Below are 56,443 nucleotides of genomic sequence, written 5' to 3'. Positions count from 1 at the left end.
TCGGGGCGCAACCGCCCCGGCCGGGCCTGCTTCAGCCGCTCTTGCGGCGGCCGGACCAGAGCTTGGCGAGGCCGATCGCCGCGGCGACGGCGATCAGCGCGGCCAGGGCGTGGTCGCTGCCCCCGGCGGCCCCGTCGGAGTCGTCGGAGGCGGCCGGCCCCGAGGCCGCGCCGGGGGCGCCGGAGGCGGACGGCCCCGCGGAGCCCTGCGCCTCGGGGGCCGGGGAGCCGTTCAGCGCCAGCCGCCAGACGTCGCTGCCCTCGCCCTCGCTGCCGTACAGCACGGCGGAGCCGTCCGCGGAGAAGGTCACCGACTCGCCCTGCCGCTGGAACGGCACGTCGAGCGAGCGGAGCTTCTTCGGGGCGCCGTCCCACGCGTACAGGTCGGCGGAGAAGTAGCCGCGCAGCACCAGGCGGCCGCCGTCCGGCGAGAAGGCGCCGTCGGTCACCCACGGCACGTCGGCGATCCGGCGGAAGGTGTTGACGCCGCTCGGCGACAGCACCTCGGGGCCCTGGTAGAGGCCGCCGCCGGACTGCTTCTTGCTGGCGATGTAGGCCCGACCGGTGACCGGGTGCACCATCAGCGCCTCGGCGTCGCGCGGGCCGTCCTCGTAGCGGACCTTGTAGCGGGCGGCGGTCACCGTCTGGTCGCGCAGCTCGGCGGGTTCGGCGAAGGCGTAGATCCACACCTCGGGCCAGGTGCCGTCGAGGTTGTCGCCGATGTCGCCGACGTACAGCCGGCCGTCCGGGCCGAGCGAGACCGCCTCCACGTCGCGCGGCTTGATCCCGCGCAGGGTGACGGTGGCGACCGTGCGGCCCTCGCTGTCGACCGCGTAGACGTACGGGCCGTCGTCGCTGTCGTTGTGCGTCCAGTAGACGCCCGGGTGGGCGCGGCTGGCGGTGAGGCCGCTGGACTCGGTGATCCGCTTGTCGTGGATCGCGAAGGCCTTCTGCGGCCGCTCGGCGGCGGCTGCGGGCAGCGCGGCCGGGCCCAGCAGGATCAGCAGTGCGGCGGTGGCGGCCGCACCGCTGCGCATCCGCCGCACGCTCCTCGTCGCTCGCTCCACCGGGCGATCATCGCATGCCCGCCCGGCCGGTCGGCGCGGAACGGTCGGGTACGTCCCGACCCGCCCGGGCGGTCGGCGGCCGGGCGCCGATCAGGGCGACCGCGGCAGCACCGGCGCGGCAGCCCGCCCGGGCGGCCTCGACCGGGTCGGCACCGGCGAGGCGGGCGGCGAGCAGTCCGCCGGCGAAGGCGTCGCCTGCGCCGGTGGAGTCGACCGCGGCCACCCCGGCCACGCCCGGCACCCGGGCCAGCACCCGGCCGCCCGCGGCCACCAGGGCGCCCTGGGCGCCGAGTTTGACGACCGCCTCGCCGTAGCGGGCGCTGAGCCGCTCGGCGGCGGCCGCCGGGTCGCCGGTGCCGGCCAGCAGGTGGGCCTCGGCCCGGTTGGGCAGCAGCAGGCCGATGCCGGCGAACAGCTCCCGCAGGACCGCCGGGCCGAGGCGCTGCAGGAAGCCGGTGGACGCCGGGTCGGCGCTGATCTGCAGCCCGGCGGCACGGGCGGCGGGCACGGCGAGGGCGGCCAGCCGGCGGCCCGGCCCGGAGAGCAGCTGGTAGCCGGAGAAATGCAGCCGGGCGGCCCCGTCGAGCAGCGCCTCGTCCCAGTCCTCCGGGCCGAGCCGGACGGCGGCTCCGCCGTCGGTGACGAGGGTCCGCTCGGCGCGGGCGTCGACCAGGCTGATCACCACGGCGGTGGGCGCCTGCGGGTCGACGGCGAGGTGCGCGGCGACGCCGGCGGCGGCGAGTTCGGCACGGTGCCAGTCGGCGGAGTCGGCGCCCGCCCGGGCGAGCAGCCGCACCTCGGCCCCGCCGACGGCGGCCCAGGCGGCGGCGTTGGCCCCGGCTCCGCCCGGCCGCAGCGCGATCCTGGCGGCGGTGTCGGTGTGCGGGGCGAGCGGGCCCTCGTGGAGGGCGACGACGTCGGTGACCACCTCGCCGACGACGAGCAGGGCGCCGGTGGTCATCCCTGCCGTCCGGGGTCCGTTCCGGCTGCGGCCCAGGCGCGGGCGATCCCGGCGGCGAGCCGGACGTTGCCGCGGACGGCGGCCAGGTTGGCCTCCAGCGAGGCTCCCCGGGTGTGCTCGGTGAGATGGGCGAGCAGGTAGGGGGTGATGGCCTGCCCGGTGACACCGGCCTCGGCGGCCGCGGCCAGTGCCTCGGCGAGCACCCGGTCGTGCAGTTCGGGGTCGAGCTGCTCGGCCTGCGGGACGGGGTTGGCGACGACCAGGGCGGAGGCCGGGCCGCCGAGGGCGTCCTGGGCGTGCATGACGGCGGCCACCTCGGCCGGGTCGTCGAGCGTCCAGTCGAGCGGCAGGCCGGAGCTCGTGAGGTAGAAGCCGGGGAATTCGGCGGTCCGGTAGCCGAGCACGGCGACGCCGAGGGTCTCCAGCCGCTCCAGGGTGGCGGGCACGTCGAGGATCGACTTCACGCCGGCGCAGACCACGGTGATCCGGGTGCGGGCGAGCAGGCCGAGGTCGGCGGACTCGTCCTGGCTGGCCGTCCAGTCGCGGTGGACGCCGCCGAGGCCGCCGGTGGCGAAGACCCGGATGCCGGCGCGGGCGGCGAGGAAGGCGGTGCCGGAGACGGTGGTGGCGCCGCTCGCGCCGGTGGCGAGGGCGGGCGCGAGTTCGCGGAAGCCGAGCTTGCGCAGCGAGTCGTCGACGGCGACGCGCTCCAGGCCGGCCTTGTCCAGGCCGATGTGCGGGACGCCGTCCAGGACGGCGATCGTCGCGGGGACGGCGCCGCCGGCCCGGACGAGTTCCTCGAGTTCCAGGGCGACGGCGAGGTTGCGGGGGCGCGGCAGGCCGTGGGCGATGATCGTCGATTCGAGGGCGACCACGGGGGTGCCCGCCGCGAGGGCGGCGGCGACCTCGTCTGACAGCCGCAGCGGGGCCGGTGCGGCGGGCGTGGCGGGGGTGGCGGGCGAGGGTCGGTTCATCCCCGTTTCCTGGCGTCGGCGCGCCCGTTTCAAACCTACTCGCACACGTGTTCCCATCGGGCGTAGGCTGGCGCCGTGCTCCGACTCCAGAGTTCGCTGTTCGACGACACCGAGGAGATCGGAGTCGGGCCGCTCGACGCCGTCCGCCGCACCGCGCTCGGCGACGGCGCCTGGATCGACGAGCAGCCCGGCTGGCTGCACGGCGCGGGCGCCCTCTTCGAGCGGCTCGCCGCCGGCGTCCCCTGGCAGGCCGAGCGCCGCACCATGTACGAGCGGGTGGTGGACGTACCGCGACTGCTCGCCTTCTACGGCGAGGAGGCCTTCGCCGCCGGCCCGGACGCCCTCCCCCACCCGGTGCTGGCCGCCGCCCGCACGGCGCTGGGCAAGCACTACGCGGCGGAGCTCGGCGAGCCGTTCGCCACCGCAGGCCTGTGCTTCTACCGCGACGGCCACGACAGCGTCGCCTGGCACGGCGACCGGCTCGGCCGCGGCGGGCACCAGGACACGATGATCGCGATCGTCTCGGTCGGCGAACCCCGCCCGCTGCTGCTCCGCCCCCGCGGCGGCGGCCCCACCGTGCGGCGGCTGCCCGGCCACGGCGACCTGCTGGTGATGGGCGGCAGCTGCCAGCGCACCTGGGAGCACGCCGTCCCCAAGACGGCCCGCCCGGTCGGGCCGCGGATCAGCATCCAGTACCGCCCGCGCGGGGTCCGCTGACACCGCCGCCCCGCGATCCGGGTACGGTGCTGCGACCCCCGCTCCCGAGGAGGGCCGAGTGCCGCCCCAGCTGCCGTTCTTCGTCTACGGGACGCTCCGTCCCGGCCACCGCAACCACGATCGCCACCTGGCCGGGCGCTGCAGCGCGGTGCTGGACGCCGTCCTCGACGGCGCCGCCCTGCACCGCGGCCCCGGCTATCCGTACGTGGTGCCGTGCCCGGGGCGGCAGGTGCGCGGCGAACTGGTGACCGTGCCCGCCGGCCTGTACCCGCGGGTGCTCGCCGAACTCGACCTGCTGGAGGACTGCACCCCCGACGGCCTCGGCGAGTACGTGCGCGAGCGCCTGCCGGTGCACCTCGCCGACGGCACCGAGACCGACGCCTGGGTCTACCTGGCCGGCCCGCGCGTCACGGCCGCCCTGCACAGCGCCCCCGCCCTGGTCGCCTCCGGGGACTGGGCGGACGCCTGCCGCGGCTGAGCACGCCCGCACCCCCGCATGTGCCCGGACATGACGATCCCCGGCGTCCGCTGCTGCCCTGCGCGCGTGGACCGTCGCCTCCTGCGCGCTTCGCGCCTCGACCCGCCGGGGGTCTCGCCAGAGCCTGGATCAGGGTCACTCGGACGGCCGTCGGACGTCTCCGTCGGCGGTGCGGCTCTGTCCGGTATTCCGGTGTACTGACCAGTTTCCTCCCTATTCGCCCCAGGTCAAGACCCCCCAGCAAACTCTCAGGAACGCCCCGGGAGAAAGGTCAAGGGGTGGTAAAGTCCGACCACTGACGCCGCATCAGCAGCGCCCGCACGCCGCGGGCACGGCTGCCCGCAACGGCGCGGGGCGGCGACCGAAGGGGGGCGGCGTGCCGGACGAACACGCCGTCGGGGGCGGCGGTACGAGCACGGCCCCGGCGGACACCCGCAGGAACCGGATCGACACCCTGCTGCGGCACTCGCCGCTGCAGCCCGCTTTCCGGGCCATGGCCGCCGGCCGCCTCGCGGTCCTCGCCTACCACGGCATCGACGACCCGCAGACCTTCGCCGCCCAGATGGCCCGCCTCGCCCGCACCGCCCGGCCGGTCACCCTGGCCCGCGTCGAGCAGGCCGTCCTGGAGCGGCGCCCGCTGCCGCCGCGCAGCGTCCTGGTCACCTTCGACGACGGCGACCGCTCACTGCTCACCCACGGCCTGCCCGTCCTCGCGCGGCACGGCATCCCCGCCGTGGCCTATGTGATCGCCGGGCTGATCGGCGGCGACCGGCCGTACTGGTGGTCCGAGGCGGCCTTCCTCGTCGAACGCGGCGGCACCGCAGCCGCCCTCCCGCCGAGCACCGGGCCCGACGCCGCAGTCCGCCGCCTGAAGCAGTTGCCCGACGCCGAACGCCGGAGCGCCATCGACGAGCTGCGCACCACCGCCGGAACCGCCGCACCCCGCCGGCCCCAGCTCACCCCGGCCGACCTGCGCACCCTGCGCGACAGCGGGGTGGCGATCGGCAACCACACCGTCGACCACCCCTGCCTGGACCGCTGCCGCCCCGAAGAGGCCGCCGAGCAGGTGGCCGAGGCCCACACCCGGCTCACCGGCTGGCTGGGCGAGGCACCGGCCTCGTTCGCCTACCCCAACGGCAATCTCGACCCGCACGCCGAGCGAGCCCTCACCGACCTCGGATACCGCACGGCCTTCCTGTTCGACCACCGGCACGACCGCCGCCTGCCGCGCCGACCGCTGCGGATCAGCCGACTTCGGGTGAACGCCTGCACCAGCATGAACAGGTTCGACACCATCCTCTCGGGCCTCCACCCCGCGGTGCACCGCCTCCGCGGCGGCCGGTGAGCGGCGACTCGTGACCGCAGGTCTGTGACCGGCGGCCCGGTGGACGGCGGCCTGATGGACGGCGGCTCGGTGGACGGCGAAGGACAGGCACGGATCGAGGGGGCGGCAGCAGGATGAAGGCGGCGACGGCAACGGGCGGGGCGCCCGCGATCCACCGGTCACCGGTGGAACTCGGCAGTGAAGTCCTGGACGGGTGGCGGCAGTTGGTCGCCGAGGACCCGCACGGTTCGTGGTTCGCCACCCCCGAGTGGGTGCTCTCCTGGTGGGAGACGCTCGGCAGCGCCGACTCCGGTTCGGGGCGGGCCGAGATCGCCGTCTGGCGCGGCGCCGGTGGCCGGATCGAGGCGGTCGTCCCACTGCTGCACACCCGGCTCCGCCTCCACCCGCGGCTGCCCGTCACCGCGCCCTGCCTCACCCTGCTCGGCAGCGGGCCGGGTGCCGCCGACCACTGCGGCCCCGCGGTCGCCGCCCACCGGCAGGAGGACGTCCGCCGCTGGCTGGCCGCCCGCGCCCGCCGCACCACACTCTGGCTCCCCGACCTCGACCCCTCGGCCGCCGCGGCCCTGCCCCCCGAGGCCCGCACCGTCGCCCGCGCGGCCTGCCCGCGCGTCGACCTGACGCAGGGCCACGACGCCCTCGGCTCACGGCAGTTCCGATCCACCGTGCGCCGGTACCGGCGCAAGCTGGAGGCCGCCGGGGTCACCTTCCGCTGGGTGCCGCCCGCCGAGGCCGGCACCGAGCACCTGGACGCCGTACTCGCCCTGCACCGGCTGCGCCGCACCGCCCTCGGCCGGCCCACCACCTTCGACGCCCACCGCCGCCCGCTCCACCTGCGGGTGCTGGAGCGCTCGGCCGCCACTGCCGCGGACGACGGCCACGGCCCGGCCTTCCTGGTCGCCGAGCACGATGGCGACACCATCGGCACCCTGTACGGCTTCCGCTGGAACGGCGGCTTCGCCTACTACCAGATCGGCTGGGACCCGAAGTGGGCACCGCTGCGGCTCGGCACCGTGGTCATCTCCGAGGCCGTCCGCGTCTGCGCCGAACAGGGCCTGCACACCTTCGACTTCCTGCGCGGCACCGAGCCGTACAAGTACCGCTTCGGCGCGGTCGACCGCTACGACGACACCCGGCTGCTGCCGCACGGCCCGACCGGCGCCCTGCTCGCCCTCAAACACCGCGTCAAGAACCGCCGCACCGAACGCACGGAGGCCGGTCCGACCGCGAGCAGCACGGCGGAGGACTGACGCCGCGGCCGGGGCCGAAGGGCCCGCCGGTGCCGAAAGCGTGGGCCCCTCCTGCCCGTCGGCGGGCAAGGAGGGCGAGCGCGGGAGCGCCTCCGCCCCGAGCCGAAGGGCCCGCCGGTGTCGAAAGGGTGGGCCCCTCCTGCCCGTCGGCGGGCAAGGAGGGCGAGCGCGGGAGCGAAGCGACGGAGCGACGACCGTCGGCGCCGGGCCCGGAGGGCCCGGAGGCGAGCGGGCGACAACACGGCGCCGCACCGGGAAATGTCCATGCCAGTCCGGCATTCGGAGCACCCGGATCGACCGCGCCCGAACCCTTGACAGGCACGGGATGCTGCCAGCAAGGTCCCTGGGAGCGCTCCCACTCGCTGGTCCGGCGGACCGGCGGGGCGCACCCCACCCGATCAGCCAGTGAACGAGGCACCCCATGCCAGGTACCAGACGCCCTGCCCCGCGCCACACCGCCGTGGCCGATTCCGGCAGCGCCCCTGCCGCCATCGCCCCTGCCGACGGACCGTCGGCTGCCGACCGGCCGCCGACGGCGGGTCGGGCGCCCTCGGCCGCTTCCCGCACCGCCGACCGGCGGTCGCGCCGGCGGCGGACGCTCCGGTCCGCCGCTGCGCTGGGCTGCGCCGGGCTCGCCCTGACCGCCTGCAGCAGCAGCGGCACCCCGGTCGCGCCGGCGGCGTCCGGGATCCAGGAGACCATCACCCTCAAGGTGGGCACCTTCGGCTCCTTCGGCTACCGCGAGGCCGGCCTCTTCGCCGAGTATATGGACCGGCACCCGGAGATCGTCATCACCGAGGAGGCCATCCAGGACGGCAAGGAGTACTGGAACGACCTGACCTCCCGGTTCTCCGGGCAGAACCCCAAGCCGGTGGCGGACATCCAGGCCGTGGAGGTCGGCTACATCGCGGAGGCCACCGGCGCGCTGGCCGACAAGTTCACCGACCTGCGGTCGGCCACCGGCGTGCACGCCTCGGCCTGGCTGCCGTGGAAGTCCGCCCAGGCCACCACCCCCGACGGTGCCCTGCTCGGCCTCGGCACCGACACCGGCCCGATGGCCGTCTGCTACCGCAAGGACCTGTTCAAGAAGGCCGGACTCCCGAGCGACCGCGACACGGTGGGCAAGCTGTGGGCGGGCGACTGGTCCAAGTTCGTCGACGTCGGCCGCCGGTACAAGGCGCACGCGCCGGCGAAGACGACCTTCACCGACTCGGCCGGCGGCCTGTTCAACGCGGTGCTGTCTAGCGAGTCCGAGCAGCTGTCGGACGCCCGGGGCAACCTGGTCTACCAGGACAGCGCCGGCGTGCAGAAGGCCTGGGACCTCTCGGTCTCCGCGGCGCGGGCCGGACTCACCGGCGGTCTCCAGCAGTTCACCGCCCAGTGGAACGACGCGCTCTACCTCTCCGGCTTCGCCACCATCGTCTGCCCGTCCTGGATGACCGGCGTGATCAGCAAGTACGCCGGGGACCGCGGCGAGGGACTGTGGGACATCGCACCCGCACCGGCGGCCGGCAACTGGGGCGGCGCCTTCCTCGCGGTGCCGAAGGCCTCCCGCCACCAGAAGGAGGCCGCGGCGCTCGCCGCCTGGCTGACCGCCCCCGAGCAGCAGGCCAAGGTGTTCGCCAAGACCGGCAACCTGCCCTCGGCCGGCGCCGCGCTGCAGCTGCCGGCCGTCCAGGACGCCACCAATCCGTACTTCAACAACGCCCCCACCGGCCGGATCTACGCCGCGGCCGCCCGGACGATCCGGCCCGCGCCGATCGGCCCGCTGGACGGCACGGCCAAGGCCGTCATCACCGACACCGCCCTGCTGGACGTGGAGCGGAACGGCACCGACCCGAGGAAGGCCTGGAACAACGCGGTGAAGGTGATCACCGAGAAGGCCGGCGGCTGAGGGCGCCGTACGGCGCCGGGGACCCGCCTGCGCAGCAGGTGGGAGCGCTCCCGTACACTGGGAGGCCTCCGGCGCCGCGCCATCCCCCGCGGCGCGGCGCCGAGGCTTCCCGGGGGCCGTGGCGAGCTTGCCGTGCGGCAGCATCCCGTGTCACGGCGGCGTCGTTGGTACCGGTATGAGCACTTGTCATCCGTCCGCGCACGGCGCCGCGCCGTCCGCCGTCCCGCAGCAGGCCCCGCACCTCCCGCCGGCGCCGCAGGACTTCGGCCCCGTCCAGAGCCTCCCCCACCTGCACAGCCTGGCGCCCGCCGCGGGCTTCTCCCCGCCGGAACCTCGGCCCGGGCGGGGCCCGCAGCAGGCCCAGAGCTGGGCCTCCAGCGCCGCCGAGCAGGCCAGCGACGTCCTCAGCGGCCTACGGACCGTCGAAGTCCCGGTCGCGGCACTGCAGGCGGCACTGCTCATCCTCACCGAACTCGTCGCGAGACCGCACGAGACCACCGGCATGCGCGACGCCGCGCGGGAGATCTGCGGCGTCTTCGCCGGGCTGACCGACCAGGCGGTCTGAGAGCCACCGCCCGCCGCGGTCTGCCCCCGGCCCGCCCGCGGACGCGCCGCCCGGCCGCCCCTCGGCGGGGTCCGGGCGGCACGTGGGGCCGGTACGGCTGCGCGGCCGGCCGGCGGGCCCGTGCCGCCACAGCGTGCCCGACTGCCCAGCGGCACGCCTGAGAAGTGTCGGGTTATTGATCAACTGCGTGGCGTTCGGAAAGGGCGGCCCGTGTGGGCCCGGACTGCCCCCGTTGCGCTGTCAGTACAGTCCGCTGTAGGCGGCCATCACGATCTCCATGCCGCGGTTGTCCTCCTGCCGGTCCCGGTCGATCATCTGGTTCATGACATAGGCCACCGTCATCCGTGAGCCGGGATCGCTCACGACCAGCGAGCCGCCCCAGCCGCCCCAGCCGAAGGTGTTGCCGAACTTACCGAAGCCCACCGTCCAGGACATCGGCGTCCCCAGCACGCGGTCGTCACCGCGGAACACTTCCTTCCACGCGGGCTCGCAACCCCGGGGGGACAGCAGTCGTACGCCGCCGGCCGAACCCCGGTTCGCCAGTACCGACTGCACGAGGGCGACAGAGCGAGCGTTGCCGAAACCGTTCACCGCGGGGATCTGTGCACGGCGCCAGGCCGTTGAGTTGGCGTCCTTGACCCGGATCGCGGCACCGGTGTTCCCCCGGCGTGTGCCATCCGGTCCCGGCGGTGCGCCGGCAACGTACTCGTCGGTCAGAGACGGCGGCGGGATGAGCGGTGCGACGCGGTGGTCATGATCGGCGGAGAGCCCGATGTGGAAGTCCGCGCCCAGCGGTTCGGCCACCTCCTCGGCGAAGAACTCGCCGAGACTGCGGCCGGTGATGCGGCGGACGATCTCACCCACAAGGAAGCCGAAGGTGAGCGCGTGATAGCCGGCGGCCGTTCCCGGCTCCCATTCGGGCGCCTGCGCGGTCAGCCCTGCCGTCACGCCCTCCCAGTCGTAGAGCTCCTCGACCGTCGTCGGCCCGGGCAGGTCCGGCAGCCCCGCGGTGTGCGACAGCACGTGCCGCACCAGAACGTTCTCCTTACCGGCCGCGGCGAACTCGGGCCAGTAGGCGGCGACCGGCGCAGACAGATCGAGCTCGCCCCGGTCGGCCAGAATCAGGGCGCACAGGGCGGTCATGTTCTTGGTCGTCGAGTTCACGCCGGTGAGGGTGTCGCGCTCCCAGCCGACGGAGCGGTCCGCATCGGCGTACCCGCCCCAGATGTCGACCACCTGCTCGCCGTCGATGCAGACGGCCGCCGAGGCACCCACGTCGTTCTTGCTGAGCAAAGCTGCAAGGGCCGCACGGACTGCGTCGAACCGCGGCTCGCAAAACCCCTTAACATCAGTCATGGGCGTAAGCCTCGGGTAACGCCGGGGCTTCCTGCCCAACAATTCCCGCACTGGTTTTGTCGGGCGGGGGCGCGATCAAATCTTCTCTACTCCAGCAAGGCGGCCTGACGACCGCGCGGTCGGCCGATGGCCCGGCCGGCGCCCGAGACCGCAGCGCCGATGACCGCAGCGCCGCGCGGCAGGCGACTCCGGCTCGGGCTCAGGTGCCGGCCGCTGCGGCTCCTGCGGCTGGCCGGCAGGGCGGGCGTTCGCCGGAGGGCGGGCGTTCCTACGGCGGAGACGCAGAAGGAAGGACGGATACGCGTGCTGGAGCGGCTGAATCAGGCGCTGGACCACTTGGAATCCTGCCTCGACCGGGAGGTCGACATGGCCGAGGTGGCCCGGATCGCCGCGGTGTCGGAGTACCACTTCCGGCGGCTGTTCTCCGCGCTCGCCGGGATGCCGCTCCCGGTCTACGTGCGGCGCCGGCGGATGACGCTCGCCGGGGCCGAGGTGCTGGCCGGGGAGCTGACGCTGCTCGATGTCGCGGTGCGGTACGGGTACGGCTCGGGCGAGGCGTTCGCCCGGGCATTCCGGTCGGTGCACGGCATCGGGCCGGGCGAGGCCCGGCGTACGGGTGCGGTGCTCACGGCACAGCCGCGCATGTCCTTCCGTGTCGTCGTCGAAGGGAGTGCGGCCATGCGGTACCGGATCGTGGAGAAGGAGTCGTTTCGGGTCGTCGGCAGGAAAGCCCGGCTCCCGCTCGTGCGCGAGGGGGTCAACGCGGCCGCCGCGGCGCACGTGGAAAGCCTGGACGAGCAGGCGATCGTGCGGATGAAGGAGCTGGCCGGCCAGGAGCCGGAGGGGATCCTGTCGGCGGTGGTGTACCTGACCGACAGCCGGGAAGACGGCGCCGAGGCGGACTACTGGATCGGCGTGGTGACCGGTCCCGAGGCGGCCGCCGAGGAGCTCGACGCCCTCGACGTGCCGGCCGGGACCTGGGCGGTCTTCGACAACCACGGGCCCTATCCGAGCGCCCTCCAGGAGCTGTGGCGAGACGTGTTCACGCAGTGGTTCCCCTCGAACCCGTACACGAGCCGGACAGGTCCGGAGCTCCTGCGGACGCAGCCGGTGGAGATCGGCGCGGAGACCGGCTCCCAGCTGTGGATCCCGGTCGAGCGGGGCGGCGGGGGCGCCGGGGCGTGAACGCCGGTACGGCAGCAGCGGCTCGATCACAACCCGTGCGCCACGCCCCGCAGTTGACCAATTACCCGACACTTTCCCGGCCGCCGGAGCGGCTCACCATCTCGGCGATCCAGACGGGCGCGAACGGGGACGTGCAGCCCGGGGAGGTCGGGTAGTCCTTGAGCACCTGCAGGCGCTCGCCGATGTCGACGGCGCGGGCCCGGTACTCCGGGTGGTCGATCCCGATCTGGGCCAGACAGTGGTTCATCGCCCACTGCAGGCGGTCCGGGGCGCCCTGCATCTCCGCCTCGATGACATCGAGCAGTCCTGCGAGGTCGAGCCCCTCGGGCTTCTTGGTGACGCGCTCGGTGGTCAGCGCCCAGCCGGCACTGGCGACCACCGGGTCAGGATCGGCGAACCAGGCCAGGCGCAGCTCTTCGGCGTGCGGGCTCTTCTTCACCACGTAGTTCACGAGCCAGTCGTGCACCTTGGGTTTGCGTGCCTCGCGCAGCATGGTGTCCAACTCGCCGCGCTCGAACGCCTTCGGCCGGCAGATCAGGATCGCCAGCAGCCGTGCCGCGGTGTCGCCCGTCTCCCAGAGCCCGCGGGCGAGCTCCTGCTGGGTCTTCAGCCGCTTGGCGAGCGCGCGCAGTTTGCCGAGGTTCACCCCGTGGTCGTCGCCGTGCCTCTCGTTCACCGCGCGTGCCTTCGGGTCCTCGAGTGCGGCCAGCTCGGCCATCACTTCGGCCACCGTCGTCTCGGTCGGCGTCGTCTCGGCCACCCGGGTCTCCTGTCCGTCACGTCCGCGGTTCAGCGTACGGCGGCGGTCTGACACCTGTCGTCCACGGCGGTGCGGCGGCACGTGCCGGGCGGGGGTCAGCAGCAGGGTCCGGCTCGGCGGTGCTCCTCGGCGAGTCCGGTGAAGGGGATGGGGCAGCAGTCGCTGCCCGCGCAGACGGTCAGGTCGTCGCAGCCCGCCGCGACCGCCGCGACCAGGGCGGTGCGGATGGTGGTCAGGTCTGCGATCCTGGCGTCGACCTCGGCGAGCTTGGCGGCCGCGCGCTCCTGCAGCCCGGCCACCGGCCGACCGTGCCGGTGGCGGCCGGCCTCCAGCAGTTCGGCGACCTCGTCGAGGGTGAACCCGAGCCGCTGGGCGGCCTTGATCACCCGCAGCACGGTGACCGCCCGGTCGTCGTACACCCGGTGGCCGCCCGGGCTGCGGCCCGGGTCGGGGAGCAGCCCGCGGCGCTCGTAGTAGCGCAGGGTCTGGATGTTCACGCCGGCCGCCTCGGCGACCTGGCCGGTGCGCAGCCCCTCGTTCACTGCGGCCTCCCGGGTGCGGATGTCCGCCGCTCCGGTGCCCGGTCCGTACTGATCATCCCGCTCACTCCCCTCGCCGCGTCCCGGTCGGAACATCTCCGACGGTAAACCTGTACCCGGGTACCGGATGCAAGTGCGCGGGCCCGGCCCCGGCGGACGGGCGGCCTCGGCAGGAACGTCAGGTCACGGCTGGGGGTTGTCGACGATGGCCCGGAGCGCCGCCAGCAGGTGGGGGCGGTCGGCGGGGGCGACGGGCTGGAGGAACATGCGCTCGACGATGGCGGCGTGCACCTCGGTGGCCCGGCGGAAGGCGTCGGCGCCCCGGTCCGTGGCCTGCACCAGGGTGATCCTGCGGTCGGCGGGCGAGGGCGTGCGGCGCACCAGGCCGGCCTGCTCCATCCGGTCGACGAGGCGGGTGGTGCCGCCGCTGGTGAGGGTGAGCCCCTCGGCCAGGTCCCGCTGGGAGGTGCCTCCGCCGTGGGCCCGGGCGAGCATCAGCAGCACCTCGAACATGGTGTGGCTGAGTCCGCACTCGGCGCGCATTGCGGCATCCATGGCCCGGTCGAGGCGGGCTGCGGCGCGCAGCAGCAGGCCGAGCTCCTGGATGGCGGGGCCGGCCGCGGCCTGCGCGAGCTCCGCGGCGCCGGTGTGCTCCGGGGTCGCCGGCCCTTCCTCGCGCGCCGTCGGTGCGATCTCCATGCGCGGAGTCTACTGATCGGCCACCCCCCAAGATCGGCCGTCGCACGGCTCGTCCTCCACCACGGATCGGCGCAGGATTGACTGATTGCTCAATTGCTGAGCAGTCAGTCATTTCGCTAGGCTGATCCGGCTGCACCGCAGCAGAGGGGTGATGCCGCTCGGCAGGGTCGTTCGGTGCCGGACCCGTGCGGTGCCGGACTCCCTCGGTCGCCGACCGATTCCGCCACCGACCGATTCCGCCACCAATCCGACGGAGAGACTGTCGATGACCGACATATCCGCCCGACAGGCGTCCCCGGCTCTCGCTCCCAGCGTGGGCGGCGGGCGCCGGCTGAAGCTCGTCGTCGTCCTCGGCGCCCTCTCCGCGTTCGGGCCGCTGTCGCTGGACATGTACCTCCCGGCCTTCCCCGCGCTGGCCGCCGACCTCGGTGTGCAGGACGCGGACGTGCAGCTCACGCTGACCGCCTGCCTGCTCGGCCTGGCGCTCGGCCAGCTGGTGGCCGGGCCGCTGAGCGACAGCCGCGGCCGCCGCACTCCCCTGCTGATCGGTCTCGGCTGCTACGCGGCGGCATCGCTCGCCTGCGCCTTCGCACCGAACATCGAGGTGCTGACCGGCCTGCGGCTCGTCCAGGGCATGGCCGGTGCCGCCGGCATCGTGATCAGCCGGGCGGTGGTGCGCGACCTGTACGACGGCACCGAGGCCGCCCGCTTCTTCTCCCTGCTGATGCTGGTGAACGGGCTGGCGCCGATCCTCGCACCGGTGCTCGGCAGCCAGCTGCTGCGGATCGCCGACTGGCGGGCGGTGTTCGCGGTGCTCGCGGTGATCGGCGCCCTGCTGCTCGCCACCGCGGTGCTGGCCCTGCCGGAATCCCTCCCCGCGGAACGGCGCAGCAGCGGCGGGCTGGGCCGGACGGTGCGCAGCTTCGGCGGGCTGCTCGGCGACCGCCGGTTCATGGGCTACGCCCTGTCGGCGGGCTCCGCCTTCGCCGCGATGTTCGCGTACATCTCGGGTTCGTCGTTCGTGCTGCAGCAGGTGTACGGGCTGGACGCCCAGCAGTTCAGCCTGGTGTTCGGCGGGAACGCGCTGGGTCTGGTGCTGCTGGGGCAGGTGAATGCGCGGCTGCTGCGGAGCCGGGCTCCGGGGGTGATGCTGCGGGCCGGACTGGCGGTGTCGGCGGTGGGCGGCGCCGGACTGCTGGTTGCGGTCGTGGCGGGGCCGGGGCTGTGGGCGGTGTGCGGTTCGCTGCTGCTGGTGGTGGCCGCGGTGGGTCTGATCATGCCGAACTCCACGGCGCTGGCGCTGTCGGGGCGGGACAACGCGGGGACGGCCTCCGCCCTGCTGGGGCTGCTGCAGTTCGCGCTGGGCGGGCTGGCGGCGCCCCTGGTGGGCCTGGGCGGCTCGGGTTCGGCGCTGCCGATGGCGGTGGTGATCGCCGCGTTCTCGGGTGCGGCCGTGCTCGTCCATGCCCTGGTGCTGCCGCGGACGCCTCCTGCCTAGGACGCGCCTCCGCAGAAGGTCGTGGGTGCCCCACGAGGGGCGCCGGGGCCGCCCCCGGCGCCCCTGGCGGACCCGCGTGGCTACCAGCTCCCGCCGGCGGGCTGGCGGGTGGTGGCGTTGAGGCGGTTGAAGAGGTTGGTCACGCCGATCATCAGGATCAGCGAGGCGAGCTGCTTCTCGTCGTAGTGTGCGGCCGCGGCGTTCCAGATCTCGTCCGGGACGGCCTCGGAGCGGTCGCTGAGCCGGGTGGCGGCCTCGGTGAGGGCGAGGGCGGCGCGCTCGGCCTCGGTGAAGTACGGGGCTTCGCGCCAGGCGGCGACGGCGTGCAGTCGCTCGTCGCTCTCGCCGGCCTTGCGTGCGGCGACGGTGCCGCCGACCACGCAGTAGCTGCAGCCGTTGATCTGGCTCGCCCGCAGGTGGACGAGGTCGAGGGTGCCCTCGGGGACGCCTCCCTTCTTCGCCGCCTTGAGGACGCCGAGGATGGCCGGCATGGCCTCGGGAATGACGACCGCCGGGTTCTGCATCCGTGCCTGCTGCATCGCTGTGCTCCTTCTCGCCGGCCCGAGCCACTGCTTCCGCCGGCCTCCGTGTCTGCTTCGGTACTCCTCTGACGTGGGCGGGGCGGCGGATGTGACGGGGTGCGCGGACGGATTTCGCCGGCCCATTCCGCGGGTCCCGGCCGCGTCTTTTGCGGCCCCGGCCACGGCGGGGGCAGGCTGGAGGGCGGGAGCCGAGAAGGCGAGGAGAGCCATGAGCACCCTTGAGGAGCAGATCGAGATCGGTGCCCCGGCCGATGCGACCTGGGAGCAGCTGCACCGGATCGCCGACTACCCCCGCTTCGTCGAGGGCGTGCTGCACGCCTCCGCCCGTGGCAGCCACCGTGCGCATCTGGACGTGGCGGTGGACGGGGGGCACCGGGAGTTCGACGCGTTCTTCACCGACCGCGGCCACAACCGGGTGATGACCTGGCAGACCGTGGACGCCCCGCATCTGCGCGGCACGTTCGCGCTGCGGCCGTTGGGCGGGGACAGGACGCAGGTGCAGGTGCGGATCGAGTACGAGCCGGCTGCCGTGGAGGAGCTGTTCGGCGGGCCGCCGCACGGCTTCGCGCAGGCGTCGGCGATCGAGCGGACGGTCCGGACGGACCTGGAGCAGCTCCGCGACCTGGTGGAGCAGCGCACGCACTGACGCCGGTCGCCGGTGCCGGGCCCACTGACTCGGATGCGGGTCAGGGCAGTACCTGCTCGGCCCAGATGACCTTGCCGGAGTCGGTGTAGCGGGTGCCCCAGCGCTCGGCGAACTGGGCGACGAGGAAGAGGCCGCGGCCGCCCTCGTCGGTGCTGGCGGCGTACTTGAGATGCGGTGAGGTGCTGCTGGAGTCGGAGACCTCGCAGATCAGTGTCCGGTCGCGGAGCAGTCGGACGCGGATCGGGCCGCCGCCGTAGCGGATGGCGTTGGTGACGAGTTCGCTGAGGATGAGTTCGGTGGTGAAGGCGAGGTCCTCCAGGCCCCAGTCGTCGAGGCGCCGGCTGACCTTGCCGCGGACGGCGGAGACGGCGCTGGGGTCGGCGGGGACGTCCCAGGCGTCGACGTTCTCGGCGGGGAGGGCGCGGGTGCGGGCGACGAGCAGGGCGATGTCGTCGGTGGGGCTGGCGGGGAGCATGGCGTCGAGCACGGTGTCGCAGGTCTTCTCCGGCGTGCTGCCGGGGTGTGCGGCGAGGGTGGTGCGCAACTCTTCGAGGCCTTCGTCGATGTCTGGCTGCCCTCGGGGAGGTCGATCTCGACGGCCTCGAAGGGGAGCCCGACGAGGCCGAGGGGCGGTCCTGCGGGGAGTTCGGGGAATTCGACGCTGCCGTCGGGGTGGACGACGGCGGACGGGTCGGGCCGGCGCGGGCCATGGTGCAGCGCAGGGAGACCGGGTCGTAGATGGCGTAGAGGCAGGTGGCGCCGGTGATGGGGGCGTCGCCGTCGAGGGAGGCGTCCTGGTCGATGCGGTTGACGAGGTCGTCGAGGTGGCCGAGGAGTTCGTCCGGCGGCATGTCGAGGGCGGAGAAGGTGTGCACGGCGGTGCGCAGCCGGCCCATGGTGGCGGCGGCGTGCAGGCCGTGGCCGACGACGTCGCCGACGACGAGGGCGACGCGGGCGCCGGGCAGCGGGATGACGATTGAACCTGGAATGGAATGGAATGGAATGGAATGGAATGGAATGGAATGGAATGGAATGGAATGGAATGGAATGGAATGGAATGGAATGGAATGGAATGGAATGGAATGGAATGGAATGGAATGGAATGGAATGGAATGGAATGGAATGGAATGGAATGGAATGGAATGGAATGGAATGGAATGGAATGGAATGGAATGGAATGGAATGGAATGGAATGGAATGGAATGGAATGGAATGGAATGGAATGGAATGGAATGGAATGGAATGGAATGGAATGGAATGGAATGGAATGGAATGGAATGGAATGGAATGGAATGGAATGGAATCGCGGTGGCGGTCCTCGACGAGGCCGTCGGTGTAGAGGACCATCTGGCTGCCCTCGGGGAGGTCGATCTCGACGGCCTCGAAGGGGAGCCCGACGAGGCCGAGGGGCGGTCCTGCGGGGAGTTCGGGGAATTCGACGCTGCCGTCGGGGTGGACGACGGCGGGCAGCAGGTGGCCGGCGCGGGCCATGGTGCAGCGCAGGGAGACCGGGTCGTAGATGGCGTAGAGGCAGGTGGCGCCGGTGATGGGGGCGTCGCCGTCGAGGGAGGCGTCCTGGTCGATGCGGTTGACGAGGTCGTCGAGGTGGCCGAGGAGTTCGTCCGGCGGCATGTCGAGGGCGGAGAAGGTGTGCACGGCGGTGCGCAGCCGGCCCATGGTGGCGGCGGCGTGCAGGCCGTGGCCGACGACGTCGCCGACGACGAGGGCGACGCGGGCGCCGGGCAGCGGGATGACGTCGAACCAGTCGCCGCCGACGCCGGCCTGGGCGGGCAGGTAGCGGTAGGCGAGGTCGAGGGCGCTCTGTTCGGGGAGGCCGCCGGGCAGCAGGCTGTGCTGCAGGGTGACGGCCATGGCGTGCTCGCGGGTGTAGCGGCGGGCGTTGTCGATGCACAGGGCTGCCCGGACGACGAGTTCCTCGGCGACGGAGCGGTCGTCGTCGTCGAAGGGTTCGGGGCGGTCGGAGCGCCAGAAGCTGGCCATGCCGAGGACCATGCCGCGGGCCTGGAGCGGCAGGGTGAGCAGGGAGTGGACGCCGTAGCGCTGGACGCCGGCGGCGCGTTCGGGGTGGTAGGGCTTCCAGGCCTCGAAGGCGGCGGTGAGGTCGGGTTCGAGGACGGGCCGGCCGGAGGCCATGGAGCGGGCGCGGGGGGTGTCGGGGACGAGCGGGACGCTCTCGCCGACGGGGATGAACGGGGAGTCGGGGCGGACGCCGCTGTGGCCGGTGCGGCGCATCACGGTGGGCAGGCCGGTGGGTTCCTCGCCGCGGAGCACGGGTTCGGCGAGGTCGACGGTGACGAAGTCGGCGAAGACGGGGACGGCGGCGTCGGCGAGTTCCTGGGCGGTGCGGGTGACGTCGAGGGTGGTGCCGATGTGGCCGGTGGCGTCGTACAGCAGTTGGAGGCGGCGGCCGGCGAGTTCGGCGCGGCCGGAGAGGGCCTGGAGCTCGGTGGAGTCTCGGAGGGTGACGACGCGGCCGGGCGGGCCGCCGTTGGTGTCGGTGGAGCGGATGTTGACGGCGAGCAGCCGTTCGCCGGCGCTGACGACCTGGTCGGTGGCGGTGTTGCCGGAGGCGAGCAGGTCGGTGAGGCGGTGGTCGAGGCCGAGGTCGGCGACGTCCCGGCCCTCGGCGTCGGTGGGGAGCGGGAGCAGGCGGCGGGCCTCGTCGTTGGCGAGCAGGAGGCGTCCGGTGCCGTCGAGGATGAGGACGCCCTCGCGGACGGCGTGCAGGACCGCGTCGTGGTGCTCGTACATGCGGGTCATCTCGGCGGGGCCGAGGCCGTGGGTCTGGCGGCGCAGGCGGCGGCCGACGAGGGCGGTGCCTGCGGTGGCGAGGGCGAGCGCTCCTGCGGCGGTGGCGAGGAGCAGGGGGAGCTGGCGGTCGGCGGTGTCGGCGATCTTGGCTTTGCGGACGCCGGCGGAGACGATGCCGACGACGGTGCCGTCGGCTTCCTTGACGGGGACGGTGGCCTGGACGAGGGGGCCGATGGTGCCGTCGACGTTCTCGATGACGGTCTTGCCGGCGAGGGCGGGGGCGATGGTGCCGACGAACTTCTTGCCGATCCGGTCGGGCATCGGGTGGGTGTAGCGGATGCCGGCGGTGTTCATCACGACGATGAAGTCCACGCCGGAGGTGACGCGGGCGGCCTCGGCGCGGGGCTGGAGGACGACGGTCGGGTTCGGGGTGCTGAGCGCCTCGATGATGCCGGGCGCGTTGGCGAAGGTCTGGGCGACGGCGAGGGAGCGGTTGGCGGCCTCGCGGGTGATGTCCTTGCGGGACTGCAGCACGAGTTCGACGCCTGCTGCGACGACCAGGAGCAGGACGATGACCACCTGAAGGACGAACACCTGGCCTGCGACGCTGCGCATTCTCAACGCCGACCACGGACGTCGACCGGTGGAGTCGGGGACCGACGGGGCCCGGGATCGGCCCCTAAACCGGACCATATGCCTATGTGTACCCCGCGGGCCCCCACCCGGCCAAGAGATGAGCCCGATCACATCGCTGGACGGACCGCCCGGTCACGGAGGGTGCGGGCCGGGCGACACCCCACCGGCGCACCCCGGGTCGCCTCTCCCGTGGTGCGTCGGCGGGCGCTGCCAACAGATGCGGGTGTTGTCAGTAGATGAGGTAGGAGGGCCGGTGGCCCTCGTCGGCGATCTCGCCGTCCGCGACGGACCTCAGTTTGCGGGAGAGTTCGTCGAGTGCGCGGGAGGCGGCCATCTCCTCGCCGATCCTGGCCAGCGGGCGGTCGTCGCGGCTCTTCACCGCTTCGCCGTGGCCGCTGAGGCCGGGTGCGTGCGAGCCGCTCAGCCGGGCATCGCAGGCGGTGTTGACGCCGTCCTCTTCGAAGACCAGCTCTACGTCCCACTGGTTGTGCATCCTGCACCTCCTCGTGGCGTTCCCGGGTTCCAGCGTGCGCCCGCGGGCCGTGGGCGGGCAACCAGGGGCGGGAATGCCGCCATGTCGGTGAACGTTCAACAGATCGCTCCGGGTGCGGGACCGGACGGAGCGACGGACGGACGAGAGGAGTCCCACGGTGTTCCAGCAGTACCTCACGGGCGACACCGCCGAGCAGTGGCGCTGGGCAGGGCTGTACTTCGACGCCAAGGAGTACGCCGAGGCGGCGCGGCTGCTCGCGCCGGTGGTCGAGCAGCACCCGGAGCAGGTCGGGCCGCGGCTGCTGCTGGCCCGCGCCTACTACCACTCCGCGCAGCTGCGGCGCGCCGAGGAGCAGTTGCGGGAGGTCGTGGCCCGCGACCCGGTCGAGCAGTACGCGCACCTGATGCTGGGGCGCACCCTGGAGCGCCAGGGCCGCCCCGCCGAGGCGGCCCGCTGGCTGCGGCTGGCGGAGGCCCTGGAGGGCTGACCGCCGACCACTCGGGGGCGCGGGGAAACTGCGGGCGGTTCCCCGCGCCCCTTCTGCGTTGCCTCCGGGTGGCCGAAGGTGTCCTTGCATGAACACTTCATAAAGGTGAGACTGAGGCGCGCCTGACGGAGGGTCGACCCGATCTACCGTCAATCGTCCGCACCCCGACCGCACTGGAGGACCCCTGTGCGCACGAGGATGATCGTCTCCCTGGCGGCCGCCGCCGCCCTCTTACTGGCCGACCCGGCCTCGGCCGCCGCGGCCACCGCCGGCTCCCCCGGCATCGGCGACGCCTACTACCCCACCTACGGCAACGGCGGGTACGACGTCTCGCACTACGACATCAGGCTGAAGTACCAGCCGGCCACCGACCGGCTGGAGGGCACCACCACCATCCTGGCCACCGCCACCCAGAACCTCTCCCGGTTCGACCTGGACTTCGCACTGGACGTCAGCGAGGTGCTGGTGGACGGCCGTCCGGCGAAGTTCGCCGCCACCGGCGAGCAGGAACTGGAGGTCACCCCGGCCGCGCCGCTGGCCAAGGGACAGCGCACCACGGTGGTGGTCCGCTACGCGGGCACGCCGTCCGCGGTCTCCCGCTACGGCTTCACCGCGTGGCTGCGCACCCCCGACGGCGGGGTGGCGGCGGGCGAGCCGGAGGCGGCCTGGTGGTGGTTCCCGAGCAACGACCACCCGTCCGACAAGGCCACCTTCGACGTGTCGGTGCTCGTCCCGGACGGCACCCAGGTCATCAGCAACGGCGACCTGGTCTCGCAGAGCTCGCGGATCGGCTGGACCCGGTACAACTGGCGGCAGAACAAGCCGCAGGCCACCTACCTGGCGACGCTCGCGGTCGGACGCTTCGACATCACCCGCTCCACCAGCCCGGGCGGCATCCCGGTGCTGAACGCCTACAGCCGCGACCTCGGCGACAACGACGGCGCCGCCCGCGCCAGCGTGGAGCGCACCGGCGAACTCGCCGACTGGCTGTCCGGCTACCTGGGCCCGTACGCCTTCGGCTCGGTCGGCGGCTACGTGCCCAACGTGAAGACCGGCTACGCCCTGGAGAACCAGACCCGGGTGTTCTACAGCCCGCGGCAGTTCTCCCGCGGCTCCAACACCTCGGTGGTGGTGCACGAGCTGGCCCACCAGTGGTTCGGCGACACGGTCTCCGTCCGGCGGTGGAGCGAGATCTGGCTGAACGAGGGCTTCGCCACGTACGCGCAGTGGCTGTGGTCGGAGCACGAGAACGAGGGCACCGCGCAGGAGCTCGCGGACTGGGTGTACTCCTCGCACCCGGCGGACGACCCGTTCTGGACGGTGAAGCCCGGCGACCCCGGCGCGGACCACCAGTTCGACGGCGCGGTGTACGACCGCGGGGCGCTGGCCCTGCAGGCGCTGCGCAACGAGGTCGGCGACGAGGCGTTCTTCCGCATCCTGAAGGGCTGGCCGGCCGAGCACCGGTACGGCGACGCGACGATCGCGGAGTTCCGGCAGTACGCCGAGCGGATCTCCGGCAAGCCGCTGGGCGAGCTGCTGCAGACCTGGCTGTACACGGCGTCCAAGCCGGCCAGCGGCGCCGTCCCGCCGGGCGCGCAGGCGGCCCGGCCGTCGGCCGCCCCGCAGCAGCCGCGCTCCTGGACGAAGATCCGCACCGCCCAGGAGCACTGACCCGGAAGCACTGACCGGAAATCACTGGCCCGTGGGCATCGCCCGGGAGCACTGCCACGGGCCGCGCCCGCCCCTCCGTCCACGAGAGGGGCGGGCGCGGCGGTATCAGGCGGTGCAGATGCCCCGCTGGTGGTCGACCGTCGCGGTGGCCTGCGAGTACTGCCACTGCGGCGCGAGCACCTCGGCGTCGAGCCGTCCGGCGGCGGCGCGGTCCTCGACGATGTAGCCGAAGTCCTGCAGCCAGGCCGGGTAGAGGTTCTTCGAGCCGGTGTAGAAGGCCTGGCCGTCCACCGACACCACCTTGTGGTGCAGCGCGTACGGGTGACCGTCGGCCCAGGTGGCGGTGGGTGCGGCGCGGAAGGAGGCGAGCTGCAGGTTGCCGCAGAGCGCGGCCCGGCCCTCGGCCTGGTCGCCGGTCAGCTTCACCAGACGGTCCTTCAGCACGTCGCTGATCTCGGCGAGCGACTTGATCTGCGAGTAGCCGCCGCTGCCGACCGCGCCGCGGTTGGCCGGGTCGCTGACCACGATCCGCACCTTGACGCCCGCGGCCAGCTTGGCGGCCAGCACGTCGTACAGCCGCTGGTCGTAGCGGGGCAGCGGCGGGCAGGTGGCGTTGAGGTCCTGCTGGGAGATCTCGATGTGCTCGGTGGCGCTCGCGACGAGGGCGCGCAGCGCGTTCTCCTCGGGGTTGACCGTCTCGTAGTCGCGGTCGTTGTTGGTGCGGTCGGCCACGCCGATGCCGCAGCGGGTGGCGGCGGCCCCGGGCAGTTGCGGACGGTAGCCGGAGGCGGGGTCGGCGGTGCGGATGCCGATGCCGAGGCCGCCGACGGCGATCACCGGGACGCCGCCGGCCGCGGGGGCCGCCGGGGTGTCGAGGGTGCGCAGGCAGCCGGCGCCGGCAGAGGCGGCGAACCAGACGTTCTGGCTGAAGGTGCCGGTGTTGTCGCAGGTCCAGGACCACAGGGTGTCGAGGTAGCGGGCGGCGGAGCCGGCCGCGGGGCCGGTGATCTCGACGTCGGCGTCGGTGACCGGGTGGGCGGTGTCGAGGTAGTCGTCCTTCCACCCGTTGATGCCGCCGACGATCGCGGTGGCGCCGTCCACGACCAGGATCTTGGAGTGGTTCCAGGACAGGCCGGTGCGGGAGGTGGTGGCGGAGGCGACGGTGAGGGTGACGTTCGCGGCGGCCGGGCCGAGGCGGGAGAGCAGCTCGTCGCGGTAGGCGGCGGGCTTCACGTTGAGGTGGTAGACGGGCGCGGCACCGACCAGGATGCGCACGGTGATGCGGTTGCCACCGGCGGTGGCCTGCTTGAGGCCGGCGACCAGGGCGTCCTCGAAGCCGCCGTTGGGGAAGGGCGCCAGCGAGGAGACGTCGACGGTGCGGGTGGCGGCGGCGACGGCGGCGGTGGTGCGGGCGAGCAGTTCGTCGCTGCCGGTGCGGGTGCGGCAGGCCGGGTCGCCCCAGCAGCCGGGCGTCTGCAGGACGCCGTCGAAGCGGTTGCCGTCGGTGCGCTGCCAGACCGGGCCCTCCAGGCCCGGCGACACCTCCCGCAGGGTGCGCTCCACGGCGTCGAGGTGCGGGGTGGCGGGCTGCGCGGCGTAGGCCGGTGCGGCGGCGGGGAGCACGCCGAGTACGGCGGCGAGGACGAGCAGGGGGCGGGTGACGCGGCCGGTGCGGCGCGGTCGACGGTCGAGCACGGAGAGGGTCCTTTGGCAGATCACCAACAATCTACCTGATGGTAACTTGACGGCCCGCCAGATGATCAAATCGGAGGGCGGGCCTCCGGTGCCCGCACCCCGGCGGCACCCGGAGGCCCGCCCCGGCCGTCCCGGGCCCACCCCCGACCGTCTCGGCCCGCCCGGCGTGCAACGCCTCAGGCGCGCCCGATGTTCAGCCCGGCCGGGCGGGCGTCCTCCTGCACCAGGCTGCCCGCCTGGTCCGAGGTCAGCGGCCGGGCGAACAGGTAGCCCTGTCCGAGCGGGCAGCCCATCGCGGCCAGGAGCTCCCGCTGCACCGTGTTCTCGATGCCCTCGGCGATGACCTGCACGCCCAGCGTGTCGGCGATCCGCGCGATGCCCTCGACCAGCGCGTACTGCTGCTGGGAGTGGCCGAGCCCGTCGATGAACGACTTGTCGATCTTCAGGATGGAGATCGGGAACTCGCGCAGGTAGCTCAGCGAGGAGTAGCCGGTGCCGAAGTCGTCGATGGCGATCTGCACACCGAGGTCGCCGAGCATCTGCATGTCGGTGCGCACCCGCTCGTCGCGGCGCATCAGCACCGTCTCGGTGAGCTCCAGCACCAGCGTGGACGGGTCGATGCCGCTCTGGTCGAGGGCCCGGCGCACGGTGTCGACGAAGCCCGCGTCGCGGAACTGCCGGCCCGAGACGTTGACGCTCACCCGCAGCGGGCCGCGCCCGTCGGCCGCCCGCTCGGCCCGGGTCAGCCGCTGCCAGCGGGCCGCCTCGGCGACCGCCCGCTCCAGGACCCAGGCGCCCAGCGGCACGATCTGGCCGCTCTCCTCGGCGAGCGAGATGAACTCCTCCGGCAGCACCATGCCGCGCCGCGCGTGCGGCCAGCGCACCAGGGCCTCGAAGCCGACCAGGCTCCCGTCACCGAGGTCGACGATCGGCTGGTAGTACAGCGCGAAGGCGGACTCGGCGATCGCCTCGTCCAGGCTCTCGTTGAGCTCGTGCCGCTCGACCAGACCGGCCTGCAGCGCGGGCCTGTAGTGGCACCACTGCCGCTTTCCGGCCGCCTTCGCCGAGTACAGCGCCAGGTCGGCGTGGGTGAGCAGCTCGGCGCCGTCCTCGCTGTCCTCGGTGGTGGCGACGCCGACGCTGGCGGCGACCCGGACGGCGCCGGAGCTGAGCCTGAACGGCTCCTCGAAGACGGCGAGCACCGCGGCGGCGGTGGCGCCGACGTCTGCGGGCGACATGGCGTCCTCGACCAGCACGGCGAACTCGTCGCCGCCGAGGCGGGCCGCGGTGTCGGAGGTGCGCAGCGCGGTGGAGATCCGCAGCGAGACGGCGACCAGGAGTTCGTCGCCGACGGCGTGGCCCTGGGTGTCGTTGACGACCTTGAAGTCGTCGAGGTCGATGAAGAGCACGCCGGTGACGGTGCCGCGGCGGCCGCTGCGGGAGAGGGCGTGGCCGACCCGGTCCTGGAAGAGGACGCGGTTGGCCAGGCCGGTGAGCGAGTCGTGGAAGGCGCGGTGGGTGAGTTCGCGTTCCATCTGCCGCTGGTCGGTGACGTCACGCAGGGTGAGCACCAGGCCTCCGACGGTGGGGTCGTCGCGCAGGTCGTTCCAGCGGACCTCGGCCTCGATGACGCTGCGGTCGTTGCGCAGCAGCCGCCAGTGTTCGCGCTGCTCGGACTGTTCGCGGGTGCGCATGCGCAGCAGGGCCTGGTTGACGGCGCGGCTGTCCTCCGGCGGCACGAGGTCGGTGAGGGCCTGGCCGTCGAGCGAGGGGTGGCCGAGGACGCGGTCCGCCGAGGAGCTGGCGTACCGGATGGTGTCGTCGGCGCGCAGGATGAGGATCACGTCGGAGGCGCTCTGCACCAGCGTGCGGAAGTAGAGCTCGCTGTTGCGGCGGTTGATCTCCTCGTTGAGCATGACCCGTTCGATCGCGAGTGCGGCCTGCGCGGCGAGGATGTCGAGGGTGCCCCATAAAGCCGTGAGCCGGTGTTCGGTGCCGCCGACGACGAGGGCGCCGATCAGCGGGTCGCCCGAGGGGCGCCTCTCCAGGACGAGGGGGCAGATGAGGGCGCTGGGGGCTCCTTCGAGGCGGGCGGCGAGGGCGTGGTCGAGGGTGCCGACGGGGACGAGGCGGCTGTGCCGGGCGGGTCCTGCCCCGGGCGGGCCGTCGCCGCCGGTCTGCAGGGCGTCCTCCTCGCCGACGGAGAGCAGCGCGACGTGGGCGGGCTCGGTGGGGACGAGGGAGGAGGCGGCGGTGCGGACGGCATCGGCGACCTGCTCGACGGTGACGGCGCCGGCGAGGGAGGCGCCGGCCATCCGAAGGACGCGCTCGCGTTCGACGGCGTGCCGGTGGGCGAGGACGACGCCGGCGAGCCGGGAGAGGACGAGCAGGAAGAGGACGGCGGAGAAGCCGCCGATGACGGCGGCGTTGCCGGGGTTGCCCTGGGTGACCTCCAGGACGAGCATGGTGGGCGCGATCAGCGAGGCGACGGTCAGCAGGGCGATCCGGCCGCGGCTGATGTCCGGGGGCTGGGTGGGGATGGGCCGGGTCAGTTCGACCATGGAGGGGTGCAGTGCGGCCACGCCCCACGCGGTGTAGAGGAGCGCCCAGCCGAGGTCGACCGGGGTGCCGATGCGCCACACGCCGTGGAGCTGGATGAGGCCGTAGAGGACGTCGGAGACGAGCAGGCCGACGGTACCGAGGGTGAGCAGGACGACGGCGGGGCTCTTGCCGCCGCGCGGCACCAGCAGCCGCATCAGCATGGCGAGCACGAGGATGTCGCCGAGCGGGTAGGCGATGGAGATGACCTTCTGGAACCCGGTGAGTTGGGGGTTCTGGGCGTACGGGACGATCAGGTACATCCAGCTGAGCAGCGCGAGGCCGACGGTGAGGGTCAGCGCGTCGATGAGGCTGCCGCGGTCCTGGTGGGCCGTGCGCCAGCGGATGAATCCCCAGACGCCGGCCGCGTAGAGCACGAACTCGGCGAGGTAGAAGGCGTCCGCGAGCGAGGGGAAGGTCAGCTGGTGCAGGTACTCGGTCTGGATGACCTGGACGACCTCGCCCGCGGTGAAGCTCAGGTTGGCGACTGCGAGCAGGTACCAGGAACCGGCGTGGGCAGGCCTGTTGAGACGGACACCGATGACAATCGCAGCGAAGCTGCTGAGCCCGATGCCCGTCCACCAGATGATGCGGTCGGTGGGGAAACGGTAGTAGATCACCGTCAGCAGGACCGTCAGGCCGATATAACAGACCGTCAGCCGCTGTCGTCGACGTGTCAACCCAGCTACCTCCCTCGGAGGTGGTGAGCTGATCCGCTCAGGAATTGGGGCGCTCCCAATCATACATAGCGCGCCCGGGGTGCCTATAGTCGAGATTATCGGGGGCGGTCCGTGGCGGGCGGCGGAGGCCGCGGCCGTGCTGGGCCGGTGTCCACGCACTCCCCGATATTTCCCGGTAATCCATCCGCCGTCTGTCGAGGTCGTTGCCGGTGGATCAGTCGAATCACGTCCAACCCCCCCAATTCGGGCCACATCTCGTTCTGTCGAACGAAGATGGACAGTATGCGATTTGGACGAACGAACTCCCGGTGCCCGGGGGATGGCGGAGCGTATTCGGACCGGCCGGCCGCGAGGAATGCCGACGCGAGGTGGAAAGCCGCTGGCGCGATCTGAGACCCACCGGCTCGGGCGCCCCGGGCCGTACGGTGCACGGGCTGTTCCGCGAGCAGGCCGCGACCCGCCCCGGGGCGCTCGCCGTGCTGTGCGACGACGGCCCGCTGACCTACGGCGAGCTGGACGGGCGCAGCGACCGGCTGGCCGAGGAGTTGCGGGCGCTGGGCGTGGGGCCGGACGTGGTGGTGCCGGTGTGCCTGGAGCGCAGCGGCGACATGGTGGTGGCGATGCTGGCCGCGCTGAAGGCGGGCGGTGCGTTCCTGCCGCTGGATCCGGCGCATCCGGACCTGCGGCTGGCGAAGCTGGCCGCGGACTCCGGCGGCGGGCCGGTGGTGACGTCGCGTGACCATGCCGGGCTGTTCCCGGCCGCGGTACTGGTGGAGGCGTACCGGACGGCGGGGCCCGCGCCGGTGGTGCCGCCGACGGACCTGTCGGACCCGGACGACCTGGCGTACCTGATCTACACCTCGGGCACGACGGGTGAGCCGAAGGGTGTGCCGGTGAGTCACCGGACGATGGTGTTCACGCTGTCGCGGGTGGCGGAGGCGTACGGGCTGTCACCGGCGGACCGGGTGCTGCAGCTGGGTGCGCTGGGTTTCGACACCTCGCTGGAGCAGATATTCACGCCGCTGCTGAACGGGGCGGCGCTGGTGCTGGGCGGCCGGCATCCGTGGGCGCCGATCGAGTTGGCCCACCGGCTGCCCGAACTTGGCATCACGGTGGCGGATCTGACACCGACGTACTGGCACCGGCTGCTGGCGGTGCTGCCGGCGCAGGGGCCGGCGGCGGCCTCGCTGCGGCTGCTGGTGGTGGGCGGTGACACGGTACCGGCGGAGGACTGCCGGGAGACGCTGCGGCGGCTGCCGGGCACGCGGCTGCTGAATGCGTACGGGCTGACGGAGACCGGGATCACCTCGACGCTGTGCGAGATAGGCCCGGAGCTGCTGGCGCAGCCGGCGCACGCGCCGGTGCCGGTGGGGCGGCCGCTGCTGGGCACGTTCGTGCACGTGCTGGACGCGGATCTGCGGCCGGTGCCGCCGGGTGAGAAGGGCGAGGTGTACATCGGCGGCCCGGGGCTGGCCCGCGGCTACTGGAAGCGCCCGGATCTGACGGCGGAAAGGTTTCTGCCCGAGCCGTACGCGGGCACGCCGGGCGGGCGGATGTACCGCACCGGCGACACCGGCCGGTGGCGGCCGGACGGCAACCTGGAGCTGATCGGCCGGGCCGACGACCAGGTGAAGATCCGCGGCTACCGGGTCGACCCCGGCGAGGTGGAGGCCGTCCTCGGCGAGCACCCGTCGGTGGGCGAGGTCCGGGTGGTGGCGGGCGAGGCCGCCGGCGGGCGGGCGCTCACCGCCTACTACACGGCCCGCGGCGGGCGGCCGGAGGACCTGCGGCAGTACATGGCCGCGCGGCTGCCCGACCACCTGGTGCCCAGTGCCTTCGTGCCGGTGGAGCACATGCCGGTCACCCCGAGCGGGAAGATCGACCGGGTCGGGCTGGCCCGCGGTACCCGGGACCCGGGGCACGCCGTCGTCGGCGGGCCCGGCGCCGGCGTGCAGGCGGGCCTGGCCTACCTGTGGGCGCAGATCCTGGGCGTGGAGCACGTCGGCACCGACGACGACTTCTTCGAGCTCGGCGGCAACTCTCTGCTGGCGATGGAGATGCTGGCCCGTGCCCGGATCATGTTCGGGATCGGCGTGGACCGCATCCGCACGCTGACCCGGGCGCTGCTGAAGAACCCCACCCTCGGCGCGTTCACCACCGTCACCCGGGACGCCCGCGGGGTGCTGCCCGCCGAGCACGGCCAGCGGATCGACTTCACCGCCGAGGCCGAGCTGGGCGTGCCGGTGCACCGCGACCCGGACCGCACCGCGCCGCGCTGGCACCAGCCGTCCGACATCCTGCTGACCGGCGCCACCGGCTTCTGCGGCACCCACCTGCTGCGCGCCCTGCTGGAGACCACCGACGCCCGGGTGCACTGCCTGGTCCGGGCGCCCGACCCGGACCACGGCCTGGAGCGGCTGCGCGCCGCCCACCAGCGGTACCTGCTGCGCGACCTGCACTCGGACCGGGTGGTGCCGGTGGTCGGCGACCTGTCCGAACCGCTGCTCGGCCTCGGCCGGCGCCGCTTCGAGGAGCTGGCCGGCACCGTCGACCTGATCCACCACCTCGGCGGACAGGTCAACTTCCTCTACCCGTACCACCAGCTGCGGGCGGCGAACGTGGCCGGCACCCGCGAGGTGATCCGGCTGGCGGGCCACTCGCGGGCGATCCCGGTGCACTACCTGTCGAGCATGGCCGTGCTCGCCGGGTACGGCCCGGCGGGCGTCCGGCAGATCACCGAGGAGAGCCCGCTCGCGCACGCCGACCGGCTCTCGGTCGGCTACGTGGAGAGCAAGTGGGTCGCCGAGGCGCTGCTGCACCACGCGGCCGGCGCCGGGCTGCCGGTCACCGTGCACCGGGTCAACGACGTCACCGGCGACCTGCGGCACGGGGTGATCAACCCCGGCACCGAGCTGTCCGCGATCATCCGCTACCTGTGGGACAGCGGCACCAGCCCGGACGTCGACCTGCCGCTGGACTTCGTGCCCGCCGACGTCTTCACCCGCGCGCTCGCCCTCATCTCCACCACGGAGCCCGCCGAGGGCCGGGTGCTGCACCTGACCAACCCCGCCCCGGCCGCCCTCGGCGATCTCACCGAGCGCATCCGAGCCCGCGGCCGCCCGGTCGAGCACCTGCCGTACCGCGAGTGGGTGCACCGGCTGATCGCCTTCGCCACCGCGAACCCGGCGCACCCGATCACCCCGTTCGTGCCGCTGTTCGTGGACCGCGCCGAGGGAAGCGAGCTGACCATCAGCGAGATGTACTTCCGGCCGACGTTCCCGGAGTTCACCCGGGCCGGCGCCGACCGGGCGCTGGAGCGGGCCGGCGTCGAACTGCCGGCCGTCGACGCCGAACTGCTCGACTTCTACCTCGACCGGCTCGAGGCCAGCGGCCAGTTGGAGCACGTCGGGTGAGCGGTACCGCACAGTGGTGGGCCGCGGTCGTCCTCGACCACGCCCCCTCCGACGCACCCGCCGCGTTCTGCGCCGACCTCGGCCCGGACGGGCTGCTCGCCGGCTACCGGGCCGGCGCCTTCCCGATGCCCGCCCCGGACGAGTACGCGCTGTGGATGAACGAGGCCCGCTACGAGGAGCAGGTCGACGAGGGCACCATCGCCACACCCCCCGGGGCCGGCGAGGACGCCTTCGGCGTCGCCTGGTGGTGCCCCGACCCGCGGCCGGTCATCCCCCTCACCGGCGCCCGGCTCGGCAGCCGGCTGGCCCGCCGGCTGCGCAACGGCGACCTGTGGACGACCACCGCGGACAAGGCGTTCGGCGAGGTCGTCGAGCGCTGCGCCGCCGGCCGCACCCCGGCCTGGCTGACGGCCGACCTGCGGGCCGCACTCGAGGCCCTGCACGCCAGGGGGCGGGCGCACAGCATCGAGGTGTGGGAGGAGGGCGAGCTGGTCGGCGGCGCGTTCGGGGTCCGGGTCGGGCCGGTGATCAGCCTGGACTCCATGTTCGGCATGCGGCCGGACGCCGCCAGGGTCGCCGTGGTCGACCTCGCCCAGCGCTTATCCGAGGCCGGCGGGCTGCTGCTGGACGTCCAGTGGGACAGCCCGCACGTGCGGAGCCTGGGTGCGGTACCCAGGCCGCGCACCGAGTACCTGGCCCTGCTCCGCGGCGGCCCGTCCGCCGGCCCCCCGCCGGGCGAGGAACGGCCGGCGTCCCGGTTGGGCTGACGTTGTCCTCGAAGGCCACCCGGGCGGTCGATCCAGGGAGGTGTGGGGGCACCTCCCGGGTCGGCGAGGACGGCGTTGTCCTCGAAGGCCACCCGGGCAGTCGATTCGGGGGCGCGGGGAACTGCGCAACCCGGATGCGGGTACCACGACGGTACGGGCCGAGCCGTGATCTGCACGGTGGCCCGTACCTGGACTGCGCAGTTCTCCCTCAGCCTTCGGCCGGGAGGTGCGCCCCCGTAGGTACAGGCCCGGCCGGGGCGTCCTCGGCCGCAGTGCCGTCTACGGCCGGGGCCGGTCCGGTGGGGACGACGACGGCCGCCACCAGCGGGAAGGCGGCGGCCAGGGCGAAGGCGGGGACGAAGCCGCGGGCGGCGATCAGGGCACCGGTCAGCGGCGGCACCAGGACGATCGCACTGTGCTGGGCCAGGCCGTGGACGCCCAGCGCCCGGCCCGCCCAGGCCGGCCCGGCGTGCTCGGCGACGGCGGTGTTGTGCAGCCCGTTGGTGGAGACGGTCAGGCCGGTGGCCAGCAGCAGCGCCGCCGTACCCAGCGGGGAGTCCACCGCGGCCCCGACGGCGAGCAGCAGCACGTCCGCGGCGGTGGCCAGCGCGAGCAGCCGCATCGGCCGGACGCGGCTGCCCACCCGGTCCGACCACCAGCCGGCCGCCAGGCGGACGCCCGCACCCGCCAGGTTGGCGGCCGCGAGCACCGTGCCGGCCGTGGCGGCCGGCCAGCCGCGGGCAACGGTGAGGAAGACCAGGGCGAAGCCCGCCACCACGAACTGCGGGACGCACAGCAGCGCCGCCGCACCGTGCAGCCGCCACAGCCGGGCACCGCGGTACGGGCCCGGCCAGCGGGCCGGTCCGGCGGACGGCGGGCGCGGCGGGTCGGCGGCCAGCAGCAGGACGGCGGCACCCGCCACCGCGCACATGACCGCGCAGCAGCCGAGCGCGGCGGGCAGACCGGCGTGCTCGGCGAGCGGCGGGAGGACGGCGGCGGCCAGGCCCACGCCCAGCGGCTGCGAGGCCTGCCGGACGCCCATCGCCACGCCCCGCCGCCGCGGCGGGAACCAGCCGATCACCAGGCGGCCGGAGGCCGCGTTCACCGAGGCCCCGAACGCCCCGGCCAGCACCAGCAGCACGGCCAGCGCGGGCACCCCGGGGACGGCGGCCGCGACCGCGAGCACGGCCGCCGCCGGGAGCAGGCCGGCCGCCAGGGCGAACCGCTCGCCGCGGCGGTCCGCGACCGCTCCCCAGCCGACCATGGTCAGGAGGATGCCGGCGATCGGACCGGAGACCAGGGCGCCCGCCCCGGCGAGCGACAGCCCGAACTCCCGCTGGAAGGCGGGCACCAGCGACGGCATGCCGTAGAGCACCGTGGTCATGGCGGTCTGGCCGCCCGTCCCGATCGCGAGCATCAACCAACGGCGGCGCGCGGGGTTCCCGGTCATGCCGGGAACCCTACTGACCGGTCACCAGGTGGGACGGAACATTTCGCCAGGCGGGACAGCCGTGGGACGACCGCGGGCCTGCCCGTCTCAGGCCTGCCGGGAGGCCAGGGTGACGATCGTGATGTCGGAGGGGGCGCCCACCCGCACCGGCGGGCCCCAGGCGCCCGCGCCGCGGGTGACGTAGAGCTGGGTGTCGCCGTACCGCTCCAGCCCGGCGACCGTCGGGTTGGCCAGCTCCGCCAGGTAGTTGCCCGGCCACAGCTGCCCGCCGTGGGTGTGGCCGGACAGCTGGAGGTCGACGCCGCGGCGGACGGCCTCGTGCACGGCCACCGGCTGGTGGGCCATCAGGACGGCGGCGCGGCGGGTGTCCCGGTCACCCAGGGCCCGCTCGTAGTCGGGCCCCTGGCCCTCCGCGGTGCCGGCGATGTCGTTGACGCCCGCGAGGTCGAAGTGGCCGAGCTCGGTGCGGGCGTTCTCCAGCGGGTGCACCCCGAGCTCCCGCACGAAGTCCACCCAGGGCGCGGCACCCGAGAAGTACTCGTGGTTGCCGGTGACGAAGAAGGCGCCGTCGCGGGCCCGCAGCTGCGCCAGCGGCTCGGCGGCGGGGCCGAGCTCCGGCACGCTGCCGTCGACCAGGTCGCCCACGATGGTGATGAGGTCGGGCTGCGCGCGGTTGATGGTGTCGACGATCCGCTGGGTGTGCGCGCGGCCGAGGATCGGGCCGAGGTGGATGTCGCTGACCACGGCGATCCGGTAGCCGTGCGCCTGCCGCGGCAGCTTCGCCAGCGGGACGGTGACCTGCTTGAGGTGCGGCCCGCGCAGCACCCCGTATGCGCCGTTGCCGACCACCGCGGCGGCCGTGGCGCCGGCGGCGACCGCCACTCCGCGGGCCACCAGCAGCCGCCGGGACGGGTCGGCCGGGCCGCCCTGCCCCTTCCGGCCGGCCTGCTCGGCGGGCTCGGCCTGCTCGGCGGGAGCCGGGGCACCGCCCGCGGCCACCGGCACGGCCTGCGGCTGCACGGCGGCACGGCGCCGCCCGACGCGGAGCAGCAGCGGCCGGACGGCCTCGCCGACCAGCAGCGCCAGCACCAGGTAGAGCAGCACCGCCAGCCACAGGTAGCCGGGCCAGGCCAGCCACCGTTCGACGGCGAGCGGCAGGGCCCGGCCGCCGATCAGCGCGCCCAGCGAGAGCAGCGGCAGCAGCACCGCCAGCCCCGTCCCGACCCGGCGCCAGACACTGCCGGGGGCCGACACGTCGCGCACCGTCCGCCGCCAGACGTACCAGTGCACGAGAGCGAGCAGGGTGAGGGCCACCACCAGGACGAGCGCGATCATCATGCCGCCAGTATCCGCACCCGGGCGGCGGCGCTGTCACGCACCCCCGGGGCGAGTGCCGCCCGGGCGGGCCACCGCGGGCGTCCGGGCGGCAGGAGGATGCGGAGACCCTCCCAGGCGTTCATGTACGTGATCAGATGACTCAAGGGGTGAACAAATCTTGCGCATGGGCGTTGACTCACCCGAGAGGCCATCCCTAGGGTCCATCCACGGACACGACCATCGTTCACAACAATGAACTTCTCGGAGGACCGTCCATGCGCCTTCCCCGCCACCTCCGCACCACCGTCCCGGCGCTCTGCTCGCTCGCGCTCGCCGCCGCGCTCGCCGCACCGGCCCAGGCCGCCGGGCGGCCTGGGCCCGACCGCCACTGGCAGGGCATCGGCCGTGCGGTGCTGCCTGCCGGCGACGGCTGGGGTTCGGCGACGACCGGCACGACCGGCGGCGCGGCCGCGGACGCCGCGCACGTCTTCGTCGTCCGCAACCGGGCCGAGCTGGTCGCCGCGCTCGGCGGCGACAACGCCGCCAACGGCGCGAACGCCACCCCGAAGATCGTGTACGTGGCGGGGACGGTCGACCTCAACGCGGACGACTCCGGCCAGCGGCTGACCTGCGAGGACTACGCCGCGGGCACCGGCTGGACGCTGGCGGGCTACCTCGCCGCGTACGACCCGGCGGTGTGGGGCAGGACGGCCGAGCCGACCGGACCGATGGAGACGGCCCGGGTGGCCGCGCAGAAGGCGCAGGCCCGGCAGATCCAGATCAACGTGGGCTCCAACACCACCCTGGTCGGCCTCGGCCGCAGCGCCAAGCTGGTCGGCGGCAACCTGGTGGTGAAGAAGGCGGACAACGTGATCGTCCGCAACCTCGCCTTCGAGGACTCCGCCGACTGCTTCCCGCAGTGGGACCCGACCGACACCGCGGTCGGCAACTGGAACTCCGAGTACGACAGCGTCACGCTCTACGGCGCCACCCACGTCTGGGTGGACCACGCCACCTTCACCGACGGCGCGAACCCCGACTCCGGCCAGCCGCTGCTCTTCGGCCGCCCGTACCAGGTGCACGACGGCCAGCTCGACATCACCAACGGCTCGGACTACGTCACCGCGTCCTGGAACGTCTTCGAGGACCACGACAAGACCAACCTGGTCGGCAGCAGCAACAGCTCCACCAGCGACCCCGGCCACCTGCGGGTCACCTTCCACCACAACATGTGGGCGAACACCGTCCAGCGGGCGCCGCGGGTCCGCTTCGGCCAGGTCGACGTGTACGACAACTACTACGCGGTCGGCGCGGAGGAGTACGAGTACAGCATCGGCGTCGGCGTGGGCTCGCAGATCGTGGCGGAGCACAACTACGTCAGGCTGCCGGAGGGCGTGTCCGCCGACCGGTTCCTCCACCACTGGGGCGGTACCGCGCTCACCGCGCGGAACAACCTGGTGAACGGACGCCCGGCCGACCTGATCGCCGCCTTCAACGCCGCGAACCCCGCCACGCCGCTGGGCACCGACGCGGGCTGGACGCCGGTGCTGCGCCGCGAGGTCACCCCGGCCGCGGCGGTGCCGGGCGTGGTCGGCCACCGGGCGGGTGCCGGCCGGCTGTGACCTGCGCCGCAGGCCGTCCGGGCACCGGTGGGTGACCGTGCGGTGACGGGCCGTCGACCGCGGCGGCCGGCGCCTGTGAAGCCCGGCACACGGCCCCGGGCGACTACGGCCCCCGATAGTCGTCGCACCGGCCGGCGCCGCGCCCCCGGCCGGGCGCCGGGCGGGGAGCGGGCCGGGGCCTGGGCGGGGCGCCGGGGAAAGCTGCTGGTCAGCGCGGTGGCCATGGCCGGCCGCGCCGAAACGAGGTCTCGGGTAAGGGCCGTTTAAGCGCTGCCGGAGCGCCCGGAGGAGGGCCGGGCGCTCCGCTCCGCCTACGATCGCGCATAGTTTCCGGGCTCGTTGCCCCCGCCGGGCGGGTCTGCCAAGAATGTCCCGGTCGCAAGGCAGCGCGGCCCTCGCCGCCGCGCATCCCGTCCGCTCCGGTCCACCGGCCGGAGCGCCCCGGCCGTCGTCCACGGCCCGCGGGCCTGTTCACCCCGAACACGCTTCGCGGTACCCGTGTGCCCGAACCGGCCCCCGATGGAAGAGGTCGTCCCCCTCCATGCAGCTCCCGCTTCCCAAGAACCTGTCGCTGACCCACCGCCCGCACGCCTTCTTCGCAGGCGTCGGAACGCTGGCCGTGACCGGCACGGCGATCCTGGCGCTGGCACTGCCCCAGGAGACGGCCACCGCCGTTGCCGCCACCCCGGCCGCCGCCACCGCCGTCGCCGACCAGGCGGCCGCGGACCAGGTGAAGGCCCAGGCCGACGCCCAGGCCAAGGCCGACGCGGACGCCAAGGCCGACGCGGACGCCAAGGCCGCCGCCGACGCCAAGGCCGCCGCCGATGCGAAGGCCGCCGCGGACGCCAAGGCCGCCGCCGATGCGAAGGCCGCTGCCGACGCCAAGGCGAAGGCGGACGCCAAGGCCAAGGCCGCTTCCCGCTCCCAGCAGCGCAGCGCCCTCAAGGCCGCCGCGCCCACCGGCAGCCCGCGGCAGATCGCCGCGCAGATCGTTCCGGCGAACCAGCTGCAGTGCTTCAGCAACATCGTGTCCCACGAGAGCAGCTGGAACATCCACGCGGTCAACAAGTCCTCCGGTGCGTACGGCCTGGTGCAGGCCCTGCCGGCCTCGAAGATGGCCTCGGCCGGCGCCGACTGGCGGGACAACGCCGCCACCCAGATCAAGTGGGGCCTGAACTACATGAACAGCCGCTACGGCAGCCCCTGCGGCGCCTGGGCGTTCTGGCAGGCGCACCACTGGTACTGACCGGGCCCGTACCGGCCGGTACGCAGCAGCCGATCCGCCGCGGGCGGGCCGCCCTTCCGGGGGCGGTCCGCCCCACGGCGTTTCCGGCCGCCGCCGGCGGCACCGCGGTCACCGGACGCGGCACTCCGCACGACCGCGGGTGACGACATGTCGACATGCCATGAAGCAGATGTGAATATCTCGCGCACGATCAATCGGGTCTGGCCATATTTGGACGCATTGGTTCCGCTTTCGGGCATTGCGGGAGCGTGTGCGCCTCCTTAGCCTCCCCGCCATGGCTCCCCTCATCTCCGTCGTGCTCCCCGCCCACGATCGGAACGGCCAGCTGAAGGAGTGCCTCGACGCACTGCTCGCCCAGTCGTTCCGCGACTTCGAGGTCGTCCTCGTCGTCGACACGTCGCCGGACTGCCCCGAGCGCACCGCCGACGCGTACGGGATGCGCGACCCGCGGGTCGCCGTACTGCGGCTCAACGCCGCGGTCGGCATCGGCCGGGCCCGCAACGCCGGCGCGGACCGCGCACGCGGCGACTACCTGCTCTTCCTCGACAGCGACCACCTGCTGGACCCCGAGGCCCTCGCCGCCCTCGCGGAACGGCTGGAGGAGACCGGCGAGGTCGACGTGCTGCTCTTCGGGCACAACCGGCTCAACCGCGGAAAGCTCTGGCCCGGCGGCGCCGAGCAGGAGCTGGCCGCCGCCGGACCGGAGGTCACCGCCGCCGCCGACCGGCCCGAGCTGCTCGGCACCCCGCCGCTGATCTGGGACCGCCTGCTGCGCCGCGGCACCGTACCGCCCTTCCCGGACGGCCACTACGACGAGATCCCGGTGGTGCACGCCACCCTGCTGGCCGCCCGGCGGGTCGCCGTGCTCCCCCGCGAGTGCGTGACCATCCGCCGCCGCCACACCCTGCACCCGGTCGGCTCCCCGGGCGCCAGCCACTTCGACCTGTTCGACCAGTACGCCCGCAGCTTCGAACTGCTCGCGGGCTCGTCGGCCGCCGAGGCGCTGCATGCGCAGCTGTTCACCCGGATGGTCCGGCACTACCTGTTCGTCTTCGACCTGGCGGGCTGCGTGGACCGCGCGGAGCGCCCGCAGTTCTTCCAGCGGGCGTCCGAGCACTACCGCGGCCTCCTCCCGGACGGCTACCGGAAGCCGGACGGCCGCGAGGGCGTGAAGTTCTCGCTGCTGTCGAGCGGCGCCTACGCGGCCTTCGAGGTCGCGAAGCTCTCCCACATCGCCCGCGGCGCAGTGACCGGCCGCCGGTAGCCGCTGCCGGCGCACAGGCCGGGCAGGTGGTGCCGGCCGAGGGGCGCGCCCGGGCGACGTGTCAGACGTGCGCGGTGCCGCCGTCGGCCGCCATCGCCTCGGCGATCCGCCGGCTGCTCTGCTGCCACTCGTCGGCGGGCACCTTCGGGAGCACGTCGTCCCACATCGGCATGCAGCTGCCGCGCAGCTGCATCATCCCGGCGGGCCGGCCGAGCAGCCAGAAGTGCAGGTGGGCGGCGCCGTCGCCCCACTTGTTGTGGTGCACCCGGGCGATCCCGCCGAGCGACATCACGGCACGCTCGACGCGCTGCAGCATCGGGCCGAGCTCGGCGGCCCGCTCCGGCGGCAGGTCGCCGAGGTCGTGGTGCTCGCGCGGCTGGAGCAGCACCACGGCCGGGACGGCCGCCGGCTCGTCCGGCGCGGAGAGCCGCCAGTGCTCGTCCGTCCACAGGAAGTCGTCGTCCGGGCGGGCGCACTGGCTGCAGTCGTCCGGGCCGCCGTCGCCGTCGCGGGGCGGCTCGGGCAGCTCGGGGGCCTTCAGTGCCTTGACCTGGATGTCGCCCTCGAACGGGAAGATGTCCCAGCCAGGCATGCCCTCGGTGGGGAAGGGGACGGCCTCGCCGATCGGCAGGCGGGCCAGGTACGGGGTCATGTGATCATCGGTCATGGGCGTGAGCCTGCCAGATGACGTCCCGTCACCAGCATCCGGGCCCGGGCCTGCTGCCGAGTCGGGGAGCCCGCCGTTTGCGATGATCGGCACATGGCCACCGGACTGGAACGCGCCCTGACCGCCGCCCTGCGCGGCGAGGTGCGCTTCGACACCGCCGAACGGGCCGTCTACGGCCACGACGCCTCCAACTACCGGCACGTGCCGGTGGGGGTGGTGAAGCCGGCCGACCGGGACGACGTCCGGGCCGCGGTGGCACTGTGCCGGGAGTTCGGGGCGCCGGTGGTGCCGCGCGGCGCGGGCACCAGCATCGGCGGGCAGGCGATCGGGCCGGGCGCCGTCGTGCTCGACTTCCGCCGCCACCTCGGCCGGGTGCTCTCGGTGGACCCGGACACCCGCACCGCCAGGGTCGAGCCCGGCACCGTCCTCGACGACCTGCAGCGGGCCGCCCGCCCGTACGGGCTGCGCTTCGGGCCCGACCCGTCCACGCACAGCCGGTGCACCATCGGCGGCATGATCGGCAACAACGCCTGCGGCTCGCACTCGGTGGCCTGGGGCCGCACCTCCGACCACCTGCACGCCCTGGACGTGCTGCTCGCCGACGGCACCGAGCTCAGCGTGGGCGGCAGGACGGACGCCGCCGGACGCGCCCGGCTGCGGGCTCTCCCCGGCCGGGCCGGAGAGCTGCACGGCGCCCTGCAGGACCTGGCCGCCGACCACCTGGCCGTGCTGCGCCGCGCCATGCCGGAGCTGCCCCGCCGCGGCTCCGGCTACGCCCTGGACGCCCTGCTGCCCGAGCACGGCCACGACCTGGCCCGGGCCCTGGCCGGCAGCGAGGGCAGCTGCGCCGTGCTGCTCGGCGCCACCGTCGGGCTGGTGGCCGACCCGCCGGCCCGCGCCCTGGTGGTGGCCGGCTACCCGGACGAGACCGCCGCCGCGGACGCCGTCCCCGCCCTGCTGCCGCTGCGGCCGCTGACCGCGGAGGGCATGGCCGCCGACCTGATCGCCGCACTGCTGGCGGCCGGCCCCGCCCGCCGGCGCTCGACCGGCTCCCCGACGGCGCCTGCTGGCTCTTCCTGGAGACCGGCGGCGACACCCCCGCCGCCGCACTCGACGCCGCCCGCGAACTCGCCGCCGCCGTCCGCAGGGAGCCCCGCGCCACCACCGCCGTGATCACCGACCCGGCCGAACAGCGGCAGCTGTGGGCCGTCCGCGAGGCCGGCGCCGGCATCGTCACCCGGCTCCCCCGCGCCGGGGCCGACGGAAGCGACGAGGCCTGGCCCGGCTGGGAGGACTCCGCCGTCCCCGTGGAGCGGCTCGGCGACTACCTCCGCGACCTGCGCGCCCTGCTCGCCCTGCACGGGCTGCGCGGCGTCCCGTACGGGCACTTCGGCGAGGGCTGCGTCCACCTGCGGCTGGACTTCCCGCTCACCGAACCGGCGCGCCTGCCCGAGTTCCGGGCGTTCATGACGGAGGCCGCCGAGCTGTGCGCCGCCCACGGAGGCTCGCTCTCCGGCGAGCACGGCGACGGGCAGGCCCGGGCCGAGCTGCTGCCCCGGATGTACCCGCCCGAGATCATCGCCCTGTTCCGCCGGTTCAAGCAGATCTGGGACCCGGACGGCCTGCTCAACCCCGGCGTCCTGGTCGACCCGCGCCCGCTCGACGCCGACCTGCGCTTCCCCGGCCGCGACCTGCCGCTCGCCCTCCCGTACGAACAGGACGGCGGCAGCCTCCTCAAGGCCGTGCACCGCTGCGTCGGCGTCGCCAAGTGCGTGGACACCGCCACCGGCGTGATGTGCCCCAGCTACATGGCCACCGGCGAGGAACGGCACTCCACCCGCGGCCGGGCCCGGCTGCTCGCCGAGATGCTCCGCGGCGAGCTGGTCACCGACGGCTGGCGCTCCGAGGAGGTCCGCGAGGCGCTCGACCTGTGCCTCGGCTGCAAGGGCTGCGCCAGCGACTGCCCGGTCCATGTCGACATGGCGACCTACAAGGCCGAATTCCTGCACCAGCACTACCGGCGGCGGCTGCGCCCGGCCTCCCACCTGGCCCTCGGCTGGCTGCCGCTCTGGCTGCGCGGCGCGGCCCTCGCCCCGCGGCTCGCCAACCGTCTGCTGCAGACCGGGCCGAGCGCCGCCCTGCTCAAGCGGGTCGGCGGCATCGACCCGCGCCGCGAGCTGCCCGAACTGCCCGCGGAGACCTTCTCCGCCTGGTTCCGCCGGTGGCGCACCGAGCATCCGGTGCCCGCGGGCGCCGAACCGCTGCTGCTGTGGCCCGACAGCATGGCCGAACTGCTCGACCCGGAGCCCGCCCGCGCCGCCGTCGAGGTACTGGAACACCTCGGCTTCGAAGTACGGCTGCCCACCGGGCCGGTCTGCTGCGGCCTCACCCTGGTCTCCACCGGCCAGCTCGGGCTCGCCCGGCGGGTGATGCGGCGCAGCCTGCGGGCCGTCCCGGACGGGCTGCCGGTGGTGGGCCTGGAGCCGAGCTGCACCGCGGCGCTGCGCGAGGAGATGCCCCGGCTGCTCGGCGCGGAGGCGGGCGGACTGCCGGGCCGGGTGCGGACGTTCGCGGAGTTCCTGGACGAGAGCGGAGTGGCGCTGCCACAGCTGGAGACGGCGGCGGTGACCCAGGTGCACTGCCACCAGCACGCGGTGCTCGGCACGGCGGCCGACCGGCGGGTGGAGCAGCGGATGGGTGTGCGCAACGAGGTGCTGGACTCGGGCTGTTGCGGCCTGGCGGGCAACTTCGGGATGGAGCGCGGGCACTGGGAGGTGTCGGTGGCGGCGGCGGAGCGGGTGCTGCTGCCGGCGGTGCGTGCGGCGGCGCCGGGGACGACGGTGCTGGCGGACGGGCTGAGCTGCCGTACCCAGATCGCCCAACTCTCCGGCGGGCGGCGGGCGGTGCACCTGGCGGAGCTGGTGCGGCGGGCGATCCGCGAGGAGGGGTGACGGCGGACGCGCCGGGCGGGCTGCCGGTGCACGGTGATGGCGCGGGCGGTGGGCCGCCGCCACAATGGCGGCTGTGACGATCTCCACCGCCGATGCGGACACCATCCTCGCCGACAACTTCGCGCCCTGGGTGCAGGCGCTCAAGCTCTCCGTCACCGAGACCGGTGACCGGCATGCCGTGCTGCGGCTGCCGTGGTCCGACGAACTGGCGCGCGAGGGCGGCGGCTTGAGCGGGCAGGCGCTGATGGCCGCGGCGGACACGGCGACCGTGGTGGCCGTGTCGGCGGCGCGCGGCGGGTTCGGGCCGATGACGACGATCCAGCAGTCGACGACCTTCCAGCGGGCGGTGGTCGGTGCGGACGTACTGGTCACGGCGCGGGTCACCAAGCTGGGGCGCCGGCTGGCGTTCGTCGACGTCACGATGGCCGCGGAGGGCGAGGAGGAGCCGGCGGCGCACGCCACCACCGTGTACGCGTTCCCGGGCTGATCCCGTCCGACCCCTACTCACCGGGCCTACCGCGCAGTAGCCTCACCGGGCCGCACCCCACATGCGGCCCCCACCACCCTGGAGGCCCGATGCGCACACCCCTGCCCAAAGGCGTCCGACTCGCCGTCGCCGCAGTCCTGTTCACCGCCTCGGCACTCGGTCTGACGGCTGCTCCGGCGGCCGCCGCCCAGTCCGGCTCCCGCCCCGTCCCGGCCGATGTGCCGCGCTGGTACCTGGCGCTCGGCGACTCGCTCGCCGCGGGCTACCAGTCCACCCCGGACGGCGGCCACGTGGTCGGCCGCGGCTACGCGCAGGACATCGCCCGTACCCTCGGCGAGCGGGCCGCGGCCCGCGGGAAGGCCTTCGGCTTCACCGACCTCGGCTGCCCCGGCGAGACCACCGGCACCATGGCGAACGGCGGCTGCCGGTACCCGCACCCCTACGCCGACTCCCAACTCGCCGCCGCCGTACGGTTCCTGCGCGAGCACCGGAACGACCGGGTGCTGGTGACGCTGGACATCGGCGCCAACGACGTCAACCGCTGCGCGGCGGGCGGCACGATCGACGTACCGTGCGCGCTGTCCGGCATCGCCACGGCGGGCCGCGGCCTGTCGGACATCCTGTCCCAACTGCGGGCGGCGGCAGGACCGCGCACCCGGATCATCGGCATGAACCTCTACGACCCGTTCCTCGCCGCCTGGTTGACGGGCGAGCAGGGCAGGGCGACGGCCGCGGCCTCGCTGCCGCTCTCGCACGCGCTGAACGCCGTCATCGGCATCGCCGACGCCGCGCACGGCGTGCCGACCGCCGATGTGGCCCGGGCCTTCGACACGGACTCGCTCCGCATGGTGCCGTTCGGCGGCGGCCGGGTGCCGCTGAACGTGGCCCGGATCATGCAGTGGACGAACATGGCGCGCGGCGACATCCACGCCAACGACGCCGGCTACCAGGTGATCGCGGACACCTTCCTCGCACGCCTCTGAGGCAGCCCGCCGGGGGCGCGGGGAACTGCACAGTTCCCCGCGCCCCCGAAACGACCGCGGTGCGCCGCCCTACTCGGCGCAGATCGTGGTGACGAACTCGGCGACCCGCTCCTGCGGCATGTGGCGGGCGATGTCCGCCTCGCTGATCATCCCGACCAGTTTGTGGTCCGGGTGGTTGATCACCGGCAGGCGGCGGACGAGGTGCTGTTCCATGACCCGCAGGACCTGCTCGGCGTCCTCGTCCTCCTCGATCACCATCGGCCGCCCGACCGCCAGGTCGACGGCCTTGACCTGGGTCGGGTCGAGGCCCTCGGCGACGCACTTGAGCACGATGTCCCGGTCGGTGAGGATGCCCAGCAGCTTCTGGTTCTCCCCGCAGATGGGCAGCGCGCCCACTCCCCGGTCCTTCATGATCCTCGCCGCGTCGGCCAGGGTCTCGAACTCGCCGACACACTCGGCGCCCGGGTGCATGATCTCTCTCGCTGTGGTCATGGTCAGGCCTCCCGCCGTGCCTCAGACCCCCGCTCCTCCATCCTGGTCCCCGCCCCTCGGGGACGCCACCTCTGGCCGGGAGCCGTTCGGCGCGTCGGCCGGCGGTTCCAGCGGGTCGCGGGCCAACACCTCGTCCAGTGCCGGGAGATCGGGCAGTTCGAGCTGCTGCGGGCCGGCCGCCTCGGGTGCGGCGGCGGCCGGCTTCTCGGTGACGCTGTCCAGGAAGCGCAGCAGCTCCACCGGGAAGGGCAGCACGAGCGTGGAGTTCTTCTCCGCCGCCACCTCCACCACCGTCTGCAGCAGCCGCAGTTGGAGGGCGGCCGGGGTGGTGCTCATGATCGCGGCGGCCTCGGAGAGCCGGGCGGAGGCCTGGAACTCGCCGTCCGCGGTGATGATCCGCGCCCGGCGTTCCCGTTCGGCCTCGGCCTGCCGCGACATCGACCGCTTCATCGACTCCGGCAGGGCCACGTCCTTGATCTCCACCCGGTCGATCTCGATGCCCCAGCCGAGCGCCGGGCTGTCCAGCATCAGCTCCAGGCCCTGGTTCAGCGGTTCGCGGTTGGCGAGCAGGTCGTCGAGCTCGCTCTTGCCGATGATCGAGCGCAGCGAGGTCTGCGCGACCTGCGAGATCGCGAAGTTGTAGTCCTGCACGTTGACGGTCGCCTTCACCGGGTCGACGACCCGGTAGTAGACCACCGCGTCGACCCGCACGGTGACGTTGTCGCGGGTGATGCCCTCCTGCGCGGGGATGGGCATCGTGACGATCTGCACGTTCACCCGCTTCAGCCGGTCCGCGATCGGGCGGATCACGGCGAGCCCGGGCAGCTTGACGTCCTCCACGACCCGTCCGAAGCGGAACACCACACCGCGCTGGTACTGCTGCACCACGCGGATGCTGAGCCCGGCCCACACGGCCAGGACGACCAGCGCCCCCAGAATCGCATCGAGAATGATCATGTCGTCACCTCGGGCCCACGCAGCGAAGACCCCGCTCTCCACGCTACTCCGCCCCTACGATCGACAGCATGGAGCCGATCGGCGGCACGGAGCCGCCCCAGCCCACCGACCCCGGCCACCCGGCCGCCGCCGCGGCCGCCACCCGCAGCCTCGGCGAGCTGGACGCGCTGGTGACCCACTGCCGGGCCTGCCCGCGGCTGGTCGCCTGGCGCGAGGAGGCGGCCCGCACCAAGCGGCGCGCCTACCTGCAGGACGAGTACTGGGCCCGCCCGATCCCCGGGTTCGGCCCGGCCGACGCGGCGATGGTGATCGTCGGGCTCGCCCCGGCCGCGCACGGCGCCAACCGCACCGGCCGGATCTTCACCGGCGACCCGTCCGGCGACCTGCTGTACGCGGCGCTGCACGGGCTGGGACTGGCCTCGCAGCCGCACGCGACCTGGCGCGACGACGGGATGGAGCTGTACGGGGTGCGGATCACCGACCCGGTGCGGTGCTGCCCGCCGGAGAACCGGCCCACCCGGGAGGAGCGGGACACCTGCCGGCCGTGGATCGCCCGCGAATTCGAGTACCTGCGGCCGACCGTCCGCTCGGTGGTGGCGCTCGGCGGCTTCGCCTGGGAGGCCGTCCTCCCGGCGCTGGCCGCCTCCGGGCGGCTGGTCCCCCGGCCCCGGCCCGCCTTCGGCCACGGCGCCCGGGCCACCCTGCCCGCCGCGGACGGCGGCGCCCCGCTGGACCTCTTCGGCTGCTACCACGTGAGCCCCCGCAACACCTACACCGGCCGCCTCACCCCGGGCATGCTCAGCGACCTGCTCGCCACCGCCGCCGGGAGTGCGGGCCTGCTCTGATCTGCGTGCGCGGCGGGCGACCGGGCGCGGGGCGGGCACGCGCCCGTCAGAACACCGGGGGCTCGGCGGCCTTGCGCCAGACCTTGGGCAGGCGGCGGCGGTCGCGGGCGGCGGCGGCCAGCTGGCGGTCGTAGAGGACCCCGTAGCCGAAGGCGTGACGGGGGTCGCCGTCGGCGAGGACGTGCAGGGTGCGGGCGGCGAGCACGGCGTCCTGGTGGGTGCCGAGGAGGTCCTGGAGGGCCTTCATCCGGCCGGTGAAGCGGGCCGCTGCGGGCCCGGCGGGCTCCCCGGCGTAGCGGGCGCGTTTGGCGGCCTTGCGGGCCTCGTGCAGTGCGGTCTCGGTGGGCTCGCCCGGCGGGGCGCTGCGGGCCTCCCGGATGCGGCGGGCGGTGCGGCGCTGCTGGCGGCGGGCCGTCCGGGCGAGTTCGCGGCGGGCCGGGCGGTCGGCGCGGGCGGTGAAGCGGGGTTCGGCGACGAGTCCGCGCAGGGCGGCGAGCAGGGCCGGGAAGGCGGGGTCGTCGAGGGCCGCGAGTGCCTGCGGTCTGGCCTCGGCGGTGTTCTCGTCGGCCCAGGCGGTGAGGGCGGCGGCGACCTCGTCGGGCCGGCAGTCGGGCGGCAGCCCGCGGGCGTCGGCGGTGAGGCGCTCGGCGAGGACCTCGGTGTCGCGGGCCGCGCCGAGTGCGGAGGCGAGGTCCTTGAGGGCGGTGACGAGGGCGGTGGTGTCGGTGCCGATCAGCGGGCGGTAGGCCTGGAGGGTGCTGCGCAGGCGGCGGCAGGTGACCCGCATCCGGTGGACGGCGTCGGGCTCGTCGGCGCGGACGGCGGCCTCCAGTCCGGCCAGCGTCTCGGTCTGCTCCGCGATCCAGGCCCCGAGGACCGCGCCCGCGGTCGGCCCGGCTCCGTGCGGCACCCTGATCACCCTCTTCCCGGGGTTCCCAGCGTATGCCTGCGGGCGGCCCGAGCGGGCGGTTGCTGACGCCGTGTCATGGCCGGGCCGGCTCCTTACGCGGCCTTGATCGGCTGCGTGGCATACTCGCTGACCATGACCGGGAGCCGGGTGTCGAGGGTTCTGCGGGCCGCGGTGTTCACCGCGCTCGCGGTGCCGCTCGCTGCCCTGGGCCAGGTCGTGCTGACGGGGCGGCCGCTGCCGTTGACGCTGGTGCTGGCCTGCACCGCCGCGGTCTTCCTGCTGGCCTTCGTACTCGAGGGCGCCCGGCACAGCCTGTGGCGGCTGGCCGCCGTGATGGTGCCGGTCGAGCTGCTGCTGAACACCGCGTTCAACCTGGGGCAGGACGGCTGCGCGACGGTCGCCGCCCGCTCGCACGGGGTGGACCTGCTGGTCTGCGGCGGGGGTTCGGTGGACGGCAGTCCGCTGCTGTCCGGTCTGGCCGGGCAGTCCGCCGGGTCGCTGCGGCTGCTGGTGCTGCTCGCCCATCTGGGGCTGGCGCTGGTGGCGGCGGTGTGGCTGCGGCTGGGTGAGGCCGCGCTGGGCGGCGCCGGGCAGGTACTGCGGGTGCTGGGCTCGACGGCCCGGGCGGTAGCCCGGCGGCTGATGGCAGTGGCGGCTCCGCTGCCGGCCTGCCCCGGGGTGCTGGCGCCGTCGCCGGGTGCGCGGGAGGTCCTTCCCCGCCCGGAGTCCGTGATTCCCTCCCCGGCCCCGCGCCGCGGTCCGCCGGTGGTCGCGCTCGCCTGCTGACGGCTCCGCCGTCGGCCCGGGCGGGCTCCTCTGCGCCACTCCCCTGTCTTTCGGTGTGCCACCGCGCGGCCGCGCGGCCCGGTGGCGTGCCCGTACGCGAGGATTCGACGGATCGTCATGACCGACCAGCCCAAGAAGACCCAGAAGACCCAGAAGTCGCAGCAGTCCGGGAAGCCGGAGCAGTCCCGGACGTCCGCCCGTGAGCGGATGCAGGAGGCGCACCGGCGGGAGAAGAAGGCGGCCGCCGTGCGGCGGCGTGCCGTGATCGCGGTGAGCGTCGTGGCGGCGCTCGCCGTGGTGGGCGGCACGGTGGCGGCGATCGCCACCGCCTCCGACTCCGACCCGGCAGCCTCGGCGCCGCTGAAGGTGCCGGCCAACACCTCGGGCAAGGACGGCACCGTGGTGGTGTACGGGAAGGCCGATGCGCCGCACACGGTGCAGGTGTACGAGGACTTCCGCTGCCCGGTGTGCAAGGAGTTCGAGGCGTCCGCGGGCCAGGCGGTGCAGCAGCTCGCGGACAGCGGCCAGTACAAGATCGAGTACCACCTGGCGGCGTTCCTGGACCAGAACCTCGGCGGCAAGGGCTCACGGACGGCACTGGCCGCCGCGGGCGCCGCGCTGGACCAGGGCGTGGACCAGTTCAAGAAGTTCCACGACGTGCTGTACGCCAACCAGCCGGACGAGCGCGAGGACGGCTTCGGCGACGTCAACCGCATCCTCGAACTGGCCGACAAGGTGCCGGGGCTGAAGACCGAGGCGTTCACCAAGGCGGTCACCGAGGGCACCTACCGGCCGTGGGCGGCCAAGGTCGACAAGGCGTTCTCCGCGAGCGGCGCCCAGGGCACCCCGACGGTGGTGCTGGACGGCAAGGTGCTGAACGTCTTCGGCAAGGACGGCAAGCCGGTGTCCGGCGAACAGTGGACCGCGCTGGTCCGCCAGGCGACCGGGGCCTGACATGGCCGACGGAGCGACGATCGGGGCGGGGCGCGGCCTGGCCCGGCTGCTGCTGGTCGGCGGCCTGCTCGGGCTGGCCGCCTCGGCGGTGCTGACCTTCGACAAGCTGCGGATGCTGGAGAACCCGGGCTACCGGCCGAGCTGCAGCATCAACCCGGTGATCAGCTGCGGTTCGGTGATGCGCACCGGCCAGGCCGCGGTCTTCGGCTTCCCGAACCCGCTGCTCGGCCTGGCCGCGTTCGCGGTGCTGATCGCCGCCGGGGCGGGCCTGCTGGCGGGCGCCCGGTACCGGCGCTGGTACTGGCTGGGGTTGCAGGCCGGTGCGCTGGCCGGCCTGGGCTTCACGGTCTGGCTGATCACCCAGGCGCTGTACGAGATCGGGGCGCTCTGCCCGTACTGCATGGTGGTGTGGGCGGTGGTGGGGCCGCTGGCCTGGTACCTCACACTCCACAACATGCGGACGGGCGTACTGCCGGCCCCGCGCTGGTGGCCGTCGGTCGCCCGGTACCACTGGGTGGTCCCGGCGCTCTGGTACCTGGGGATCGCCCTGCTGATCCTCAACCGCTTCTGGTACTACTGGCGGACGCTGATCTGATGACACACCGTCGACGGCTCCCACGTGCGGTTTTCCGGGTGGGAGCCGTCGGCATGTCCCCTCCGGGCCGTCTACGGGCCGTCCGGGCGATCGGCGGGGCCCTTGTAGAGGGCGTCGACGGCCCGGCGGGGAACCGGGATCACGCCGCCGGCCGCCGGTGAGGGTTTCCACGGCGACTCGTTGAACGCCGACCGGCGAAAGGTGCCCCCGGCGGCACCGGTGAAGAGCGGGAGCTCGGTGACTTTCGGGCCGTCCCCTGTTCGCCGTGGGAGCGTCACGGCGACCGGAGGGAACGCAGCGATGTGGTCCCTGGGAACGGCCGAGACCGCCGTCGGCAGCGTGATGCCGGGACGGGCCCCGGGGTGTTTCAACTGACCGGGCGCCTACGGCGAAGGACGGACCGGGGGTCGGACCCGTCCTTCGCCGTTCGGGCCGGGCTCAGGACTTCGGCAGGGTGTCCACGAAGTCGGTGCCGGCGCTGTAGAAGCCGTCCACCGTCTTCTGGACGTCCGCGTAGGAGACGGCCGCGGCGTCCTTGTAGTAGAACCAGTTGATCTTCAGGTTCCAGGTGCGCTGTCCGCCGAGGGACGGCAGCAGGTCGATGAACCAGTTGCTGAAGTGGATGTCCATCTTCTCGCGCGGGACGTACTTGCCGGTGCTGGTGAACAGCTCCTTGCCGTCCATGGAGTAGGTGGCCTTCCCGTCCACGGCGGTGACCATCATGATGTGCCAGCCCTCGAAGCGCTTCTTGTGCGGCTTGGTGACCCGGTCCGGCGGATCGGCCTTGACCCAGCTGGTGGTGTCGAGCTGCGGACCCGGCGTGCCCCAACCGCCGTTCGGCATGTACTCGTAGTCGAGCTCGCTGTAGTTCGCCGAGTCGTCCGAGGGGGAGATCGGGAAGTAGGACTGGACGACGTGGTCGCCGTTCTTGCCGCCGGCCGGCTTGTCGCTGAGGTAGACCCGGGCGGCGAAGGTGCCGTTGAAGAGCTTGGTGCCGGTGCTCTGGATCTCGACCTGCTTGGTGCCCTTCTGGGTGCCGTCGGTGGACGCCTGCAGCTGCAGGGTCCGACCGCCCTGGGCGGTGGTGTCGGCGGGGAAGCTCGCGCCGGCGTCGGACCACGTGTCCTTGATCCCGGGGCCGCCCTCGCCGGTGCGGATCTCCCAGCCGTGGGCGGTGAGCGCGGGGTCGGTGGGACCGGTGTAGTGGAAGCTGTCGAACAGGGTTCCCGGCGGGCCGGTCGGGGTCGGCGAGGCGCTGGTCGCGGACCCGCCCTTCGCCGTCGCAGCGGCGCCGTCGCCGCCACCGGACGCCGGACCGCTCGAACAGGCGGTGAGCACGCACAGCAGGGTCGGGAGGGTGAGCACGCTCCACGCGCGGTGACGAGGGATGCGGCGGGGCTGACTCACGCGGGCTCCTTGGGGCGTACCGATCACACGTGCGCACTGATCAGATGAGGGGGTCATCCTAACGGGACGCCCAGGCCCCTCCGGCGCGCGCCCGTCCGGATCCGGAGGGACGGAGTCCGACGTGAACGGTGCGTGCACGCCTACGTTCCGGTACGCACCGACCGGCATTTCGATCCGATTACAACCCCTCGCCAGATCGGGCCAAATCCACTCATCGAACCCAATTCGATTCAGGTTGGTGCACTAGCGTTCGCTCTACGCTTCCGCGGTCCACGCACTGAAAGGCGTCGCAAGGTGCGCCCAGTCATCACCTCCATCGAGCGCGGATCGGCGCACCCGGTCTCGGTGGTCGGCGCGGCCCTGGCGGCCGCCACGGCCGGCAGCCCGATCGTCGTGCAGGCGGCCGCCCGGCGATGGGGATACCCGCGCAGCCGCCCACACCCGTGACGTCGCCGTCACCCACCCCGTCGCACTCGCCGTCGACGTCGTCGCCCGGGACGCCCTCGCGCTCCGCGACCCCCTCGACGAAGACCACGTCGAAGCCAACGATCACCACACCGCGTGGCGCGACGCCCTCGGGCCAGTCGACCAAGCACCCCTGAACCGCCGCACCACCCATCTCCAGGAGCGCCAATGTCCCGCCACCAGCGCCGCCGGCAGTCCCTGCGGAGGCCGCGCCGACTGGCCGCGCCGCCGTTGCGCTTCTTCATGCCCCTGTCCCTGCTGGCGTGCCTGCTCTTGCTCATCGTCCTGCGCGGCCTGGCCACCAACGAGGTGTTCCACGACGCCCGGATCGCCGACTCGGTCGACAAGACGACCGTGCCGGCGGATCTGCTCAAGGGCGGCCCGATCATCGACGCGCGCGGCAGCAGGAACGACCACCCGGTGAGCTACAGCATCCCGGACCGCACCGTGGTCCTGAGCTTCGACGACGGCCCCTCGGAGGAGTGGACCCCGAAGATCCTGGAGATCCTCGCGGCCCGCAACGTCCGCGCGGACTTCTTCGTGACCGGCGCCATGACCGCCCGCAACCCGGACCTGATCCGGAAGATCGTGGCGGACGGCCACGAGATCGGCCTGCACAGCTTCACCCACCCCGACCTGGCGGTCCAGTCGCACGCCCGGATCAACTGGGAGCTGGCCCAGACCCAGCTGGCGCTGGCCGGCGTCGCAGGGGTGCACAGCGCGCTGTTCCGCCCGCCGTACTCGTCCAACTCGGCCGCGCTGGACGACTGGAGTTACCCGGTGGTCAAGTACCTGGGTGCCCGCGGCTACGTCACCGCCTTCATCGACCACGACACCGACGACTGGAAGCGTCCGGGTGTGGACGCGATCGTCAAGGAGGCATTGCCGGCCAAGCCCGGCGCGGGCGAGCTGATCCTGCTGCACGACGCCGGTGGCGACCGTTCCCAGACCGTCGAGGCGCTCGGCATGCTCATCGACAAGCTGCAGGCCGACGGCTACCGCTTCGCCACCATCTCCGAGGCACTCGGCGCCTCCAGCGCCACCACGCCGGTGCACGGCTTCCAGCTGTGGGCGGGCAAGGGCTACATCTGGGCCACCCAGCTGGGCCTGCACACCCTGCCGGTGCTGATCGCGCTGCTGGCCGTGGTCGGCTTCCTGAACTTCGGCCGGTTCGCGCTGATGCTGGTCCTCGCTCCGATCCACGCCCGCCGCGCCAAGCGGCAGGACGCCTGGGGCGAGCCCGTCACCGAGCCGGTCACCGTGCTCGTCCCGGCCTACAACGAGCTCGAGTGCATCGCCAACACCCTCAACTCGCTGGCCGCCAGTGACTACCCGATCGAGGTCATCGTCATCGACGACGGCTCCTCGGACGGCACCGCGGACATCGTCGAGGAGATGAACCTGCCGTTCGTCCGGCTGATCCGCAAGGTCAACGGCGGCAAGTCCAGTGCGCTCAACGTCGGCATCGCGGCCGCCTCGCACGACATCGTCGTGATGATGGACGGCGACACCGTCTTCGAGCCGTCCACCGTGCGCGAGCTGGTCCAGCCCTTCGGCGACCCGGGGATCGGCGCGGTCTCGGGCAACGCCAAGGTCGGCAACCGCGACACCCTGATCGGCGCCTGGCAGCACATCGAGTACGTCCTCGGCCACAACCTGGACCGCCGGATGTACGACATGCTCGGCATCATCCCGACCATCCCCGGCGCGGTCGGCGCCTTCCGCAAGGAGGCCCTGCAGGCGGTCGGGGGGATGAGCGACGACACCCTCGCCGAGGACACCGACGTCACCATGGCGGTGCTCTGCGAAGGCTGGCGGATCGTCTACGCCGAGCGCGCCCGCGCCTGGACCGAGGCCCCCGCCAGCCTCCAGCAGCTCTGGTCCCAGCGGTACCGCTGGAGCTACGGCTCGATGCAGGCGATGTGGAAGCACCGCCGCGCCGTCACCGCCGGCGGGCTGGCCGGGCGCTTCGGCCGCCTAGGGCTGCCGCTCGTCGTGATGTTCGGCGTGGTCGCCCCGCTGCTGGCGCCGCTGGTCGACATCTTCCTGCTGTACGGCGTGCTGTTCGCGGACGCCGGGCTGACCCTCGTCAGCTTCGGCGGCTTCCTGCTGATCCAGGCCGTGCTGTCCTTGTACGCCTTCCGGCTCGACCGCGAGAAGCCCTGGCACCTGATCAGCCTGCCGAGCCAGCAGCTGGTCTACCGACAGCTGATGTACATCGTCCTGTTGCAGTCCGCGATCACCGCGATGACCGGTGGCCGACTGCGCTGGCAGAAGCTCCGGCGCACCGGCGAGGTCGCCGCACCGGTGGAGGCGTGACCGAGAGTACTTCCTTCGGGTGGTTCGGCGGCACCAGGACACCGTCCAGCTGCGGGTCCCCGCCCCCGTCGTCTTCCTGTCGATAGGTGGGGATGTTCGCGCTGGCCGGCTCGCTGATGTCGCGCTCGCTCAAGCGTCCCGCCTTCGGCGTGTCCGGAAGCCCCCTACCCGAGGACGGCCGGAGCACCCGCACCGCCCGCCAGCCCCGCCTGGTCGGCCCGCCTCGCCGAACACCGCCTGACCGTCACCCGGCCGGGCGGGCGGGCGAAGGTGTGCTCGACGCGGGCGCGGACACAGCGGTGTTCGGCGTTGTCCTCTTCCTGGATGCGGAGGAGTGGCCGGCCGGCGCGATTGCGGGGGGACGACCAGACCGGTGTTCAGGTAGGCGCCGTCAGCCAGGGTTGCTGGTCACATCGGAGATGGGTCACTTCTGGTACTACTGGCGCATGCTGCTCCGAGCCGCTCCCGCCGGCGGGGTCAGCGGGCGGGCGCCCGGGCCGGGGCGGTGGCGGCGCAGGGCGACGCCGAGGATGCGGTGGGCGGGGACGGGGCCTAGGGTCCGGGAGTCGATGCTGGCGGAGCGGTTGTCGCCGAGCACCACGACGGTGGCCGGCGGGACGACCGGGGTGGCGGCGAAGTCGGTCAGGGCGGCGGGCATCGGGTCGCCGGGCAGGGCCGCGACCCGCTTCACCATCCAGCGGCGCGGCCGGCCGGTGCCGGGTGGGGGCCAGTGTCCGGACGGGTCGGGGCGTTCCAGGATCACCAGTCCGCCCACCTGCAGCGCCCGGAGCCCGGCCCGTCGGCCGATCAGCACGTCGCCGGCGCGCAGGGTGGGCTGCATGCTCACCCCCTCGACGGTGATCACCAGACGGCGCCGTACGGCCGCCAGGCAGCCGGCGGCGAGGAGCAGCAGTGCCGCGAGGGCGAGGAGGGCGGCGGTCATCGTGCGTTCCCTGCGGGGGCGGGGTCGGGTGCGGTGGCCTCGCTGTCGGTGTATCCCTCGGCCTGCTGGCGGAAGAGCCTGGCGTACCTGCCGTCGGCGGCGATCAGTTCGGCGTGGGTGCCGTGTTCGGCGACGGTGCCGTTGCGCAGGACGGCGATCAGGTCGGCCTCGCGGGCGGTGCCGAGGCGGTGCGAGATCAGCAGGCCGGTCCGGCCGTGCCGGTGGCGGCGCAGCAGTTGCTGGACCTCGTGTTCGGCTGCGGGGTCGAGGCCGGCGGTGGGCTCGTCGAGGATCAGCAGGTCGGGCTGCCGGCGCATCATGGCGCGGGCGAGGGCGACCCGCTGCCACTGTCCGCCGGACAGTTCGACGCCTTCCTCGGGGTTGTCCGGGTCCTGGAGGAAGGAGCGGCTGAGCATGGTGTCGTAGCCGTGCGGGAGGGCCTGCAGGAGGCGGTCGGCGCCGGCCTCGGCGGCCGCCTGCCGGACGGGGCCGGGGTCGGTGGCGCGGATGTCGCCGAGGGCGATGTTCTCGGCGGCGGTGAGGTCGTAGCGCATGAAGTCCTGGAACACGGCGCTGATCCGGGCGCGCAGTTCGTCCGGGTCGAAGTGGCGGATGTCGGTGCCGTCCCAGAGCACGGTGCCGCGGGTGGGGTCGTAGAACCGCAGGAGGAGTTTGACCAGGGTGCTCTTGCCGGCGCCGTTGTCACCGACGAGGGCGAGCGAGCGGCCGGCCGGGAGGGTCAGGTCGACCCCGCGCAGCACCCAGTCGTGCTGGTCGGAGTAGCGGAACCAGACGTCGCGCAGTTCGATGCCGTGCTGCAGCGGCGGGGCCTGGCGGGCGGGTTCGAGGGTGGGCAGGTCGACGGGGTCGGCGAGGACGTCCAAGTACTGTCCGAAGAGCGCGAGTTTCTGCTGGGCGAGGGCGGCCAGGGCGGCGGCGGTGCCGATGCCGCCCTGGACGGCGGCGACCGCCGCGACGAACACCGAGACGTCGCCGACGGAGAGTTCGCCGCGGGCAGCGGCGCGGACGGCCCAGACCAGTCCGGCGGCGGCCACCGCGGCGGACACCAGTGCGGGCGCGCCCTGCAGCAGGGCGGCGCGCCGTTCCATCCGGCGGTTGGCTGCGTCGACCACGGCGCGGTCGGCGCGCATCCTGGTGCGGAAGTGGGTGCCGAGGCCGAACAGCCGCAGTTCCTTGGCGGCCTGCACGTCGCCGAGCAGCTGCCCGTAGAACATCTCCCGCCGCTCGTACGGGGTGATGCGCAGGGCGGTGCCGACCCAGGCGCGGGAGAGCCGGAACTCGGTGGCGAGCGCGGGTGCGGAGGCGAGCAGGACGAGCAGGGCGAGCGCCGGGGAGATCGCGGCGAGGGAGGCGATGAACCCGGCGGTGGTGAGGGCCGTCCGGAGCACGCCGACCGCGCCCATCACGATCTGCGGCGGCGCCTCCTGGCCGCACTGCTGGGCGAGGCGGAGCCGGTCGAGCAGGGCCGGGTCCTCGAAACGGCCGAGCCCCACCGAGGAGTTGACGGCCGCGTAGAGGCGGTCCTGGGCCTCGACGGCGATCCGCCGGGACAGTTCGCCGCGCATCAGCTGTTCGACGTGCGGCAGGACGGCTGCGGCGGTGCCGGCGGCGGCGAGGCCGGCGACCGGCAGCAGGAGGCCGGTGCCCGGCGAGGTCGCGGCCGGGGCGGTGAGGCCGTCCAGCACGGTCTTCATCAGCCAGGCGACCGCGACCGGCAGGGCGGCGACGGCCGCGGCGGCCAGCAGGCAGCCGAGCAGCGCGGCGGGTGCGGTCCGTACGGCGAGGCGGAGGACGGCGCCGAGTGCGGCGAGGTGCCGCCTCACGCCGGCACCGGCCGGGCCATCTCCCGCAGGTCGCGGTGGAGCACGTGGAGCGTCCCGTCGGTGTCGAGCCGGGCGACGACCGGGAATCCGCTGACGCCGAGGGCGGCCACCACCTGCTGGGCGTGGTCGCCGGTGACGACGGTGGCGACCCCGGCGAGGGCGTCGATGTACTCCTGCTGGCCGGCGCCGGGGGTGACCACGGCCAGCACGTCGCCGGCCGGCGGCCGGCCTCGGCGAGCCGGCCGGTGAACTCGG

Annotated in this window: 47 protein-coding genes and 5 pseudogenes; 27 read left to right on the top strand and 25 right to left on the bottom strand. The window is 73.8% G+C overall.

Going from position 1 to position 56,443, the window contains the following annotated elements; genetic code table 11:
* Window positions 1–31 precede the first annotated feature (31 nt).
* From ACQ614_RS31470 to ACQ614_RS31460, 3 genes are read right to left on the bottom strand one after another with little or no spacing between them, the layout of a single operon-like run.
* Window positions 32–1,066: a hypothetical protein gene (locus tag ACQ614_RS31470; protein ID WP_431682344.1), complete on the bottom strand. Its 1,035-nt coding sequence runs from the start codon at window positions 1,064–1,066 to the stop codon at window positions 32–34.
* Between the two features lie 7 nt (window positions 1,067–1,073).
* Window positions 1,074–2,027 (bottom strand): carbohydrate kinase family protein, encoded by a 954-nt coding sequence (locus tag ACQ614_RS31465; protein WP_431682343.1) that lies wholly within the window; start codon window positions 2,025–2,027, stop codon window positions 1,074–1,076.
* Window positions 2,024–3,001, bottom strand: a complete 978-nt coding sequence (locus ACQ614_RS31460; protein ID WP_431682342.1) for a pseudouridine-5'-phosphate glycosidase — start codon at window positions 2,999–3,001, stop codon at window positions 2,024–2,026. Before ACQ614_RS31460 ends, ACQ614_RS31465 begins: the two co-directional genes overlap by 4 nt.
* A 75-nt stretch (window positions 3,002–3,076) precedes the next feature.
* Here ACQ614_RS31460 and ACQ614_RS31455 point away from each other — a divergent pair, with 75 nt between their 5' ends.
* The 6 genes from ACQ614_RS31455 (at window position 3,077) to ACQ614_RS31430 (ending at window position 9,247) form a co-directional block, all read left to right on the top strand.
* A complete protein-coding gene (locus tag ACQ614_RS31455) occupies window positions 3,077–3,718 on the top strand; it encodes an alpha-ketoglutarate-dependent dioxygenase AlkB (protein WP_431682341.1) in 642 nt (213 codons plus the stop codon).
* Window positions 3,719–3,776: 58 nt separating this feature from the next.
* Entirely contained in the window at window positions 3,777–4,196 is a 420-nt protein-coding gene (locus ACQ614_RS31450; RefSeq protein ID WP_363497087.1) for a gamma-glutamylcyclotransferase family protein, read from the top strand.
* A gap of 376 nt (window positions 4,197–4,572) precedes the next feature.
* Window positions 4,573–5,541 carry a polysaccharide deacetylase family protein gene (locus ACQ614_RS31445; protein WP_431682340.1) on the top strand — a complete coding sequence of 323 codons (969 nt, stop codon included), beginning with the start codon at window positions 4,573–4,575 and terminating at the stop codon, window positions 5,539–5,541.
* 164 nt (window positions 5,542–5,705) lie between these two features.
* The gene (locus tag ACQ614_RS31440; protein WP_431682339.1) at window positions 5,706–6,788 is read left to right on the top strand and encodes a GNAT family N-acetyltransferase; all 1,083 of its coding nucleotides are present in this window, start codon (window positions 5,706–5,708) and stop codon (window positions 6,786–6,788) included.
* 421 nt (window positions 6,789–7,209) lie between these two features.
* The gene (locus tag ACQ614_RS31435; protein ID WP_431682338.1) at window positions 7,210–8,682 is read left to right on the top strand and encodes an extracellular solute-binding protein; all 1,473 of its coding nucleotides are present in this window, start codon (window positions 7,210–7,212) and stop codon (window positions 8,680–8,682) included.
* A 175-nt stretch (window positions 8,683–8,857) separates the two neighbouring features.
* Window positions 8,858–9,247 (top strand): hypothetical protein, encoded by a 390-nt coding sequence (locus ACQ614_RS31430; protein ID WP_431682336.1) that lies wholly within the window; start codon window positions 8,858–8,860, stop codon window positions 9,245–9,247.
* Between the two features lie 240 nt (window positions 9,248–9,487).
* Here the strand turns inward: ACQ614_RS31430 and ACQ614_RS31425 are convergent, their stop codons facing one another.
* Window positions 9,488–10,603, bottom strand: a complete 1,116-nt coding sequence (locus tag ACQ614_RS31425) for a serine hydrolase domain-containing protein (RefSeq protein ID WP_431682335.1) — start codon at window positions 10,601–10,603, stop codon at window positions 9,488–9,490.
* 303 nt (window positions 10,604–10,906) lie between these two features.
* On the opposite strand from ACQ614_RS31425, the gene ACQ614_RS31420 reads away from it, so the two are divergent.
* The gene (locus tag ACQ614_RS31420; RefSeq protein ID WP_431682333.1) at window positions 10,907–11,788 is read left to right on the top strand and encodes an AraC family transcriptional regulator; all 882 of its coding nucleotides are present in this window, start codon (window positions 10,907–10,909) and stop codon (window positions 11,786–11,788) included.
* A 61-nt stretch (window positions 11,789–11,849) separates the two neighbouring features.
* On the opposite strand, the gene ACQ614_RS31415 is transcribed toward ACQ614_RS31420, so the two are convergent.
* From ACQ614_RS31415 to ACQ614_RS31405, 3 genes are all read right to left on the bottom strand, one after another.
* On the bottom strand, window positions 11,850–12,506 hold the full coding sequence (locus ACQ614_RS31415; RefSeq protein ID WP_431684078.1) for a DNA alkylation repair protein: 657 nt from the start codon (window positions 12,504–12,506) through the stop codon (window positions 11,850–11,852).
* A 137-nt stretch (window positions 12,507–12,643) separates the two neighbouring features.
* Complete coding sequence (locus ACQ614_RS31410) at window positions 12,644–13,090, bottom strand: MerR family transcriptional regulator (RefSeq protein ID WP_431682332.1); 447 nt, start codon at window positions 13,088–13,090, stop codon at window positions 12,644–12,646.
* 180 nt (window positions 13,091–13,270) lie between these two features.
* Entirely contained in the window at window positions 13,271–13,786 is a 516-nt protein-coding gene (locus ACQ614_RS31405; protein WP_431682330.1) for a MarR family winged helix-turn-helix transcriptional regulator, read from the bottom strand.
* 265 nt (window positions 13,787–14,051) lie between these two features.
* On the opposite strand from ACQ614_RS31405, the gene ACQ614_RS31400 reads away from it, so the two are divergent.
* Window positions 14,052–15,284: a Bcr/CflA family multidrug efflux MFS transporter gene (locus tag ACQ614_RS31400; RefSeq protein WP_431682329.1), complete on the top strand. Its 1,233-nt coding sequence runs from the start codon at window positions 14,052–14,054 to the stop codon at window positions 15,282–15,284.
* An 80-nt stretch (window positions 15,285–15,364) separates the two neighbouring features.
* On the opposite strand, the gene ACQ614_RS31395 is transcribed toward ACQ614_RS31400, so the two are convergent.
* Window positions 15,365–15,823, bottom strand: a complete 459-nt coding sequence (locus tag ACQ614_RS31395) for a carboxymuconolactone decarboxylase family protein (RefSeq protein WP_431682327.1) — start codon at window positions 15,821–15,823, stop codon at window positions 15,365–15,367.
* 211 nt (window positions 15,824–16,034) lie between these two features.
* On the opposite strand from ACQ614_RS31395, the gene ACQ614_RS31390 reads away from it, so the two are divergent.
* Window positions 16,035–16,472 carry an SRPBCC family protein gene (locus ACQ614_RS31390; protein ID WP_431682326.1) on the top strand — a complete coding sequence of 146 codons (438 nt, stop codon included), beginning with the start codon at window positions 16,035–16,037 and terminating at the stop codon, window positions 16,470–16,472.
* Between the two features lie 40 nt (window positions 16,473–16,512).
* On the opposite strand, the pseudogene ACQ614_RS31385 reads toward ACQ614_RS31390, so the two are convergent.
* A pseudogene (locus ACQ614_RS31385) lies at window positions 16,513–17,446 on the bottom strand (SpoIIE family protein phosphatase); the annotation flags it as partial.
* A gap of 2 nt (window positions 17,447–17,448) precedes the next feature.
* Between ACQ614_RS31385 and ACQ614_RS31380 the strand changes: the two are divergent.
* Window positions 17,449–17,811 (top strand): hypothetical protein, encoded by a 363-nt coding sequence (locus ACQ614_RS31380; RefSeq protein WP_431682325.1) that lies wholly within the window; start codon window positions 17,449–17,451, stop codon window positions 17,809–17,811.
* On the opposite strand, the pseudogene ACQ614_RS31375 reads toward ACQ614_RS31380, so the two are convergent.
* Window positions 17,775–19,859: pseudogene (locus tag ACQ614_RS31375) on the bottom strand (SpoIIE family protein phosphatase); the annotation flags it as partial. The gene ACQ614_RS31380 and the pseudogene ACQ614_RS31375 sit on opposite strands and share 37 nt — an antisense overlap.
* A gap of 250 nt (window positions 19,860–20,109) precedes the next feature.
* Entirely contained in the window at window positions 20,110–20,373 is a 264-nt protein-coding gene (locus ACQ614_RS31370; protein ID WP_431682324.1) for a dsRBD fold-containing protein, read from the bottom strand.
* Between the two features lie 157 nt (window positions 20,374–20,530).
* On the opposite strand from ACQ614_RS31370, the gene ACQ614_RS31365 reads away from it, so the two are divergent.
* Both ACQ614_RS31365 and ACQ614_RS31360 read left to right on the top strand, forming a co-directional pair.
* Entirely contained in the window at window positions 20,531–20,860 is a 330-nt protein-coding gene (locus ACQ614_RS31365; protein WP_363497046.1) for a tetratricopeptide repeat protein, read from the top strand.
* Window positions 20,861–21,058: 198 nt separating this feature from the next.
* The gene (locus ACQ614_RS31360) at window positions 21,059–22,531 is read left to right on the top strand and encodes a M1 family metallopeptidase (RefSeq protein ID WP_431684077.1); all 1,473 of its coding nucleotides are present in this window, start codon (window positions 21,059–21,061) and stop codon (window positions 22,529–22,531) included.
* Window positions 22,532–22,636: 105 nt separating this feature from the next.
* On the opposite strand, the gene ACQ614_RS31355 is transcribed toward ACQ614_RS31360, so the two are convergent.
* Complete coding sequence (locus ACQ614_RS31355; protein ID WP_431682323.1) at window positions 22,637–24,226, bottom strand: phospholipase D-like domain-containing protein; 1,590 nt, start codon at window positions 24,224–24,226, stop codon at window positions 22,637–22,639.
* 176 nt (window positions 24,227–24,402) lie between these two features.
* On the bottom strand, window positions 24,403–27,504 hold the full coding sequence (locus tag ACQ614_RS31350; RefSeq protein WP_431682321.1) for a putative bifunctional diguanylate cyclase/phosphodiesterase: 3,102 nt from the start codon (window positions 27,502–27,504) through the stop codon (window positions 24,403–24,405).
* Between the two features lie 209 nt (window positions 27,505–27,713).
* Between ACQ614_RS31350 and ACQ614_RS31345 the strand changes: the two are divergent.
* The 3 genes and pseudogenes from ACQ614_RS31345 to ACQ614_RS31335 all read left to right on the top strand — a co-directional run.
* Window positions 27,714–27,866 (top strand): annotated as a pseudogene (locus ACQ614_RS31345) (MbtH family NRPS accessory protein); the annotation flags it as partial.
* A 6-nt stretch (window positions 27,867–27,872) separates the two neighbouring features.
* Complete coding sequence (locus tag ACQ614_RS31340; protein ID WP_431684076.1) at window positions 27,873–30,917, top strand: amino acid adenylation domain-containing protein; 3,045 nt, start codon at window positions 27,873–27,875, stop codon at window positions 30,915–30,917.
* The gene (locus ACQ614_RS31335; RefSeq protein WP_431682320.1) at window positions 30,914–31,684 is read left to right on the top strand and encodes a leucyl/phenylalanyl-tRNA--protein transferase; all 771 of its coding nucleotides are present in this window, start codon (window positions 30,914–30,916) and stop codon (window positions 31,682–31,684) included. Before ACQ614_RS31340 ends, ACQ614_RS31335 begins: the two co-directional genes overlap by 4 nt.
* Before the next feature lie 208 nt (window positions 31,685–31,892).
* Here the strand turns inward: ACQ614_RS31335 and ACQ614_RS31330 are convergent, their stop codons facing one another.
* The 3 genes from ACQ614_RS31330 to ACQ614_RS31320 form a co-directional block, all read right to left on the bottom strand.
* Window positions 31,893–33,134, bottom strand: coding sequence for an MFS transporter (locus ACQ614_RS31330; protein ID WP_431682318.1), 1,242 nt, complete (start codon window positions 33,132–33,134; stop codon window positions 31,893–31,895).
* Between the two features lie 87 nt (window positions 33,135–33,221).
* Window positions 33,222–34,472 carry a metallophosphoesterase gene (locus tag ACQ614_RS31325; RefSeq protein ID WP_431682316.1) on the bottom strand — a complete coding sequence of 417 codons (1,251 nt, stop codon included), beginning with the start codon at window positions 34,470–34,472 and terminating at the stop codon, window positions 33,222–33,224.
* Window positions 34,469–34,615 (bottom strand): hypothetical protein, encoded by a 147-nt coding sequence (locus ACQ614_RS31320; protein WP_431682315.1) that lies wholly within the window; start codon window positions 34,613–34,615, stop codon window positions 34,469–34,471. Before ACQ614_RS31320 ends, ACQ614_RS31325 begins: the two co-directional genes overlap by 4 nt.
* Before the next feature lie 111 nt (window positions 34,616–34,726).
* On the opposite strand from ACQ614_RS31320, the gene ACQ614_RS31315 reads away from it, so the two are divergent.
* The 3 genes from ACQ614_RS31315 to ACQ614_RS31305 all read left to right on the top strand — a co-directional run bounded on the left by ACQ614_RS31315 (window position 34,727) and on the right by ACQ614_RS31305 (window position 38,583).
* A complete protein-coding gene (locus tag ACQ614_RS31315; RefSeq protein WP_431682314.1) occupies window positions 34,727–36,073 on the top strand; it encodes a pectate lyase family protein in 1,347 nt (448 codons plus the stop codon).
* A gap of 541 nt (window positions 36,074–36,614) precedes the next feature.
* Window positions 36,615–37,319 carry a transglycosylase SLT domain-containing protein gene (locus ACQ614_RS31310; protein WP_431682313.1) on the top strand — a complete coding sequence of 235 codons (705 nt, stop codon included), beginning with the start codon at window positions 36,615–36,617 and terminating at the stop codon, window positions 37,317–37,319.
* Window positions 37,320–37,593: 274 nt separating this feature from the next.
* Window positions 37,594–38,583, top strand: coding sequence for a glycosyltransferase family 2 protein (locus ACQ614_RS31305; protein ID WP_431682311.1), 990 nt, complete (start codon window positions 37,594–37,596; stop codon window positions 38,581–38,583).
* A gap of 61 nt (window positions 38,584–38,644) precedes the next feature.
* On the opposite strand, the gene ACQ614_RS31300 is transcribed toward ACQ614_RS31305, so the two are convergent.
* Window positions 38,645–39,250, bottom strand: a complete 606-nt coding sequence (locus ACQ614_RS31300) for a hypothetical protein (RefSeq protein ID WP_431682310.1) — start codon at window positions 39,248–39,250, stop codon at window positions 38,645–38,647.
* A gap of 93 nt (window positions 39,251–39,343) precedes the next feature.
* Between ACQ614_RS31300 and ACQ614_RS31295 the strand changes: the two are divergent.
* From ACQ614_RS31295 to ACQ614_RS31285, 3 genes and pseudogenes are all read left to right on the top strand, one after another.
* Window positions 39,344–42,201 (top strand): annotated as a pseudogene (locus tag ACQ614_RS31295) (FAD-binding and (Fe-S)-binding domain-containing protein).
* A gap of 64 nt (window positions 42,202–42,265) precedes the next feature.
* A complete protein-coding gene (locus tag ACQ614_RS31290) occupies window positions 42,266–42,688 on the top strand; it encodes a PaaI family thioesterase (RefSeq protein WP_431682309.1) in 423 nt (140 codons plus the stop codon).
* A gap of 89 nt (window positions 42,689–42,777) precedes the next feature.
* The gene (locus ACQ614_RS31285; RefSeq protein WP_431682307.1) at window positions 42,778–43,671 is read left to right on the top strand and encodes an SGNH/GDSL hydrolase family protein; all 894 of its coding nucleotides are present in this window, start codon (window positions 42,778–42,780) and stop codon (window positions 43,669–43,671) included.
* A 69-nt stretch (window positions 43,672–43,740) separates the two neighbouring features.
* Here the strand turns inward: ACQ614_RS31285 and ACQ614_RS31280 are convergent, their stop codons facing one another.
* Window positions 43,741–44,163 (bottom strand): CBS domain-containing protein, encoded by a 423-nt coding sequence (locus ACQ614_RS31280; RefSeq protein ID WP_431682306.1) that lies wholly within the window; start codon window positions 44,161–44,163, stop codon window positions 43,741–43,743.
* Between the two features lie 21 nt (window positions 44,164–44,184).
* On the bottom strand, window positions 44,185–45,120 hold the full coding sequence (locus ACQ614_RS31275) for an SPFH domain-containing protein (RefSeq protein WP_431682305.1): 936 nt from the start codon (window positions 45,118–45,120) through the stop codon (window positions 44,185–44,187).
* Window positions 45,121–45,188: 68 nt separating this feature from the next.
* Between ACQ614_RS31275 and ACQ614_RS31270 the strand changes: the two genes are divergently transcribed.
* Entirely contained in the window at window positions 45,189–45,965 is a 777-nt protein-coding gene (locus tag ACQ614_RS31270) for a uracil-DNA glycosylase (protein WP_431682304.1), read from the top strand.
* Window positions 45,966–46,011: 46 nt separating this feature from the next.
* Here the strand turns inward: ACQ614_RS31270 and ACQ614_RS31265 are convergent, their stop codons facing one another.
* On the bottom strand, window positions 46,012–46,875 hold the full coding sequence (locus ACQ614_RS31265) for a CHAD domain-containing protein (protein WP_431682302.1): 864 nt from the start codon (window positions 46,873–46,875) through the stop codon (window positions 46,012–46,014).
* A gap of 114 nt (window positions 46,876–46,989) precedes the next feature.
* Between ACQ614_RS31265 and ACQ614_RS31260 the strand changes: the two genes are divergently transcribed.
* From ACQ614_RS31260 to ACQ614_RS31250, 3 genes are all read left to right on the top strand, one after another.
* The gene (locus ACQ614_RS31260; RefSeq protein WP_431682300.1) at window positions 46,990–47,661 is read left to right on the top strand and encodes a hypothetical protein; all 672 of its coding nucleotides are present in this window, start codon (window positions 46,990–46,992) and stop codon (window positions 47,659–47,661) included.
* 117 nt (window positions 47,662–47,778) lie between these two features.
* Window positions 47,779–48,615: a DsbA family protein gene (locus ACQ614_RS31255; RefSeq protein ID WP_431682299.1), complete on the top strand. Its 837-nt coding sequence runs from the start codon at window positions 47,779–47,781 to the stop codon at window positions 48,613–48,615.
* 1 nt (window position 48,616) lies between these two features.
* Window positions 48,617–49,210 carry a vitamin K epoxide reductase family protein gene (locus ACQ614_RS31250; protein ID WP_431682298.1) on the top strand — a complete coding sequence of 198 codons (594 nt, stop codon included), beginning with the start codon at window positions 48,617–48,619 and terminating at the stop codon, window positions 49,208–49,210.
* 438 nt (window positions 49,211–49,648) lie between these two features.
* Here ACQ614_RS31250 and ACQ614_RS31245 read toward each other — a convergent pair whose 3' ends face one another.
* Complete coding sequence (locus tag ACQ614_RS31245; protein ID WP_431682296.1) at window positions 49,649–50,617, bottom strand: glycoside hydrolase family 16 protein; 969 nt, start codon at window positions 50,615–50,617, stop codon at window positions 49,649–49,651.
* 294 nt (window positions 50,618–50,911) lie between these two features.
* On the opposite strand from ACQ614_RS31245, the gene ACQ614_RS31240 reads away from it, so the two are divergent.
* Window positions 50,912–51,064 (top strand): hypothetical protein, encoded by a 153-nt coding sequence (locus ACQ614_RS31240; protein WP_431682294.1) that lies wholly within the window; start codon window positions 50,912–50,914, stop codon window positions 51,062–51,064.
* Between the two features lie 186 nt (window positions 51,065–51,250).
* On the top strand, window positions 51,251–53,401 hold the full coding sequence (locus tag ACQ614_RS31235; RefSeq protein WP_431682293.1) for a bifunctional polysaccharide deacetylase/glycosyltransferase family 2 protein: 2,151 nt from the start codon (window positions 51,251–51,253) through the stop codon (window positions 53,399–53,401).
* A 230-nt stretch (window positions 53,402–53,631) separates the two neighbouring features.
* On the opposite strand, the pseudogene ACQ614_RS31230 reads toward ACQ614_RS31235, so the two are convergent.
* From ACQ614_RS31230 to ACQ614_RS31215, 4 genes and pseudogenes are all read right to left on the bottom strand, one after another.
* A pseudogene (locus ACQ614_RS31230) lies at window positions 53,632–53,800 on the bottom strand (IS5/IS1182 family transposase); the annotation flags it as partial.
* 37 nt (window positions 53,801–53,837) lie between these two features.
* The gene (locus ACQ614_RS31225; RefSeq protein WP_431682291.1) at window positions 53,838–54,344 is read right to left on the bottom strand and encodes a S26 family signal peptidase; all 507 of its coding nucleotides are present in this window, start codon (window positions 54,342–54,344) and stop codon (window positions 53,838–53,840) included.
* Window positions 54,341–56,188: an ABC transporter ATP-binding protein gene (locus ACQ614_RS31220; protein WP_431682289.1), complete on the bottom strand. Its 1,848-nt coding sequence runs from the start codon at window positions 56,186–56,188 to the stop codon at window positions 54,341–54,343. The genes ACQ614_RS31225 and ACQ614_RS31220 overlap by 4 nt, the downstream gene beginning before the upstream one ends.
* Window positions 56,185–56,388, bottom strand: a complete 204-nt coding sequence (locus ACQ614_RS31215; RefSeq protein WP_431682288.1) for a hypothetical protein — start codon at window positions 56,386–56,388, stop codon at window positions 56,185–56,187. Before ACQ614_RS31215 ends, ACQ614_RS31220 begins: the two co-directional genes overlap by 4 nt.
* Window positions 56,389–56,443: the final 55 nt, after the last annotated feature.

Origin of the sequence: Kitasatospora dryopteridis (assembly GCF_050749075.1) — a bacterium.
In the GTDB taxonomy this organism is placed as follows: domain Bacteria; phylum Actinomycetota; class Actinomycetes; order Streptomycetales; family Streptomycetaceae; genus Kitasatospora.
The sequence above is the reverse complement of the archived record's forward strand: the minus strand, read 5'-3'. Positions and strand labels throughout refer to the sequence as shown.

What these genes read in the sequence shown, in the direction of transcription:
- ACQ614_RS31465 (WP_431682343.1), bottom strand. Translation starts at nt 2,027, where the DNA reads ATGACCACCGGCGCCCTGCTCGTCGTCGGCGAGGTGGTCACCGACGTC.
- ACQ614_RS31460 (WP_431682342.1), bottom strand. Translation starts at nt 3,001, where the DNA reads ATGAACCGACCCTCGCCCGCCACCCCCGCCACGCCCGCCGCACCGGCC.
- ACQ614_RS31435 (WP_431682338.1), top strand. Translation starts at nt 7,210, where the DNA reads ATGCCAGGTACCAGACGCCCTGCCCCGCGCCACACCGCCGTGGCCGAT.
- ACQ614_RS31430 (WP_431682336.1), top strand. Translation starts at nt 8,858, where the DNA reads ATGAGCACTTGTCATCCGTCCGCGCACGGCGCCGCGCCGTCCGCCGTC.
- ACQ614_RS31425 (WP_431682335.1), bottom strand. Translation starts at nt 10,603, where the DNA reads ATGACTGATGTTAAGGGGTTTTGCGAGCCGCGGTTCGACGCAGTCCGT.
- ACQ614_RS31415 (WP_431684078.1), bottom strand. Translation starts at nt 12,506, where the DNA reads ATGGCCGAGCTGGCCGCACTCGAGGACCCGAAGGCACGCGCGGTGAAC.
- ACQ614_RS31405 (WP_431682330.1), bottom strand. Translation starts at nt 13,786, where the DNA reads ATGGAGATCGCACCGACGGCGCGCGAGGAAGGGCCGGCGACCCCGGAG.
- ACQ614_RS31400 (WP_431682329.1), top strand. Translation starts at nt 14,052, where the DNA reads ATGACCGACATATCCGCCCGACAGGCGTCCCCGGCTCTCGCTCCCAGC.
- ACQ614_RS31395 (WP_431682327.1), bottom strand. Translation starts at nt 15,823, where the DNA reads ATGCAGCAGGCACGGATGCAGAACCCGGCGGTCGTCATTCCCGAGGCC.
- ACQ614_RS31390 (WP_431682326.1), top strand. Translation starts at nt 16,035, where the DNA reads ATGAGCACCCTTGAGGAGCAGATCGAGATCGGTGCCCCGGCCGATGCG.
- ACQ614_RS31370 (WP_431682324.1), bottom strand. Translation starts at nt 20,373, where the DNA reads ATGCACAACCAGTGGGACGTAGAGCTGGTCTTCGAAGAGGACGGCGTC.
- ACQ614_RS31360 (WP_431684077.1), top strand. Translation starts at nt 21,059, where the DNA reads ATGATCGTCTCCCTGGCGGCCGCCGCCGCCCTCTTACTGGCCGACCCG.
- ACQ614_RS31330 (WP_431682318.1), bottom strand. Translation starts at nt 33,134, where the DNA reads ATGACCGGGAACCCCGCGCGCCGCCGTTGGTTGATGCTCGCGATCGGG.
- ACQ614_RS31325 (WP_431682316.1), bottom strand. Translation starts at nt 34,472, where the DNA reads ATGATGATCGCGCTCGTCCTGGTGGTGGCCCTCACCCTGCTCGCTCTC.
- ACQ614_RS31315 (WP_431682314.1), top strand. Translation starts at nt 34,727, where the DNA reads ATGCGCCTTCCCCGCCACCTCCGCACCACCGTCCCGGCGCTCTGCTCG.
- ACQ614_RS31310 (WP_431682313.1), top strand. Translation starts at nt 36,615, where the DNA reads ATGCAGCTCCCGCTTCCCAAGAACCTGTCGCTGACCCACCGCCCGCAC.
- ACQ614_RS31305 (WP_431682311.1), top strand. Translation starts at nt 37,594, where the DNA reads ATGGCTCCCCTCATCTCCGTCGTGCTCCCCGCCCACGATCGGAACGGC.
- ACQ614_RS31300 (WP_431682310.1), bottom strand. Translation starts at nt 39,250, where the DNA reads ATGACCGATGATCACATGACCCCGTACCTGGCCCGCCTGCCGATCGGC.
- ACQ614_RS31290 (WP_431682309.1), top strand. Translation starts at nt 42,266, where the DNA reads ATGGCGGCTGTGACGATCTCCACCGCCGATGCGGACACCATCCTCGCC.
- ACQ614_RS31285 (WP_431682307.1), top strand. Translation starts at nt 42,778, where the DNA reads ATGCGCACACCCCTGCCCAAAGGCGTCCGACTCGCCGTCGCCGCAGTC.
- ACQ614_RS31280 (WP_431682306.1), bottom strand. Translation starts at nt 44,163, where the DNA reads ATGACCACAGCGAGAGAGATCATGCACCCGGGCGCCGAGTGTGTCGGC.
- ACQ614_RS31275 (WP_431682305.1), bottom strand. Translation starts at nt 45,120, where the DNA reads ATGATCATTCTCGATGCGATTCTGGGGGCGCTGGTCGTCCTGGCCGTG.
- ACQ614_RS31270 (WP_431682304.1), top strand. Translation starts at nt 45,189, where the DNA reads ATGGAGCCGATCGGCGGCACGGAGCCGCCCCAGCCCACCGACCCCGGC.
- ACQ614_RS31255 (WP_431682299.1), top strand. Translation starts at nt 47,779, where the DNA reads ATGACCGACCAGCCCAAGAAGACCCAGAAGACCCAGAAGTCGCAGCAG.
- ACQ614_RS31250 (WP_431682298.1), top strand. Translation starts at nt 48,617, where the DNA reads ATGGCCGACGGAGCGACGATCGGGGCGGGGCGCGGCCTGGCCCGGCTG.
- ACQ614_RS31235 (WP_431682293.1), top strand. Translation starts at nt 51,251, where the DNA reads ATGTCCCGCCACCAGCGCCGCCGGCAGTCCCTGCGGAGGCCGCGCCGA.
- ACQ614_RS31225 (WP_431682291.1), bottom strand. Translation starts at nt 54,344, where the DNA reads ATGACCGCCGCCCTCCTCGCCCTCGCGGCACTGCTGCTCCTCGCCGCC.